The following is a 47,162-nucleotide window of genomic DNA, read 5'->3' as shown; positions in this document are numbered from 1 at the left end:
GAATTCGAAGCAATCATGACCACACCGGCCAGTCAGGCCGCGTGACCGAAACTGTCACCTGATCGTGCAGCAGACCCTGGGAACCGATTGCGATCGCAGTCCTGACGGAAACGGCGAAGAAGTACAACGGCTTCGTCACCTATACCGAGCTGTCCAATGCGGTCCAAATCCGTTCGGGGATCGGGCACAAGGGTCTGTTGACGAATTGGATCGGAGGTCTGCTGCAACGTGTCATCTACCACTGCCGCGACAATGGCATTCCGCATCTCAGTTCGCTCTGTGTTACGGCCGACGGCACGGTAGGAAGCGGTTACAGCAATGTTCCCCTTGCTCTGGGCGACGAGGAGTCGATGAGCCTCGACCAACTCGACGACCACGCAGCGAGAACGCGGCTTGAGTGCTACCGCTACTTCGGCGCGGAGCTGCCACCAGGCGGGGGCGAGCCGACGCTCACGCCCAAAGCGAAGTCAGCGCGGGAGTGGAAACGGGCGCAGACCAAGACGGAAGCAACACTGAGGTTCTGCCCTGTGCACTCGATCGCTCTGCCGGTCACGGGTGTATGCGACGAATGCAACTGAGGGTTGATTGTCCCTCGCGATACTCGGGGGCCGGCTACGGTGCGCCTTCAAACCGCACCCTCGCAACGGTTCTCAGAACTGCTCTCGCGCCGTCATCAACTGCCCGGCGGACTGCCATCTGTCCGGCAGAAAAGTTTGTGTTGCAACGTTTTTGATGTGTTGGGAACAAGGACGCCACCATGCTCGCGGTCAGCTCGTCAATTTCGAGCCGAACAAAGTCGGGTCGGGTGCGGGCTCTTCATCACCACCCTCATCCCACCGCCGGCAGTAGGGACACCACGGGCGTAGGCGATGGTGCTGCCATGCCGTGTAGATGAGCGCGAACGTCCAGATGTCACCCGAGATGAAGTATGCGCGCGGGACGGAGCCATCAGAAGCGATATCGAAAACTGCTGGGCTGCCAATCAATACGACCATGACAAGCGTACCCAGCACGGTTACCGAGAAGTGGAAGAACCGCAGCGATCGTCGACGGCGCTGGGCGACGCCGGGTGCATCAACCGGAACATCGTCCATGCACTGTACACAGAGACGACCCTTATGGCGATGAAAAAGTGCTGTGCCCCAGCATGCCAGTAGGACTAGGGCCACGACTGTGTTGACGCTGGTAAGCAGACCGAACCACGAAGCCACGCGTATGGGAATTGCTACCGCGAGTACATAGATCAATGCGTGTGCCAGTGTCGATTGCACCCGCGACGCTCGTGACTCGTCTCCGAAATCTGCTGCCTTCATAGTCCATCCAGTCATCTGGCGCCTATCGGCGCGGCTAATGAGAACGAGACAACGTATCGGCGAGCACCGACATGTCGAGGGTGCCTCGTCGGCCGAAGCGGCGCCGCCCGAACTTGTCGGTGGCTTCTGTCAATCTGTAGGGCTCGCAGGAAGCGGGCATTTCCTCAGAAGGACGGAGAGCCCGATGATGACTCACTTCAACCGCGGCTGCGCGTCGCTCCTGGCCGGCTTCATGGTGCTGACGGGGCTCATGGGCGCCGCACCGGCTCACGCCGACCAGTACGACTTCGTCGTGTACTTGGACAACAACGGCGTGTACTACTCGTCGGTGTCCGGGGTCATCGACGCAGGCAAGATGACCTGCCGGATCTTGCGTTCCGGTGGCGGCGTGCCTGGGGCTATGGGTTTCCTGGCACGAGCGGGCTATGAGCGCTACGAGGCCGCGACCATCATCGTCGCCGCTGTCGACGATATGTGCCCCGACACGGAACCTGTGATCGACGCCTTCCTAAATCAGACTGCGGGCGGCAAGGGCGTGCCGGCATGAGGGTCGATCGCCTCGACTCGCGGTGCGAGTCATGAGGCCGCTGCCGCGGCCGCGGTCCCGGCGCGTCGACCTCGCCTTCGCGCAGCCGCGGCCAGTTGGATCGATCGTGATCGATGTGGCGGAATCGCACCTCGGTTACTGCTACGCCGCAGTCAGCGCGCATGAGTCGTGGTCGGGTGTCGTCGCAGCGCCGAACGCTGAGGTCGCGGTGCTCAATGCGATCGATGAAATCTGTGCCGGGCGTCCCTACGACCGGCGCATCCGCTTCGTTGCCTGCGTGGGCAGCGGTAGTCCGTTGTGGCGTTATGCCGGCCAGATCGCCGCTGCTGCAACGGATTGGTGGATCGAGCGTCCCGCCTGCGCAGACAAATCACTTGTCGAACGCGCGGCCGCTGAATTGGAACATGCCCGGCTGTCGCTGCCTCCGCTTCCCGTGGACCGTGGTCCCATCACTGTCGCCACCGATGGCTCGATACGGTGCCGGCATGCCGGCTTCGGTTGGCTGGCTTCCTCTGGCGAGCACGGACTTGACGGGTTCGTCGCGTCATCGAAGCGAGTTGGCGCCAACCCCGTGCTGGTGGCCGAACTGTGCGCGATCGGCAGTGCGGTGGGCGGACTACCGCGTCATCGTCTGACGGTGCAGTCTGACAGCCGAGCCGCCGTCGCAATGGTGAATCGTTGGAGGCGTGGAGATTTCGTCCTGCCTGCGGGGTACCCGGCGGCGGAGTCCGAGTCCGATCTGAACCTGGTCGCTGTGCAATCTCGGATTCACGCCGAACGGAGCCGGATCAGGCTGCGTTGGGTACCCGGCCATCGCGGAGAGCCCCTGAACGAGGGTGCCGATGCACTGGCACGTCTGGCGTCACGCTATCGACGAGGCGATCGAGATTTGACCGAGGGCGAGTATCGCCGCCGTGCGGCGGGGATCGCCAATGGCTTTGCGGCGGCATACCGGCGGGCTGACCAGCTAGGGAAACCCTGATGGTCGGCCGTCTGCGCGGACGAGGTGCGATGATCAGCCTGTGACCGGCTACGACATCATCGGCGATATCCACGGCTGCGCCGATCCGCTGGAGTCACTGCTCGATGCCATGGGCTATCGCTACACCGACGGCGCGTTCCGGCACCGGAGCCGGCAAGCGGTGTTCGTGGGTGACCTCGTCGACCGCGGACCGCAGCAGCTGCGCGTACTGGAAACCGTCAAAGCCGTGGTCGATGCCGGCAGTGCTCAGATCACCATGGGTAACCACGAGTTCAACGCGATCTGTTACGGCATCCCGCGTGCTGAAGGTGACTATCTGCGTCGGCACTCGGACAAGAACGCCCATCAGCACCGCGCCTTCTTGGAGCAGTTGACTGCCGAGCAGCAGCGGTACTACCTGGACTGGTTCCGCAGCATTCCGCTGTGGCTGGACCTCGGGAGAGTGCGAATCGTGCATGCTTGCTGGCATGAGCCCTCGATGAAAGTCGTTGAGCAGGAGCTGGGTTCGAACGTCTTTGGTAACGATGCGCAGTTCGCGACAGCATCGACCAAGGGGCATCCGCTGTACGAGGCCGTCGAGACGCTGATCAAGGGACCGGAGTTGAGCCTGACCGACCATGGCCAGCTGCCGTATCTCGACAAGGACGGTCATGTGCGCGAACAGGCGCGCCTGCGCTGGTGGAGCGCCGGGTTGACGCTGAACGAGCTGGCCGAGATGACAAGCACGTTCACCACGCCCGACGGAACGCCCTATCCCGAGCTGCCGGCAGTGTCAATTACCAATGACGACCATGTCTACCGAGGCGATGTGCCCGTTGTGTACGGCCACTACTGGCGGACAGGAACGCCGGTGCGCGGTCTCGATTGGACCGACCGCACGGCGTGCGTCGACTTCAGCGCGGTCAAAGGCGGGGCCTTGACCGCGTACCGATGGTCAGGGGAATCGACTGTGCGGGTGGAGAATTACCTGCAAGTTGCAAACGGGATTAGACGCCGGTCGCGCCCAAGTTCTTGAGGAACTCGTCGACCAATCCTGCCACTGGTCCTGGTTCGAAAGTCTGCATCGACTCTCGCAGCTTGATCAAGGAGTCACGGAGGTCTTTTTCACCTGCGGCCAGATCGCTGTAGGTGTCATCGAGGAAGAACGACGCCGACGTCGTCGACAGGTACCCGACGAGGTCGAGGAACAGGTCGAGTTCTCTTGAAGCGAGGGCGATTTCCTCCGGGTCGTCCTTGTTGAATCCGTCCACGATCATCGGTACCACGTCGAGGTCTGTGTCCCACAGCTGTTTGTGGAGCGGATCCTCAGTGAGGGATAGCACGGTGCCCCTGACAATGTCCGTTGCACCTGCCCGGGCGGCACGCACCTCGTCGACCAGTTCGTGAAAGTCTTCGTCGCTCAGGGAGTAACCGATGAACACCATCTTTCGGAGCATCAGGAGGCCTTGGACCAAGCCCATCAATGCTCCGTACCGACGGGGCATCTCGAGATAGTCGGAACGCGTGAGGACCATCCGGTCCGGATCATCCACGCTGCCATGTAGCTTGAGGAGCCAGCGGTCATCGGTGGCACGGGGGTTTTCGGGCAGTACGGCGATATCCGCGTTGGCGATCTTGCACGCTTGCTCGAACAACACGTCGAAGTTGGTTGTGACTGCTTCCTTGCTGGGCAGTGAAGCCAGCAGGCCATGGGCAAGCGAATATGGTTGTGTGGCAGACAATTTTGCAGCGATATCGGCCTTGAATCGGCTGTAACCGTCGATGGGTCCGCCATTGAGCGCTCGCATCCGACGGTCGATGAGGGTGGCCTGGTCTCGGAGGTCCTGCTTTGCAAGCAGCGGGATCTGCTTCGAATCGAAACCTGCCTCATTGGCGGCTTCGCTCAGCAGCCGATCCCACGTCGGCAGGCCGACGCCTGCGCTCACGCCCGCGCCGATGAACAGCACGAGTTGGTTCTTCCGTGCCTCATCGGCGAGGGCGTGCGCTTCGCGAAGCAGTTTGGGATTGGCACGCTCATGGAACTGCCACGCTTCGGCCTCGTCGATGATCACTTGCTCCCGCGCGCGTTGGGCTGCGGCGTAGGCCTTCTCGCCCCAGGTGCACAAAACGATGTCGACGTCGTGGGTCGTGGCCAGCTCGCGCAATGTCCGGACCAGGCCAAGGGTGAGGTTCCCCTTCACGCCAACACCGCCGCCGGCGCCGGACCCAACGACGTTCACCGCCAGGCGCTTCTTGGGCCACGAGTAAATGCGTTTGTCATCGTTGACTCCTGCGAGCTGTGCCTTCGCTTGGCTGATGAACGCTCGAACCGTCGGTGCGAATGCTTCAAAGTCCGCGCTGCTGGTGGGTTGGCCGATTTCGCCGAGCCAGATGTGAGGTGTCTTGTCTGACGCTGACAGGAAGACACCGCCTAGCTTCCACGAATCGGGTTTGGTGTAGCCGCGAGTCTCTAGGAAGCCAAGCCAGTGATCCTCGATCTTGCACTCAGAGTCCGTGGGGATCAACAACGCATCACACGCGACCTTCGTCAGGTCCCCGTTGATGATGAAGAGGTGTCCACCCATGTTCGTGACAGTAGCGATCACCCGAGTCAGTCGTCCCGACCTTCCACCAATGTGGCACCGTGCTCGGTCACCAAATGAGTCTGTTCAGATCCTTCGACGACCCGGCACCAACTCCGCACATCCAGCGTGTCGCCGTGGAGCGTGACGAGGAACCCTCCGTAGAACCCAGGCACGGGGAACCAGATCTGCTGATTCGGCACTTCGTGCAGGATGGCCACACTCGGGTACCGCAGTAATTCCCGGGGATCGTGGCCGTCGTACAGCCTTCCTCGGATCCTCCCGTCGATGACGTCGCCGAGGTGCTGATCGAGGGCGCTGATTGCTCGTGACGTCAATAGAGTTGACGGGGTAGCAAGGCATTCTGCCAATGCGCGGTGGGTCCGCTGCAGGACAGAACCTTTGGCGCCATTTCCTTCACCGCTCATGAGCACGTCGTACGGTGTGCGACCGCGCGAATCGACCGCGGTGCGGAGCGCTCCGCGCCGGACAAGGTCGCCGGCGACAGTCACTGGAGCGCCGTGCCAGGCGGCCTGGTGCAGGGCGGTGAACCAGCGGTGCCGCCCGGCCGCCACCAATTGATGCCCAACAGGTCCGTCTTACGATCGAGCAGCCGAAAAACGACTGCCCAGTCACCGGCCTTCGCGGCATCCGCCAACTGATGAGACGCGGTGACAACGTCGTCGTGGATCAGCTCGGGTCTCAATACCCCGTTCCACGTCAAAGGGGTGTGGTTCACTGTCTTTTCCTCTCACCTGCTGGGAATCAAGCGCTGCAACGCTTTACGGAATACGTGGTTGGGGTTTGCGCCGGGCAAGACGCCGAGCACGTCTGCCAGCGCCTCATCTGAGCTGACGCACCGGAGGCGCGCGCCGTACAGCGCGCCAACGGTCGGTGTTCGGCTGTAAGCGCCGACGCAGTGCAGCAGCACGGTGCGGCCCTGCGCCCGAAACGACTCGAGGGCCTCCACGGCCTGGGTCAGAACGAAATCCAGATGTGGATTCTCGTCCGCAGTCGGGATGTCGATAAGCCGCACCTCAGCGTGCGGCATATCCCGGCGGATGTCGGTCGGCAGGAGTCGGCACATCGACACGACCGCGTCGACCCCATCCGGCAGGGACCGCAGCGCCCCGACGTCGCCCAGCAACACCTGCGCGTCGTACGGGTGCGGCGCCAACACGCCGAACCGTTGGCTCGCGTAGCCGTCGAACCGGTCCGCTGCGCCCTTCCGAGCGATGGCCGCGGCCAGTGCAACCAGTTCGTGCGCCCGAATGCCCGGCCAGCCGTGGAGCAGCGTGCGCCACGGGACCGGCACCGCTGATGCACCGTAGGCGGCACCCAGCAGGCCTCCGGCAATCGCTGCCACCGTGTCGGTGTCGAATCCTGCCCGCACCGCTGCGTCCAGCGCGAGTCGGAGGTGATCCGCGCGGTACGTTCCGGCCGCCGGATCATCCTGGGGCACAGCTGTGGTCGCGATTGCACACCACGCAGCCTGCAGCGCGGAGACGACCCAGCCGTTGTGAGGGAAGTCGGCCGGGCGACCGGCCTCGGCGGCATCGAGTCGCTGCTGCCACAGGCGCTGGCGTGCAGCCGGGACGTGTCCCATACCCACCCGGACATCCAGCACTCCGGTGAGTACCGCGTGCCGAATCGCACTGCACCACAGCACCACTGCATCGCCGGCTTCGGGATCGAAGTGGGTCAGTTCGCTGAGGGCTCGTGCGGCCTCGGCCATCGCGTCTTCATCGTCGAGGTAGGCCAGTGCGACCGGCGCCGTGCGCATGAGCGACCCGTTGCCGGCGGTGCGGCCGGTTTGTTCATGCAGCGCACGAGCTGCGGTGCGGCAGCGTTCGGCGGTGATTCCGTTACCCCCGTTCGCGGTAGACAGCACGTTGCGCGTCTGGATACCAACATCTTTCGATGTCAGTGACCACCCGTACCACCGCTCCACCAGCGCGTCCTGCGCGCGGACGTCACGCAGATCGGCTCCGGTCGCGGCAACCTCGGCGATGGCGACCGCCATTGCGGTGTCGTCGGTCCACTCGCCGGGTCCCCACGGGCCACCGCCTTCCATAACGACAGGAAGCTCAGGCCCGCGGGGTGGTTGGAATTCGTAGGGTGCGCCCAGGGCATCTCCGACGGCGGTGCCCAGCAGGACCCCTTCGATGCGGTCGTTCAGTGATGCCATGGCGTCCTCCTCGGATCGGTGCGATCATGTAGCCATATTTAACGCGATATCGCGCTAATTATTCCTCAGGCTACGCTAGGGCACCGACATGAGCCGCCGTAAGTACGTAGACCCCAGCGGGAAGAGCCTCGACGACTACCCGCGGCCGTCGGTTGCCGTCGATACGGCCGTACTGACCCTGGATCCTGATCTGGGACTTGTGGTGCTGGAAGTGCTGCGGCCAGACGGTAGGCACTGGGTGCTGCCGGGCACCTTCTTGCATGAACGAGAGACGCTCGCCGATGCGGTGGAACGGTCACTCGCCGATAAGGCCAACGTCCACGGATTGCGGCCGCGTCAGCTTCACGTGTTCGATGACCCTCACCGCGACGATCGGGGCTGGGTGCTGTCGGCCGCGCATATCGCGGTCGTACGACTCGAACAACTCGTTGGCCTTACGCCGGGGGTCACACGGTTGGTGCCGGTCGTCCCCACCGGTCGCCTGTACGGCCACGACGACATCGTCGAGCGCGCGGTAGCGGAGTTGCGCAGCCGCTATCGGGACAACGCAGACCCGGACCGTCTGCTCGGTGACACGTTCACGCTGCGCGAGTTGCGGCACGTACACGAAGTGGTCTCGGGAAAGCGGTTGCAGGCAGACAACTTTCGTCGTGCCATGGGCGGTCTGGTCGTCGGTACTGACGAGCTGGCGTCACGGGGTAGGGGAAGGCCTGCCGAGCTGTTCCGTCGCCGCGACATCGCTGTCAATTGACCGCCGCGGGCCGTCGCGAAGGGAGATGCCACGCGGGTGTGTAGCGCTTCGGATACCCATCACCTCTTACCTTCCGCTGGCCGCCTACCAATCGCCATCTGCGACAGCTGCGCCGAGGGTCCCTTTCAGGGAAACGACCTCCGCGGGATCGACGGGAACGAAAGGCTTTTCGTCATATCCGAGTACGTCGCCGACACTCTTGACCGTCGCCAGTTCTTGGGGCGCCGCCAGGTCTCGGGCATCGGCGTCGTAGTACTGGAACCATGGCAACCCCGCCTCTACGTAGGCATCTCGATCGACCGGGGTTGGGGGCGGTACCTCGCCGGTGATGGCAGTCCACTGCGCGGCCGAGCACAAGTGGACGAATACCCGCCGGGTACCGGTCTCGTTGTAGTCGGCAAGCGGTCGATCGTCGGCGTACACCTCCTGCTGCATTCGCCCACCAGCACCGAGCCCCATGCTCGCCGCGGGCGCCCCCAGCACCATTTCCTCGTCCATAACGCCGTCGCAATACATCAGGTGTGCGGCGTGCCACGCCGCAAGCGCCTGCTCGGTCAGACTGACGGCCCGAAGTTGCACCCCACCATGGCTCTCCCGCCCTGTGACCTGGCCTTCGACTGTGGCGCCCGACCCGAGCGGCACCGCAACGAACTGGCGGATGAAACCGTCGCCCGCGTTGATGCCATCCAGCCACGGCTGGTCAGGAAGCACAACGTAATTCTGTGGGTCTTTGACGAGATGCTCGATCCACGGCAAGCCGCTGACTGCACACACTTTGCCCACGCCAACCTGCAATGCAGTGGGTTCAGAGGCATTGAACGACAACCACATTGCCTCTCGCTGGTAAATCGGCAGCATCACGCCGCCACGGGAAAGCCACTCGGCTGGTGCGGTGTCGGGGTAATCCGCGACCCGCCGCAACGGAAATCGGCCCAGCCCCGGCGGCAGCGGGTGCACACCCGCCTCGGGAATTCGCAGCGTCCGCTGGAAGTCCACCGTCACAGGACCAAGGACCAACTGGTTCCTGACGATCTCTACCGGCGCTTTGCCTGTCATCGCTACCTCCATCTCGGCGTTCCGTCAATATCTGTAGCACCCGGCTCGGACACATCAGAGTTTGCGCGGTGTCGGGAGCCTCTGACCGACTGCCACGCAGGGCTACGGAGCGGACATTGGTGAGGGCCCGGGCAGGGATTCATGCCTTGAGTCGGTCGCTGCTACTTGTCGGTGGTCGGTGTCATTCTGTTCGGCTGCTTGAAATGCGCCGAGAGGAACCGACATGCCGAATCACAACTATCTGAACCCTGCGCCGGGTTGGTACCCAGATCCCAGCGGCCAACTTGGCCAGCGTTCCCACGACGGCCGACGCTGGACGGAACACTTCGTCCCCTCTGCGCCCGCCGTCCCGGCGCCTGCGGTCGCCGTCGCAGTATCAGCCGGCGGTGGGCGCAACCATGCGCTGCACGCCATCCTGACTCTCCTGTCCTGCGGGCTGTGGCTACCGATCTGGGTCCTGATGGCGATCTTCGGCGGGGCATCGTCCTCGTCGGTCGCGATTGCCAACGGCGGCAACGGCCTTGCTGCCGTGGCGCGTACCCCAGAGAGGCGCCCCGTAGTCGGCGTGGCTGCGGTCTTCGGCGGCTTGTTTCTGCTGGGCACCGCCCACGAGCACCCGTGGCTGTACGGCGTGCTGATCGCTCTGGTGGTGATGTCGCTGTTCGCTGTCTGGACGCTCAAATCGGCCCAGGCGCGGGACGCTGAACTGCGCAGGGAACAGTTCGAGCGGGACATGATCGCCAACCGTGCCGACCGCGAGGACCGGTTCTATGTTCAGGGCGATCCCCGCGGTACCTATGGCGGCTACATGCCGCCGGCGTTCCCGGGAGACACCGGTGTTTACGGTTATGGCCGAGATTCTGGGTCTGGCGGACGATGAATACGCAGCCCTCCAGCTAATCACTGAAGGCATGGATTGTCATACATCACTGCGATAATTGACTCATGTCGCAAACAATTCATCACCGCCTGCACGTTCTCGAAGCAGCCGATTGGAAAGACGGCGTCATCACATTGCTCGAGCCCCAGTCACCCTATCGGCCGTGGCGTTACGCGTTCGGCGAGTCCCGTCCCGGCGACTGCGTCCTGCTGGTGTTAGGAACAGATCCGATGTCGGTGCTGACGGTCCTCGGTCGTATCGATCACGAAGGTGGATTCGGTGGTGCACTGGTGGGCGGCACACCGCGATACCTGGCCAGCCTCGTGGACTTGACCACGTTGGCGATGATGCTCGATCTCAGTGATCCGTTCGAGGCTTGGCGCTTCGATGACGACGACGCCGAGCAACTGATCCTCGCGTTACACGAGAGTCGGGTGCGCGGAGACATCCACTATCGGTGGGGACACTCATCGGTGGTCGCGGCACGAAATCTGCTGTCCTTCAATGGCAAATGCCACGGCTGTGGTCAAGAGATCGACCTGACCGATGTTGACGCGCGGGACAAGATCCACGTCCACACCGTCGACCCGCTGCAGCGTCTCGCGGCACCTTCGCCGATCCGGACGTCGAATGGCCCAACTGGACATACGTACCGCGGCTGGCTACGGAACTCAGCCGACGACTGGCCGGCGGTGCTCTGCCGTCGGTGCTGGGACCGGATGCGCAACGGCAACTACCGGTCTTTCATCGACTTTCAATTTGCCCAGAATCCCGGCTGTCCCCGGTGTGGTGGCCAGCGGACTCAGGTGATTCGATACGGCATGGTGATGAGCCCGGATGAATGGGCACCGTGGCTCGATATGGGCGGGTGCTGCGTTAAAGACGAGAAATGGCATTGCGAGCCGTGTGGTCATGCGTGGTACTGAGGGGCGGTTCACCGTTCGTTGGGTCGCGACGCACATTGCGCTGTGGGCAGAAACGCCGATGGCCTGATAAATCCCTCGTGATCGCGGTAGCCCCGCGTCCGCGCAACCCGACTTGTCGGTCACCTGTGTCATCCTGTTCGGCTGCCTGAAATGCAGGTAGCACCAGTGAGCGAGACAGGTGTGGACCATGTTGATAAGAACGGCCGTGGTGGCTGAATCAGCCCACTCGGCATTCGGCCGCCAGTGCGCGTGCCTACGGAGCGGCGTTCACCTACGAGCAGACGTGGATGCCCGATGAGCAGCAAGCGTTCATCTGATGGGTCGAACGCGCTGGGCGGCTTCATCTTCTTCGTGATTCTGCTCGTTGTGATGATCCCGAAGCCCGTCTGGATCGCCCTCGGGGTCATTACCGCCGTCAGTCTCGTGGTCTGGGTTGTCTACGCGGTCGTCACGGCTGCGGAGAAGCGACGCATCGAGGTCGAGGAACTGGCCCGCGTCGAACAGGCAGCCCGAGCCGCGGCCGCCAAACGTCAACGGGAAGAACAGGTCCGCAAGGAACAGCAAGAGCGCGTCAATACGCTGGGCAAGCAGAACGCCGCGCTCGTGGAATCCGCGCTGAGCGCGGTGAAGCGGATTGCCGCGTCCGAGGCCGCTCGCGCCGGATGGTTGGGTGAGGTTGACTTCAGCGTCGACATCAAAGGGATTACCGACAACTTCACGAAGGCGTACGCCCTGCGCAATGTGGCGAACACGCTGTCGGCCTTGGACAAGCCGACGAGAGAGGACCGAAACATCCTCGCGGAGGCCAAGAGCACCATTGCAAGTCTGGAAACCGCTGCGACCGAGCGGGTGGAGCTGATTGGCAAATGTGCCATGGAAGCGCAGCGTATCGATAAGTCGTTGCGCACCGAACGTGAGGATGCCCGGGTTGCCGAGCAGCGCGCCGAGCTGCACGCGAAATTGAGCGCAATGCTGTATGGGATCGAGGCCGCTCAAGATGTCGGCCCAACGGACTCGGCGGTGGATGCGGTGATGGCGCGGGTGCAGGCCTACCGGGAGATCAAGAACCAGATTCTCGTAGCGCGCGGCGATGGGGTCACGTAGCTGCATTCCCGTCGGTGAAAGGTCGGATCGACTCAAGCTGCGCATGCGAGACCGCGGCCTGCAACAGTGCCGGCATGTCGTTGTGACGCGTACAGGCGATGAGGTCGTCCATTTAGGCTGGCACGGTTTCTGCGGGCGGTGGGATGTAGAGCGCGCTTCTCGGTCGTGCGGTGGCCACGCAGTTGCTGGCTCCGTGCGTCTCCTAACTCGGACTAACACTGCCACTAATCTGAGCTAGGCACAGTAAATCGGATTATCCGCAGTAGTAGTCCGAGTTGGCGACGCCGCTGTGCGGGACACGAAGCGCGAGACTGTGCACCGCCAACGAGTCGGAGATTGCGAGAATGTAGACATATCAACGCTATTCGCTACGACCGAGTGAAGCCAAGTTCTCGACCGGCCCAGACAGCGCCGCTTTGACCTGAACCGAGAGGTCGTCGACCAGCACCTCCGCCGCGCCGGCTTCCAGACCGTCGACGATGCGTCGGGCAACCTCGGCCGGGGCGAGCTTGGGTGCGTTGATGCCGTCTGTCATGTCGGTGTCGATGTACCCGACATGCACTCCGACTACCTGGGTGTGCTGGGGCTGCAGTTCTTGGCGTAGCGAGTTGGTGATCGACCAGATCGCGGCTTTCGAGGCGCCGTAGGCGCCGGCGCCGCCGAGCCACGACAACACCGAGTGCACGTTGACGAGGGCGCCTCCGCCGTTGGCGGCGAGGATGGGTGCGAACGCACGCGTCACCCGCAGCGGCCCGAAGACATTGGTGTCGAAGGTGTCCGTGATGTCGTCCCAGCTGCCGGTCAGCAGATCGTCGAGGTGGGAGACGCCGGCGTTGTTGATCACGATGTCGACGTCTTTGGCGATATCCGCGAGTGCTGCAACGGAATCCGCCGAACTGACCTCAAGGCCGTACGTGACCACCTCAGGACGGTCGTCCGTGAAGGCTGTTCGCGCTGTCGAGTAGACCTTGCGGGCGCCTCGGGCCAGCACCTCATCGACCAAGGCTGCGCCCAGGCCCCTCCGGCCACCCGTTACCAGAACCACCTTGCCTGCTGCGTCGGTCATGTCTCGTTCCTCTCCATCTGAATAACGATCTCGTTACTGAGATGGAACGACCGACGTCGACGAATGTGACCGCTAATGGTGTGTGGCGTTCATGACACGGACCTTGGGGAATGGCTGCGCGGCTCGCGGTGTTCGACGGTGCCGTTACTCGCGCTACGGGACCACGGCGCCTAGGCGCGGCTCGCGTCGCTACGCCCGCGGCGTCGAGAATCGGCCGGGGGAGTGGATGGTCGCTGGCGGCCGCTGGAGCGCGGCGGACACCTGTGCGCTCACGACCCGCTTGAGCTCCGGTAAGTCCGCGGGTAGTCCCGGAGCAGTTCCCGTCTCGGCAAGGAGGACGACATCCTTGGCGATCCCGGGAACCGCGACAGAACCGACGGGGAGGAGGAGCGTGGCGGGGAGCAACGCGACTTCCATTTGATCGGGATACCGTGACAGTGGCCCGATGAACCGTCCGGTGATGGTCACGATGGCAACGACGCGTTCCGCCGTGAAATTCTCGGTGGCCACGCGTGGATCAGCTGACGTGGGCATCACCCGGGACAAGGTGATCGCCGATGTCGCAGGTGCACCCGACAGACCTCGATAGGTAATGCCCGGTGTCGCAGGCAATTTGGCAAGGGTTTCGGCGATGTCAGCCGGCATGCTGGCCTCCTTCAAATGGTCTCGTGGTCGCACTCCTGCGCACGCCCGGCATCTTCAGCGTGGAGGGTGGCGCAGCGTTCTCAGAGCGCAGTTCCTCTGGCGTTCCGTCGAACAGCCGAGGTTCCGACTTGTCGAACGGAAATCGAGCTTCCATTCGTCGCATCAGACGGGCGTCCCGCGGTTGGTACCGGGCTTCAGGATCAACAGATCGTCGTGCTGACGCTGCCGGCAGGCCTCGACAAACTCGATTGCGGCAATCCTGTCAGCCAGAAAAACGTCGGACTGCTCAGCTGAAATCTCGTAGTACTCTTCATAATCCACTACGCCGTTGCTGACCGGGATCGAGACGTAGAGCCGCCCCGAGTTGAGCTCGGCGCCGATCGAGTAGCGGTCTTCTCTCGAGACGAACGTGTCGCTGAATTTCATGGCATGCGCTCGCGGAGTGCCCAACCCGAAGCGTCAATCGAGCTGGTTCGGACGTACTCGACGAGGAGCTGCCCGACTTCGTCCGGCATCAGCACTTCGTTCTGGTTCACTTCGACCGCGGTGCCGTCCTTTCGAGCAAGCGAAACCAGCGGCCCCTTGTCGCCTAGATGCCCGAGGGTGAACAGCGTCCCATTCTCCATCAGTTCCACGGTCAGGCCGGCCTGAGTGCCGGTTGTCTGGACGAAATTGTCAGCCGGTTCGACATAGTCGGACGTCTCGTAGTTCTCGGGCAGCTCGAACACGAGCATGAAGAGCTTTCGCTCACCGATGAGGCTGACGAGATGTTTGAGCTGCATCTCCGCTCGTGCGGGCTCGTCTGAGAGCATGACCGTGGCGAATTCTCTGACTGCGTACGTCATGGCGCCCGTGTCTCCGGTGGACACCGCTCACCTTCGCCGTATTGTTCCGCGACCGCCATGTCGGAGAACTCGGACTGCTCGCGCAGACTCCAGCCTTCGGGGACAGTGTGGGTGTCGTAGTAGTGCTGGAACAAGGCGATGGCATCGGTGGCTGTGAGTACCTCGGAGGGACGCACCAAATATGTGTTGTCACCGTTCTGAATTGGTTCGGTCTCGGCCCATTCACCTGCATCGCCGAGTCTGCCGATCGTGTACAGACGGTGCACACCATTGGCGTCGCGCTGCTTGATCTCGACCGTGAGACGGTCGGGCGCGACGCCGGTCGCTTGTATCCACTCGTGCGAATAGGGGAATGCGTCGTAAGGGACTTCCGGACCCACTGGGTAGATCGAGTAGTAGGTGTCCTCGCCGTCGCCGAGGCGATTGATGCCCGCCGCGATTTGACCGGGAATCTCTTCGGTAAAGATGCTCATGCGCATCTTTGCCCGGTTGGACTCAAGGATGTGCGTCGCCTGTTCGAGTCTCATTTGGCGCCTACTTAGCCGCGCTCGGAACCCACTGGTTCTCCACCCCGTGAACGTTCCGCAGGCGACTCGCGTCCACCACCGCCTCGAACACGCCGGCTTCGACCAGTCCAGCGCCGACGCGCTCGGCATCAGCGGGGTCATCGCTGAGCAGCAGCACCTCGGCGGTTTCACCCGTGCGGCGCAGTATGCGTACGGGGACACCGTCGACCTGAGCCGTGAAAACCCGTTCGAACACTTCGCATTCCGACAACGGGACGGTCTTGGACCATGCATGGGGGCGAACTGGCTCGAAACCCGTTGGGCCATTCTGGGCGATCGCGGTCAACAACACGGTCTCTGCGATGACGTCGGCGAAGAACTCCCGGCCCTGCCATCGCGCCAACGTGCCCACTATCGGGCTTGGCGGCCGCCAGCGTTTGGCGCGTACCCAGCCGCGGCCCGCCCCCGCGTAGTGCGACAAGCACCTCTGCTCGCCGTCGGAACGGATCCGCCAATACTCGGCACCGTGGGAGTAGCGGGTTCGGCTCATGCTCCATACCGGTGTTAGTGAGTCGCCGAGTAAGAAGCCATGGGGAAAGGTGGGCCACGGACGCTTCGCCTGGCTCGGCCTGGTCAATGTCGCCGCGCGCGGTTGCTCAAATCGGACTACATCGACGAACTCGGGCGCGGAGTCAACGCCATACGCGGCCAACAGTTCTGCGGGCGTCATCAGTCCGAGGGCTCTTGAGGCCTCGGCGACCATTCCGCCGACTTGGTCGAGTCCGGATTCGACTATGGCGTGAGATATCGGCGCCGCGAGGAGTTTCTGCAGCACCAGACGTCGATGTACTTGTGTGCGAGTCGCTTGTCTGTCGTTCAATGCGTCGGCCGCCATTCGACGTCTAGGAGGTGCGCTATAACTGGTCACGGATCTTGAGCAGTGGTCTTCCGTCTTCCCGTCGAAACGACTCTTCGATCTCATAGACGGGGGCATGGAGAAGCACGGACAAAAGGGTGAGTCGATCGGGCGCCATGAGACGACCGCCGCTGCTTACCGCAATAATCCGATAGGTCGCATCGATCAGCGTATATCGATCGACCCCTTCGAACTCTTGCGAAACTATGCGATAGCCATTGCTCGCTTCTTGGACTGCTACAGGTGTTGCCAAGCTCGGCAACGCGCTGATGCTTCTATAGGTGTTTCCAAACCAACCGAATAGAAATCGCTCTACGACCGCAAGAGAAGCGCCTGAGAATTCAAATTCCTCGGGTGCCATTCTGTCCGAACAGGTGACCTGCGTCCATCCGTCTGCCATCTCGCGGACAAAATATCGGAGTTCGCCGCCCAGATTCCAGAAAATATCGGCTCCGCTACCTGCCGTGTTCCTCGTCAACGAAAATTTGGCAAGGTTCGCCCAGTCTTCCAGTTCTTGAGAAATGGGCATTGGTATCAACTGTCCGTGTCGACTACAGATGGGAAAGGACAGAGTCCGGCATCCCGGCGAGCAACTGGGCGTCCAGCTCGCCGTAGGTCAGTGGCAATAGATGGTTTACAGGTTGAACGCCGCCGGCCTGCAATATGAAGTACCTGCTGGGATCTGACTTCAGTGAGTACTTCGAAACGTACTTCTCGAGTGATGTCTGTTGGACGCGTGGGTCTAATCCGGCGTCCTCCCACGCCCACATGATTGGGTCCAGTCGACACGACATTCGGAGGGATTCTCCGACGTTCCAAATGACGTACTTCCCAGCATCGTCGGCATCGGTGAAGAATCCCGATAGGCTTTCAAGCGGTTCGTTTCGGCGTTCGGTCGTTGCAGTGAGGACGTTGTATCCGCCGTCGGTCGGCTCGACTATGTATGACGTCCAGTCCGGGTACGGGTATCCCCGCCGTAGGTGCAGACGACCCGCTTCCCATACAGGTGCATCGCGCGCGGGTTGGTCGGCATATGCGTAGATCTGCCGCCACTTGTCATACCGATTGATCAGCTCCTCCAGTTGCGAGTCGGAGCTAGATTCAGTTCCTGTCATGTTCATCCCGTGGCTTCACTCTCCAGTTGTTTCACGAATCAGACGCCAGAGTTTCAGCTCTTCGACTGACACGGGTCGACCAGTGTCCAAGTTGATTACCGCCCATTGCTCGGCCCCGCCAGGTTGTCCGAAGGCTGGTTTGGCGGGACCGTATTCAACTCTCCAATTGAGGCCATCAGGTATCGGCCGCCCGGTTCCGACAAAGGTGTGATAGTCGTTGGCGACTCCAGGCGGCATCGAACGCGTGGAGAGAGGTGCTCCTTCGTCCCCCATGAAACCACCCCCGTTCGAGCCCAGCCTATCGAGTTGATGTCCGGCGGGAATGCGGTCCGAGACAGACGGTGGCCCATCGAACCCGTTGTTGGGTGCTTGCCTGTCCCAATCCCATTGCAGCCGGCCTTTGTCGTCGACTGTGGTGAACTCCCGCTTGAATTCTTCTTCAGTCCGGCCCGCCAGCGGGTCATATCCGTCGGTGACGCTGTGCGGCACGCCGCCTTCGTGAAGCCGGGCGATATCGTCCGCCGGGTTCCTGACGTGCTCAAAGGCGCTCTCGGGTGGGAACCCATAGTCGTGGCCGGCAACGGGAGGGGGAGGAGTCGAAGGTGGCTCAGGCGGCGATGGGTGATTCTCGACTGGGCCGTCGCCGGCGTGGGGGGATTCTGAAGGCGCACCGGTGTGGTGTTCGCTCGGGCTGCTGTGATCGACCGGGCCGTGTTCAACGGGCGCCGGAGCGTGTGGCTCGCTGGGCCCCGTCGGCTGCGCCGTATGTGGTGCGGGCGCCTCGTGAGTCGGCGCTGGCGCAGGCTCCGGCTTCGGAGCCGGAGCTGCCTCGGGCTTCGGTGCAGCAACCGGAGGCTCCACCGGCGCCTTCCCTGCGGCGGTCGGGCCGGGCGCCGCCTCAGGTACGCCAACCTTGTCGAGATTCTTGGTGATGTTTCCAGCCCTGGTGGCCACCTCTTCTGCTCCCGCAGCAGCCGCGCCACCACGCGACACGACTGCACCGGTATCGCGGGCAACAGTCCCGCCGGCCCGAGCCTCTGCCGCACCGACGCGCGCCGCTCCGCCCGCGGCGTCGGCCGCCGGTGCCGCCTCGCCCACGCCGGGGATGATCATCGATCCGACTTGTGCTGCGTCGTAAGCGAGTCCGCGTAACGGGTGACCGTTCTTGAAATCCTCGACGTCGAGCATCGACTTGCCGAGATTCATCACGTCGTTGCGGATGTGAGGCTCCGCTAGCGCGAACGGAGCGGTCAAGGGATCGCCGACCAGCGCCATTTCGCCCAGCGCCTTGCCGGTGTTCAACCACGCCTTGCCGGCACCCTCTGGGTCGTAGAGGAAGCGGGTCGGATCAAGCTGGTCGAGACCTTCTGCAGTCTGGGCGACGAATTTGAAGCCACCTTCAGTGATATCAGCCAGGGCAGTGAAATCCATGGCCAGCACGCCGCCGACCTCCTGCCCGAACACCTCGACGAACTCCTTGTTCGCCCAGGCCTCCAGCTTGTTGGTCAGGCCGTCGAGATCGTTGATGCCTTGGCTGACAGCCTGATCCATGGCGTTGGCTTCACGCTTCATGTTGTTCAGGACGGTGTCGATGTCGTGGGCGATCTGCTTGATTTTCTCGATGGGATTGTGGCCCTCGAACATGCCGCCGATGGTGCTGAGAATGCCGCTGGGACTCAACTGGTGGAGCAGATCGCGGATGGCGTTCTGCGCGTTTTCGACAGTGGTTGCGAACGAATCGATCTGGGCGGCAAGCGCTTGGGCCTGTTGGTCGATGTTGGTCAGGCCGCCGCTGATCTCGTTGGCGGCCTTCTGCATCTGCGGCGCTTCGGGAATCTGAAATCCGCCCAAAGTCGTTCCCGCAGTGGTTATTGCGCCCGAACCGCCACTGATCGACGAGCCGAAGGTGCGCCATGCGGCGGCCGTCGCGCGCATCTGTGCGGGATCCCCGTCAGGCCACACCCCACCGACAAAGGCCTCGACAATGCCCCACCCGATCGGCGCGGCGATGGCGCCGCCGAACACCGACGGCACTGCTGGTGCCGAGAATTTTCCGGGATCGCCCGGTTTGGGCACAGGCGACTCGCCGCCCCCGACCGTTGAGTGGGCGTTCGCGGTGCCGTAGTTGTAGGCGGACATCTGGATGCCTTGCCCTGCACGCCGGGACGCATTGACCGCCGACGCCGCCGTGTGCAGCAGCGCGTTCGCCGCGTTCGTGTAGCTGCGCGAAAACATGAATGCCGCGGCATCGTGACCGAATCCGGACTCATGCCCCGACAGCGCAGCCGTCAGCGTCGAGATGGCACTGGTGACGGCGTTGGATTCAGCGCCGACCGACGCTCCTGCCGAGTTGAGCGCGGTCGGATCGACCGTGATCGGGCCGGTCACAGGTCAGGACCACATCTGGTGGTTCTTGCTCGCGGCGGACGAGTAGTTCTCGTGAGCGCCCTCAGCGATCTGTCGGAGCCGTGCCAGCGCTTCCCGCATCTCCCGGGCGCCTTCGTTCCACTGCGCCTGCGCCGACCGTTCCGCCTCGCCGGCGTCGCCGTACCAGCTGGAGCCCAACCGGGCGACCGAACCGGCTGCGTGCGCCAAGTGGGCTTCGAGGTCGGAATCGAACGCGGTCATCCGGTCGATGACCGCCGCCAGTGCCGCCGGATTGACGCTGAACTCGCTCATCAGAGGCCCGATCCCGCGATGTGCGCGCCGCCCTCGGCGTCGGTGCTCGTGTACTTGGCCGCCGCCTCATTGAGCAGCGCCGACATGCGACTCAGGCCGGCGGCCACCTGGGCAGCGCCTTCGTGCCATTCCTTCCACACGCCCGCGTATGCCGAGGCCGCGGAACCGGTCCAGCCGGTGCCCATGAGGCCGGACACCTCGTTGTCCAGGGACGTTATCCCGGTGCGGAGCCCGTCCGCGACGGTGGACAATTCGTGCGACACCGCGACCAACTCCGACGGTTCGACCTGTAACTCGGCCATGCGATACCCCCAACGCGATTGGCTGACGAATGGAGCTTACCGAGCGTGCCAGGGGGTCGCCGACGCGAATTTCCTTGTCGCTCAAAGGTTTTAGACAGGTTGCTGCCAGATTTCGGGCAGGAATGGCGTCGACAGTGTGAGCCAGGCCACGACCAGACTCACCCTCCGACCGGATCTCTCCGCGCCCCAAACCCGCTGGCCCAGGCTGCAGCCGGGAATCGCCGTGGCCAGGGGCTTCGACGTCCTCTCGTAGGGTCGAACACGTGCATGTCTACCAACTGGCTTTCGAATGGACCGAAACGAACCGACACTGGCTGCTCGAGGTGCCGATCCGGATCGCGGCCTACGGCGTCATCGCCCTGATCGCGCGGTTGGCCCTGCACCGGGTGATCGACCGCGCCACGACCGGGCGCGCCGGCAAGACCATGGCCGTCGATGAGGAATCGCAGGCCAACCGTCCGCCCTTGTTGCGCTACCTGCGCGACCGGGCGGCCTCGTCGAACGCCCGCAAAGCTGCGGAGCGGCGCCGTCAGCGCGCACAGACCATCGGCTCGGTGCTGAAGTCGACGGTGTCGATCCTGCTGCTCCTGTGGCTGGTGCTCGCGATCCTCAGCGTGCTGGGCGTCAACATCGCGCCGTTCATCGCCTCGGCGGGCGTGGTCGGTCTCGCGATCGGCTTCGGCGCGCAGAACCTGGTCCGCGACTTCGTCAGCGGCATCTTCATGCTGCTCGAGGATCAATACGGTGTCGGCGACAATGTCGACCTCGGTGACGTGACGGGCGAGGTGCAGAGCGTCGGCCTGCGCATCACCACACTGCGCGGCGGCGACGGCACCCTCTGGTACGTCCGCAACGGTGAGATCAAGCGCGTCGGCAACATGAGCCAGGACTACGCCGTTGCGAACGTTGAGGTTCCGGTCGCCTTGACCGCCGACCTCGACCGCGCCGAGCTGGTGGCCCTCGAAGCGGCGGAGGACGCGATCATCGATCCGGCGATCGCTGCCGATGTGTTGGGCGATCCGGAAATGCTTGGCGTGCAGGAGCTCTCGCCTGATCTACTCACCTTGCGGATGTCGGTGAAAACTCGTCCGAACATGCAGGGCGCGGTGCAGCGCCGGATCCGCCGCGCGATCCTACGCGCCTACGACGAACACGACATCGCCTTGCCGTACCCGCAGGGGCGGATTCACGCGGTGGTGGGCGGTCGGGCCGCGGAGTAGGGCCCTGGGCTCCCCGAACAACATTGGTCGGGGAGCGGTCAGCGTCCGGCCGTCTCCTGCGGATTCACGCTGTCGACGGCCAGAACCGTGATCGCCATGCTCCGCCCGGATTCTGTCACGTATCTCCGGGTTTCGCCGACGTGCGAGGCGACGAGTGCTTTGCCCAGCGGGCATTCCACGGAGCAGGTGTCACCCAGCGGCTTGGCGTCGGCGGGCAGGACGAGCTGGAAGACGTCCGTGTCGTCGGGGTCACCGTTGAACGACACGGTGACCCAGGCGCCCGGCACGGCCTGACCTTCGAGGATCAGCTCGTCGCGGGCGTCGATTGTGTTGGTGGATGACATTTCTCGCGGGTGCCGGTCTGCGATGACCGCACCGTGCTGTTCAGCGGCATTCGATGACACCGGGTGTGGGGGCGGAACCCTTGACGCGGTGTTCGGGTGAATTACAGCGTCCACGGTTGTCACTATCCGCCGCGTCGCCGGTCGTGGCGGACGCACGCGAGCTTGTTTGCCATGATGTCACGTGATGTACGTCCGTGGGTTAAACGGAGGGCGAAAGCGGCCGCGGCGTACTTGTCGTAGCCCGGGCGTAGCGTCCGCGACATGACCGACAAACGACGTTTACGGAGCCTCAAACAGGCTCGACGCGATGTGCGGCGAGCGAAGAAACGCAAGGCCGGGAATGCTCTCGACCGACGGCTGAAAAATGTAACCGGACAGCTGAAAGATGTAATCGGGCAGCTGAACGATGCAACCGGACAGCTGACAGAAATAGTGCGGCCCAGGGTCGATCAGCATCCGGTCTATCTCGTCAGCATGGCCAGCCGCGCGATCAACGTAGGGAACCTCAACCTCACTTCGCTCGATGCCAGCAGGCCGGACGGCGAAAAGCTGTATCGCCTGTTGACCGGCCTTATGTCGACACGCAACCGGCCGGTCACTGCCTTACTCGCTGTAATCGCGGAGCTTCTGGTCGACGACCCAGCTCTGCAATTCGAATGTCGAGCGGAACTCGCACAGCGCCACGAGCACCTGCCGGGATGGATCCACTCACTGTCGCAGGTCAACGTGCACCGGGCTGTCCGCCGAAGTGATGCCTTCGGTGATGTCGATGAGATTGCCATTGGTGCTCGACTAGTCGGTGGTCATGGGCTGACTGTGGTCGTGCGGGTCGACCACAATCGGTTCTCGGGCGTCACCGACATCGCCATTGTGCCGGAGCTGATCGACGAAGTGCTTGCACGGATTGCGGAACCGGGTTCCGAGTCTGTTGTCGAAATGGACCTCGCCGACGCGAGGGCGTGGATCGAAGGTGCTTTCAAGAAGCCAGTATTCGCGGGAGATGCCAATACGTGGATGCCAAACCGACCGCTGGTCAGGTGGCTGATCAGTCGGCTCCCGGAAGGCGGTGAGGGCCGCACACCGTCCATGGATTGGGCTTCCGCCGTGCAGCTGTGCGAGTCGTTCTTCGTCAGCAGTTCGTCTGCTCCGTTCAACGGCCCCGGCTACCGGGAGCAGCTGCTGGAGCTTTTCGAGACCGGCTCGGAAGACCCGCTGCGGTGGAGCGAAACACGTGTCCGAGACGTGTTGCGCAACCCGTCCTACTACGACGACGGCACGCCATTGGAGGTGGCGCTGGACGTTCCTGACCTGCTACGTGCGTTCATCCCATATGCGCACGCGCAGAGTGGGATTGGCGACGAGCTGACGTCACGGACGCTTGCTGTGATCGATGAGCTGAGGCCGAGCTACCGGCACGAACTTATGAGCGAGGCGCGAGAGTTCTGGGGGTACGACGATGTGGGCTGATGGCTCCTCAAGTCAGCTCGGACGGGTTGCTAGCAGATTGCAAGCGAGAAGCATGCAATCTGGGTACAGTGGTCGTATGCGGACTCTGCACCTCCGTAACGTCCCTGATGACGTCATGGATCGACTCGAACGGATGGCGCGTGCAGCGAGCACCTCGGTGACAGCCGTCGCGATCCGTGAACTCGATGCCGCGACTCGTCGAGTCGACAATGCCGCATTGCTGGCCACGCTGCCCGATCTGGATATCCCGACCGAGACCATCGTCAAGCAGTTGGAGTCCGAACGCCGGTGATTGTCGTCGATGCGTCGGCGGCAGTCTCTGGGCTTCTGCACGATGGTCAAGCACGTCGACTACTCGCTGCCGAATCGATTCACGCGCCGCACTTGGTGGATGCGGAGGTGGCCAGTGTCTTGCGCCGGCAAGTGGCGTCCGGTCGGCTTACCTCTGCGGAGGGCCGGCAGGCTTTGAATGTCTGGAGCGGGCTCGGGCTGATCCGCTACGCCGCTCCACCTCTCCTGGAACGCATTTGGGAACTTCGTGAGGCTGTGACGGCCTACGACGCGATGTACGTCGCCCTCGCTGAGAACCTGGACTGCGCTCTGGTGACCGCGGATGCTCGGCTGTCAGGAGCGAATGGCCCACGATGCGCCATCACTGTCGTCCCGCGCTAGGAGAAGCATCCTCTCAGCGTTGACAGTGTTGCAGCACATGCGATTTGGAGCCGTCAAGGATCCTTGACGGCTCCAAGTCGAACATGTCGGGAGAGGCGTCCCGCCCTCGCGGCACGCGCAGGCACCACGAAATCAGCGGCAGCCAAGCGACTCAGCGTTCAACTGCCACCGGCTCGCTCCCCGCAATGACGCGCGTCCGCTTGTACATCCACGCCAGCACGGCCGCAAAGGCCACGACGCCGATCACTTCAGGAAGGGACCCGCCGAAACCAGAGAACAGCGCAAAGGGCTCGTCGGAACCAGTCCCGGCCACGAACCCGGCAAAGACGACGCCGTAAAGGCTCTCACCAACGATCATGCCCGTCGCCAGCAGCACGCCGATCCGCTTCTTGCGCTCGACGTCGCCGCCGGTCCGGTCGGCCCAGCGGTTATAGAAGTAGCCGAGAACAGCACCCAGCGGAATGATCAGCGTCAGGCTCATCGGCAGGTACATGCCCATTCCGACGGCCAGCGGCGGCAGCGCGAAACGTGATGTGCGGGTGAGGGTCTCGTCGACGAGAATGGCGACGACACCGATCACGGCACCCAGCCCGATGAGCCCCCAGTTCAGCGACCCGCCGAACACGCCCTTGGCCAACGACGAGATCAGTGCGGCCTGCGGCGCGGCAAGGGCATGATCGCCGGCCCCGGGCGCGCCGAGGAAACCGAACGCCCGCTGCATCAGGTTGAGGACCGGCGGAATGATCGCCGACCCGAACGCCACGCCAATCACCAACGCCACCTGCTGTTTCCACGGTGTCGCTCCGACCAGCTGGCCGGTCTTGAGGTCCTGCAGGTTGTCGTTGGAGATGGTCGCGACACCGAACGTGATGGCGGCGGCGAACAACGTGAACGCCACGAGCGCGGTCGACTGGCCGGCGTCGGCCCGCCCGAAGACCACCTTGATCAGCACCGCGGCGATGAGGACCGTCAGGATGCCGACGCCGGATATCGGGCTGTTCGACGAACCGATCAGCCCGGCCATGTACCCGCACACCGAGGCGATGACCAGCCCGATGACGAAGATGAACACCAGGCTCGCCGCGATGATCGCGGCCGAATGCCCCTGCAGCACAGTTCCGCGACTGAAATCCCACAGCAGCACGGCGATCGGCAGCAGCATCACCACGACGGTGCCGACGACCATGGGGAAGGGGATGTCGCGCTCGGTGAGCTCGACGACCTGGCCCTGCCGCCGGTCACGTGCCGACCCCAGCGCAGCGGTGACGCCCTTGACGATGGGGCGCAGGATCTTCAGCAGCGTCCAGATCGCCGCGACGGCAATGGCTCCCGCGCCGACGAACCGCACCTCGTGCACGAAGATGCCGTCGATGATGTCGCCGATCGGTTCGCTACCGGTGAGCGCGCCGTCGGTGCGGATGGGCAGCAGCACCCCGTACGAGATGACGAGACCGACGAGCATCGCGATGCCGACGGTCATGCCGATCAGGTGCCCGACGCCGATCATCGCCATCGACAGGCCGGCGGTGAACATCGTGCCGCCCGCGCCGATACGGGTATATGCGGTAACGGAATTGGCGAGCACCTTCATATTGGCGAGCAGCCCGAAAACGGCCGACACGACCGAACCGAACGTGATGACCTTCAGCCCGGTGCGGTTGGCCTCCACGCCTTCGGTGCCGTCACCGACCTTGAGTACCTCGGCGGCGGCGACGCCTTCGGGGTAGGGCAGGTCGGTTCCGGTGACCAGGGCCCGGCGCAGCGGGATCGAGTACATGACGCCGAGCGTGCCGCCGACGGCGCACACGGCGACGGTGGTCCAGTAGGGAAAACCGGTCCACCAGCCGACCATGATCAGCCCGGGCAGCACGAAGATGATCGCCGACAGCGTGCCGGCCGCCGACGCGACGGTCTGCACGATGTTGTTCTCGACGATCGAGTGGTTGGCGAAGCTGCGCAGCACCGCCATCGAGATCACCGCGGCAGGGATGGCAGTGGCGAACGTCAGGCCGACCTTGAGTCCGAGGTAGACGTTGGCGGCGGTGAACACGAGCGTGATGACACCGCCGAGCAGGATGCCGCGGACCGTCAGTTCGCGCAGCGTCGGGGTGGCGGGGGTCGCTGGAGTGGCGGTGGCCAACTCTCGTCCTCTCTCTTGGGTGCTCTACACCGTAAGCGCTGAGCGTCGCGGTGTGCCCACCTTCGAGAGGGGCGCGTCAGCTTTCGGCCGCCGCCACCAACGACCGGAGCTTGATGGACGGGTTGTCCCGCTGGAACCCTTCGAGGCGCCACGGTGTCGAGAACAGCACGAGCATGACGCCGTCGGTGCGGGTCAGCACCTCGCAGGAGACCTGCTTGCTCATGAACTCGGCGTCCTCGGGCTCGACGACCCGCGCCACCTGGTACGGCAGCGACTCGAGCGAGATGGCCGCGCCGATCTCGGTCGCCATGCGGTGCGCGGCGACCTCGAACTGCATGGGGCCGACGGCCGCGAAGACGGGCGCCTGCTCACCGCGCTTGTCCGAGCGCAGCACCTGCACGACACCTTCTTGATCGAGCTGCTCGATGCCCTTGCGGAACTGCTTGTGCTTGCTCGGATCCTTGCCGCGGACCACGGAGAAGTACTCGGGGGAGAAGCTCGGAATCGGCGGAAACTCCACGGGCACATCGCGATACAGCGTGTCGCCGGGGCGCAGCGCCGCCGCGTTGGCCAGGCCGATCACGTCGCCGGGCCAGGCGTCGTCCAGTGTGGAGCGCTGCTGGCCGAACACCGACTGCGCGTACTTGGTCACGAAGGGCTTGCCGGTCCCGGCGTGGGTCAGCACATCGCCGCGCTCGAACGTGCCCGAGCACACCCGCGCGTAGGCGATGCGGTCGCGGTGCGAGGTGTCCATACCGGCCTGCACCTTGAACACGAACGCGCTGAACGGCGAATCCACCGGGCGCGGCTCACCCGCGACATCGCGGATCGCGCCAGGGGAGGGCGCCAGGTCGACCAGCACGTCCAGCAGCTGGTTGACGCCGAAGTTCAGCGCGGCCGAGGTGAACAGCACGGGGGAGGACTCGCCGGACAGGAAGGTCTCGCGGTCGTAGTCCGAGCCGTCCATCGACAGCAGTTCGGACTCTTCGACGGCGGTGTCCCAGTCACCCTCGGCGGCGTCGTGCGCCTTGTCGGCGGGGATGTGCTCCTCGGGCGCGGCGGTGGCGCCACCGGCGGTGCGGGTGAAGCGGATGTAGTGGCCCTTGCGGCGATCCATCACACCCTTGAAATCGCCGGCGATGCCCACCGGCCAGGTCAGCGGCGTCGTCCGCAGCCCGATGCGCTCGTGGATCTCGTCCATCAGCTCCAGCGCGTGCCGGCCCGGGCGGTCCCACTTGTTGATCACCGTGATGATCGGGATGCCGCGGTGCTTACACACCTGGAACAGCTTCAGGGTTTGCGGCTCAAGGCCTTTCGCGGCGTCGATGAGCATCACGGCGCAGTCGACGGCCGTCAGCACCCGGTAGGTGTCCTCGGAGAAGTCGGCGTGGCCGGGGGTGTCGAGCAGGTTGATGACGCAGTCGCGGTACGGGAACTGCAGCGCCGTCGAGGTGATCGAGATGCCGCGGGCCTTCTCCATCTCCATCCAGTCCGACACCGTGGACTTGCGGCCCGCCTTGCCGTGGATCGCGCCCGCCTCGCTGATCACCCGGGCGTGCAGGGCCAGCGCCTCGGTCAGCGTCGATTTACCGGCGTCAGGGTGACTGATGACGGCGAATGTGCGGCGACGGGCGGCTTCGGCGGCCACCCGGCCGGCGGAGCGGGTATCGGTGGCGGGGGCGGTGTCGGTCATGGCACCAGACATGCTATTGGCCGACCAGGCAAAACCTGTAATCGCGACGGCGTGACCTGCAGGTTTTGCCTACGGGCGGAACCGGCACAGCAATCGGCGGACGGCGCTGCCCGGCTCCGGCGGCCGCCGGCTCACATACGGCCACGGATCGTTGCGCTCCGGTACCGACGCCGTGCGGACCAGCTTGAGCTGCGTCCGCAGGTGCCGCCGCAGCTCGTGCAGGCTGGGATCGCCCCAGCGGTTGGACGCCTCGATCGGGTCGGCAGTCAGGTCGTAGAGCTCCCACTGGTCGTCGAGCGGGTCGGTGCGGTACGTGTCGCCGCCGCGGCTGTTGGCGGCCAGGTGGCGCACACCCGGTTCGGTCCAGGTCGCCGGATCGTCGAAGGTGCGGACCAGCTTCCACAGGTGCCCGGCGCCGCCGGCCGCCTCGGCGTTGGTGACGCGCGAGACCAGCCCTTCGAAGTTGGCCGCGACGTTTGCGGGCACCTTGATGCGCAGCAGCGCTGGCGGATTGGTGTTGGCGCCGATGGCCTGTGCCGCGCCCGATGCCCCGGTGTCGCCCTCGAGGATGTTGTCGCGCGTCATCAGGTAGATGGTCCGATCCTGTTCGGCCGCAGCACCATTCACCACTGGCATGAGGTCGCGGCCGGGGAGGGGATGCACCTCGGTGAACGACGCGGCGAGGGTTTCGGCGGTCGCGGCGATGTCGATGCCGGCCGCGCCGAGCAGCGTCGGCACCAGGTCGACGTGTGATGTCGGTGCGTTGACTTCGCGGGCGGTGGTCGCGTCGGCGCCGATGCGGGCGATGACGAACGGAACACGCGTCGCCTCGTCGTACAGGTTGAACCACTTCTGGTGCAGCCCGCCGTGCGCGCCCAGCAGGTCGCCGTGATCGGAAGTCCGCACCAGTACGGCGTTTTCGGAACCGTTCTCGGTGACGGCGCGGCGCACCCGGTCCAGCGGGCCGTCGACTTCGGCGTGCAGGCGGTAGTAGAGGTCGCGGTACTGCTGCGCGTTGCGGCGGTAGGTGCGTTCGATGACCGCGGCCGGGCCGTAGCCGGAGTAGTAGGCCTCACGGAAGGCGGCCTGCGCGGCCGGCTTGTCGGTCAGATCTTCCGTTGCGGTCGGCGCCGCGGGAACGTGCGGCGGCTCGAGAACGGGATAGTCGAGCAGCGGGCTGCGGCGGACCCAGGCCGGGAACAGCACGATGTCATGGGGATTGACGAAGCTGGCCACCAGCAGGAACGGCCGCAGCGCCTCCGGGTCGCCGGCGCGCCGCCGCGCGTAACGGTCGTCGAGCCAGGCGACGACGCGCTCGGCCACCAACGGGTCCCGCCGAAAACCGCTGTTGGACATGGCCGCTCCGTGCGGCTCCGGTCCCACCCAGCCGGAGAAGCCGTAGGGCCCCAGCGGGTCGGCGTCGAGGTAGGCCTGCACCGCCACGGGATCGACGACACCGTCGGCATCGTTGGTGGCGAGCGGCTTGCCGGTCTTGGGGTCCTCGAGGTCGGCGTGCGAGATGTGCCACTTGCCGTCGTAATGCGTGTCGTACCCGGCAGCGCGCAGCCAGTTGCCCAGCGTCGGTACCTCGCCCTGGCGCAGCCACCGCAGCCGCGAATCGTCGTACCGCTTACCGAGACCGTCGGTCTGCGTTACGCCGTGCAGGTCGGGGTACTGGCCCGTGAAGAGCGTCGGCCGGCTGGGCGCACACGCCAGGGAACCGGTGTAGTGCCGCGTGAAACGCACGCCGTTCTCGTCGAACCACCGCCGGCCCGTGAGGGTCCGGTGACGCCAGTCCAGGACATCGTCGGTTTCGTACGGCGGGATGGCGCGTTCTTCGTCGGTCATGAGGATGACGATGTCGGGGCGCTGCTCCGTCATCTCGGTGCTCCCATCGGCGGAATGGGCCCTACTCGAGGGCTACCCCGTCATCCAACACGAGCGGCGACCACGGCGCCGCAAATTGGCGCGATCGACAAATAACGTTCTGTTAACTCTGATGACTCGTGTCCCAGTGGGCTGCCGTGGCCCCAAATCGGAAGTGCCGCAACAGTGCCCGGCGCGCCGCTCGCTAGTCGAATTGACCGGCGAGAAACTCCGCGCGCGCGGCGCTGCGGGCCAGCTTTCCCGACGTCGTACGCGGGATACGGCCGGCCGCAACGAGTCGCACCTCGGCGACGCGCACCTGGTGATGGCGCGCCACGGCGGCCCGCACCGCCTCGGCCACCGGCTCCAATTCGGCCCGCCCGGCACCCACCGCGCGCTCGGCGATCACGACCAGTTGTTCACCCGAATCACCAGGAACAGCAAAGGCTGTCACGTAGCCGGAGCGCACGGCCGAGGAGGCGCGGCTGACCGTGGCCTCGATGTCCTGCGGGTAGTGGTTGCGCCCGTCGACGATGACGAGATCCTTGATGCGGCCGGTGACGAACAGTTCGCCGCCGACGTAAACGCCCAGATCGCCTGTGGCCAACCACAATGCGTTGTCCTCGGCGCCGTCGGCGTGGCTGACGGTCTGACGGGTCTGCAGCTTGTTGCCGAACACCCGCTCAGACTCCTCGGGCCGGCCGAAGTAACCCCGGCCGATGTTGTTGCCGTGCAACCAGATTTCGCCGACGACGCCGTCGGCGGCCTCGTCGCCGTCGGGCGTCACGATCGCCACCCACTGGTCGGGGATGGCCTGCCCGCACGAGACGTGGGGCACCGCACCGTCGGCGTGCCGGCCCACGACGACGGCCCGGCCCGCCGCGAGCTCGGCACGGTCCAGATATGTGGCGCACGGCTTTTCGTCCGCGCCGATGCTGGCGACCGACAGCGTGGCCTCGGCCATGCCGTACGAGGGCTTGACCACCGTCTCGGGCAGCCCGTACGGCGTGAACGCTTCCATGAACTGCTCGATGGACGGCAGCGTCACCGGCTCCGAGCCGTTGAGCAGCGTGACCACATTGCTGAGGTCGAGCGCCTCGCCGGCCGGCGGGAGGCCGCGCTGCGCGCACAGTTCGAAGGCGAAATTGGGTGCGGCCGCGAAAGTCCGGCCGTGGGCGGCCTCGTCGGCGAGGCGCCGGATCCACCGGTAGGGCCGGCGGACGAACGCCATGGGGTCCATCAGGCTGATCTGGCCGCCGCACAGCGCGGGGAACATGATCATGATCAGGCCCATGTCGTGATACAGCGGCAGCCAGCTGACGCTGCGGATGTCGGTGTCCAGGCCGCCGGCCAGGATCATCTGAATGACGTTGGTGCACACGTTCCGATGCGTGATCTCCACGCCGGCGGGGGTGCGCGTCGAGCCCGAGGTGTACTGCAGGTACGCAACATCGTCGGTGCGGGAGTCCGGGGCGAGGTACATCTCGGCGAGGGTGTCCGGCACCGCGTCGACAGCGATCACCCGCGGGCGCTGCGCGGCGGGCAGCGTCTTGATGAACGTGCGGACCGCTTCGGCGGCCGCGGTGGTGGTCAGCACCACCGATGGCTTGGCGTCGGCCAGCACCGCGGCGAGGCGCTCGGCGTGCCCGGAGAGCGCCGGCGCGAACAGCGGGACGGCGATGTTTCCGGCGTGCACGGCCGCGAAGAACGCCGCGACGTAGTCGACGCCCTGCGGCGCGAGGATCGCCACCCGGTCGCGGGGCGCGGTGACCTGCTGGAGCCGGGCCGCGACGGCGTTGACCTGAGCCCACAGGCCGTTCCAGCTGAGTTCGACGATCTCGCCGTCGGGATTGTGCGCGTAGTCGATGAACCGGTACGACGGGCTGTCGCCCATCGCCGCGCGGTTGCGTTCCAGGAACGACGTCAGCGTGATGCCGTCAGGTATGACGATCCTGCCGTCCGGCTGAACGTATTGGTTCAGCGATTCCGCCGCCCCAATAATGCTGTGACTCAAGGCTTCCCGACCCATATGTCGACACTAATAGCGAATCTAAATAACCGACGAGTCAGACAATTATGAAAGTCGCCACTGGGGGAATGACGATGTGACGTGGCCCACCGGCTCCGGGGACACGTGATCGCTGTCCGGTGGCCCATGGCCACGCAATTTATTCCCGTTGATATACCCCCCTCGGGTACTATGTTTTTCGTACCGATACCCGAACCGGAGGCCGACGTGACGCATCGCAGCACGCGCCGCCACGTCGGCTGGTGGGTTGTCGGTCTCTTGGTTTTGATCGCCGGCATCATCGGCATGCATTCGCTGGTCGTCACGTCCGCGCACGCTCCGTCGCATCATCCGCAGGCGGCCGTCCATCAGCACGCGAGCGCCCCGGTGGTGCAAACGTCCTTGTCGGATGCCTGCGACTGCAACGGACACAACGGGTTTCACGCCTGTGTCTTCGTCATGACCGAGCTGCTGACCATCCTGGGTCTGGCTTTGCTGTACTGGCTCGGCGTCGCGCCCGAGCAGAACGTGCAGGCGCGCATTCGACAGGCGTTGCGGCGCAGGCAAAGAGCCCCGCCGTGGACGGTGCTGACTCTCGCGGAACTGTCGCTCCTTCGAATCTGATGGGCCGCGCCCCGCGTCAACCCTTCCAATCTTCAAGGAGTTCAACCATGTTCAGAATCGCATCTATCGCCATCGCCGGAACCGCTGCTGCCATCGCACTCGCGGCCTGTAGCCCGCCGAACGAGCAGGCCTCGACGGTGTCCGCCACCACCTCGTCCATGCCGATGTCGGGCCACGACATGCCCGGGCACTCGATGCCGGGGATGTCGGGTTCCAGTACCAGCGCTGCGCCGGCCGCCAACTTCAACGACGCCGACGTCATGTTCCTGCAGATGATGTACCCGCACCACGCCCAAGCCGTCGAGATGGCCAAGCTGGTGCCGACCCGCTCGCAGAACCAGCAGGTCAAGGATCTCGCCGCGGCCATCGAGAAGGCCCAGGCCCCCGAGATGCAGCAGATGACGACGCTGCTGGCCGGCTTTGGCAAGCCCGCGCCGTCGGCCACGATGAGCCACTCGATGCCGGGCCTGATGACCCCGCAGCAGATGACCGAACTGACGGGCCTGTCCGGCGCGGCGTTCGACAAGATGTGGCTGCAGATGATGGTCGAGCATCACCAGGGCGCCATCACCATGGCCAACGACGAGCTGAAGAACGGCACCAACGCCGACGCCAAGGCCATGGCTCAGTCGATCGTCACGGCACAGCAGGCCGAGATCGCCACGATGAACGGCATGCTCGCCAAGATGTGACGGCGGTGCCGGGGCCACTAGCCGGTTTCGGCCTCGGCACCTTTCGCTGGGAAGCGTCAACTTTCCCTGGCCCAGTCAGGGAAAGTTGACGCCTCCAGATCGCATGTGTCACAAGGCCGCCCGACACGCCGATCGCGACACGCCGCAAGGGCCTAGATCATGTCCTTCTCCGTCAGCCACCGCATGACGGGCCAGCCGATGAACACCGGCAGCCAGCACGTCAGCACCCGGTAGAGCAGTACCGACGGCACCGCGACGGCGGCGGGGAGGCCGAACGCGGCCAGACCACCGATCAACGCGGCCTCCACGGCGCCGACGCCGCCGGGGGTCGGGGCGGCTGACGCGAGCGTCCCACCGATCATCGTGACGACGCACACCGTCACGAACGACGTCGACCCGCCGAAGGCCTCGACGCTCGCCCACAGTGCCAGCGCGGCACCCAAAGTCGTTGCGGCACAGCCCAAGACGATCAGCCCGAGGCGGCGCGGCTCGCGGGCGAGGTTGACCAGGTCGGCCCACACCTCGGTCAGCCGCGGCCGCACCGAGGTGCCGAGCCAATGCCGGGCCCGGGGCACCAACATGAACGTGCCGACCACACCCAGGGCCGCACCGGCGATCAGATACAGGACCGTCGAGGACGGGACGAAGTGCGACAGATCGGCCGATGCGCCGGCGGCGGCGCTGAAGAAGATCAGCAGCGCCACGTGCGTGAGCACCTGAACCGACTGCTGCAGCGCGACGGCGGCCGTCGCACGCAAGGCGCCGAGCCCGGCCTTCTGCAGGAACCTCGTGCTGAGCGCCAGGCCGCCGACGCCGGCGGGCGTCGTCGTCGCGGCGAAGGTGTTGGCCACCTGCATGATGGTCAGGTTCTTGAAACTCACCGACTCCGAGGCGCTGGCCCACAGCGCCGCCGCCGCACCGACATACGTCAGCGCCGACACCCCGAGGCCGAGCAGTGCCCACCACCAGTTGGCGGACCGCAGTTCGGAGAAGAACGTCGGCACCGTGCTGATGAACGGGTAGGCGACGTACACCAGCGCGATGAGCAGGACCAGCTGGATGACCTGGTTGCGGGTGAAGCGGGTGATGGTCTCGGTCTGGATGCGGTCGGCGCCGGTCTGGTGCTTCACCTCGTCGCGGGCCGCGGTGATCACGGCGCGGGAATCGGGTATCGACTCCCGCAGCCGCAGCGGCATCGCCGACTTCGTCAGCCGGCGCGACGCGGTCAGCACGGTGTCCTCGCCGAACTGCTCGATGGCGGCGGCGACGGCCTCCTCGGCGCCGTACATGGCGGTCGTCGTCACCAGCAGCTGTGCCACGTCCGATTGCAGCTGCACGTCGGACGCGCCGTACTCGGAGTTGCCCAAACCGCCGAACAGGACCGTGCGGCCGTCGACCGTGAGTTCCGCCGCGCGCAGGTCGCCGTGCGAGATCTGATGGTGGTGCAGCGCGCCCAGCGCGTGCCACACGTCGGCGACGGGCGTCTCGTTGGTCAGCGGCACGCCGCTTGCCGGGGTGTGCGCGAACATCGTCCAGCCGCGGTCGAGGGCCGCGAGCGCGATGGTCCGGGTGTTGGCCAGGTCGAGGTCGCCGACCGCGATGGTCATGAGCGCGCGGTGCTCGACGGCGCGGCGCATCGAGGTCTGCAGGGGAGCGGTCTCGTCGTTGCGCAGGGTGATCTTGCGCCAGAGCTGGCTCATCGCGCCGCCCACGCGCTGGTTCGGTCCGTACAGTTCGACGACGGCGCGCGTGCCGTCGGCCGAGTCGGCGCTGAGCACCAGGGGCCCGGTGCCGGCCGGCCGGATGACCGTCAGCGCCGACACCTCGAACTGGCGGCGGGCCAGCGCCTGGACCCCGCCCGCCAGCGGAACCTCCAGCGCCGGGGTGCCGCTGACCAGCACCACCAGCGCGCCGACGAACCACCCCACGGCCAGGCCGAGCAGCGACCGCGCCGGCACGATGGCGCTGACCACGAGGTGGATCGGCACGAACGCCAGCAGCAGCGTCCACCACCAGCGGCGCAGCCGGGCGGGCTGCCACGGGCCCGACACCGTCAGCACCGCGGCCAGCAGCGCAATCCAGCGTGGGTCGTCGAGGAACTGGGAGAAGACGGTGTTGAGGCGGTCGGAAAGGTCGAAATGCCACTTCGGTGCCGCGATGCCTTTGGAGTTGATGGACAGAACCAGCACCGCCAGCAGCCCGGCTGCGGCGTACGGACCGAGCAGCTTCCACTGCCGCGTGACCAGCAGGCTCAGCAGGATCACGAAGGGCAGCGCCAGGATCGCGATGGCGTACGCGATGTAGACCAGATTCGACTGCGTCGGTGTGAGCACGCCGACGATCCGGGACACCGACCGTTCCAGCCGGACCCAGTCGTTGCGGGTGATCAGCGAGCTGGTGACGACGGTGATCAGGAACGCCGTCGCGGCCACCAGTCGCAGGATGTCGTTGGTCCGGCGGGTGATCGGTTGCAGCAGGCTGCCCGAGACCGCGACCTCGCGTCCGTCAACCCGCATCAGCCAAGAATCCCAAGTGCGGGGCCCGTTGGCGAAATTGGCACGCCGTTACCCGGCCAGCGCGGCACGCAGGAAGTCCCCGCTGACGGCGACCGCGGGCGCCGACGAATCTCCGCCGACCACCAGCGTCGCGAACGCGAGGTCGCCGACGATGCCCGCGAACCAGCCGTGCGAGTGGGTGTTGTCGCCGAATTCCGCGGTCCCGGTCTTCCCGCCGAGGCCGTCGATGTCCTTGAGTGCGGACGCGGTGCCGTCGGTGACGGTCAGCCGCATCATGGCGCGCAGGGCGTCGGCCGTCGGCTGGTCGATCGGGGTCGACGGGGCGCTGGCGGTGGTCTGCTGGCCGGGCAGCAGCGTGGGCGTGATGGTCGACCCGTGCGCGAGGCTTGCCTCGGCGACCGCCAATCCAAACGGGCTGACGGTGACGGTGCCCTGGCCGATGCCGTTCTCGACGCGCTGCGCCGGGGTGTCGGCGTTGGGCACCTTGCCCGTCACGGTCGTGATGCCGGGGATGACGAAGTCGACGCCGATGCCGAGGTTCTTGGCGGTGTTGGGCAGCGCGTCGGCGGGCAGCTTGTCGGCGAGCGCGCCCATGGTGGTGTTGCAGGAATGCGCGAAGGCCTGCTCGAGCGGGACGGTGCCGAGGTCGAACTTGTCCTCGTTGGGGATGGTGCGGTTCTCGATCGTCACCGTGCCGGGGCAGGGCTCGGGGGAGTCGGCCTTGGCGAGCCCCTTCTCGAGGGCGGCCGCGGTGGTGACGGTCTTGAACGTCGACCCTGGCGGGTAGAGGCCGGTGAAGGCGATGGGTCCCTGCGCGTTGGCCGCGTCGTTCTGGGCTGCCGCGAGGATGGCGCCGGTGCTGGGGGCGATGGCGACGAGCACGGTCGGGTGGGGATCGGTGGCCACCGCGTGCTGCGCGAGGAGCTGCAGGCGCGGGTCCAGGGTGGTGCGGACGGGTTTGGTGTCCGCCGGGGCGTTGTTCGCGAGCTCGTCGGTAGGCTGCCCTTGCTCGTCGACCAGATCCACGGACCAGCCGGCGGTCGCGTCGATGGCCTTCTGCCAGACCTCGGGCAGTCCGCTGATGGCCGGCGAGTGCAGGTTCGGGTCGACGGTCAGCAGTGCGCCCTGCTTGGTGACGGTGACGCCGGGAATCTGGGTGAGCTCGTCGGCGACCTGGGCGAGGTCCGTCTCCCGGAGCTTGACGACGGTGACACGGTCGTCCTGATTTCCGTTGAACTCATTGGTGATCGAGTCGCCGGTGATCGTCTCGTCGAACCGGGCAACCACCGGGGCCAGTGCCGCGGCGGAGTCGAGGTGGTCGCGGCTGAGGGTGATGACGCCGACGGTCTGCCAGTTCAGCAGGGGTTGGCCGTTGCGGTCGACGACAGGCGTCAGCAGCGCTTTGTCTTCGCTGAACTGGAACGTCCCGCCCTGCCGGAGCTTGGCATGCAAAAGCGCCGGGGCCCAGCGGATTTTCCAGTCGTCGCCGACCTTGGTGGCGATTGCTGTTGTGTCGTAACTGAATTCGCGTCCGGGTCCGAACGACCAGGTGTAGGCGAGCTTGGCGGTCGACTTGTTGTCGCCGTCGCCGGGCGTGGCCTTGACGTCGAGCGTGGCGTTTTTGCCCATGCCGTCGAACATGGACTTGATGGCCGGCTCCGACGCGCCGGCATCGGTGGTGTCTTTGGCGGCGGCGCCGGAGTCCTTGCGGTGCAACGCATCAGCAAACGCGTTGAAGGCATCCTCGGGTTCCGGGCCGCCGAAGATCGAGCATCCCGTGGAGCCGAGGAGCAGCGTGCAGGTCAGCAGCAGCGCAGTACGTTTCGTCATGACCCTTCGAGCCAACCATGAGTGGCTATGAATTCCGGCGTTGAAACGCTGGGGCGGGCCGGTATCGCGTAGTGTCCGAGCCGTTCGGTATTCCGCTACGTAGCGGAGCGTATTGAAAGGTGTGACATGAGCGGTGTGGTGGTGACCGGTGGTGCATCCGGTATCGGCCTGGCGTCGGCCAAGGCGTTGATCGCCGACGGTCGCGCGGTGTCGCTGTTCGACATCTCGCCGGAAGTGGTCGCTGTCGCGGAGTCACTCGGGGCGCACGGCGTCGTCGTCGACGTGAGTGACACCGACTCGATGGCCGCCGCCGTCGAGCAGGCCGCCGCGGCGATGGACGGCATCGACGGGCTGGTGCATGCCGCGGGCCGGGTGCTGCCAGAGCCGGTCGGGATGTTCACTGTTGAATCGTGGGATGCCGTCGTCGACGTGAACCTGCGTGCGCAAGCGCTGCTGTCCCAACTGCTGCTGCCACATTTCGAGAAGGCCATTGCCGGTGGCGCCGCGCCGACGATTGTGGGGATTTCGAGTATCGAAGGGCTGGTTGGCAATCCGTTCATCCCGGCGTACTGCGCGTCGAAGGCCGGGCTGCTCGGGCTGACCCGGTCGATGGCAGGTCAGTTGGGGCCGTTGGGAATTCGCGTCAACGCGGTGTGCCCGGGCTTCATCGAAACCCCGATGCTCGCCGACGCGTTGGCTGTTCCTGAGGTGAAGAACGCGTTCCTGTCGGCGGCGCCGCTGGGCCGGCTGGGGCAGCCCGAGGAGATCGGCGCGGCCGTCGCGTTCCTCTTGTCGCCGAAGGCGTCGTTCATCACCGGGACGCAGATCGTCGTCGACGGGGGAGTGACGTCGCGGCACGCTTAGGGGCTTGCGATGAAAAGTGAACCGGTGCAGTCGAATTGGCGTCGTGTTACCGATCTTCCCAAACATGATCGGGGCGAAGGACTTTCAGGTCGGCTGGAAGTCCAACAATGAACGTCGACGCGCTCAGCGCCGCGAAAAACCTTTTGCGATGGCTCATAGGGTTGGTGTGTGGCTCATCTCGATCTGTCAAGGATCAGCTACGGCCTACCTGGCCGTCCGCTTCTCAACAATGTCTCGTTGTGGGTCGGCGAAGGGGAACGTGTCGCACTGATCGGCGCCAACGGTGCGGGCAAGTCGGCACTACTGAAAATCGCGCTTGGGGAGGTCGAGCCCGAGGAGGGCTCGATCGCCCGATCCAGGGGCGTCGGGGTGATGCGGCAGTTCATCGAAGGTGACTAGGGCGTGTCTGACAAAAATTTCAGGCGTGGTACCTGAGACTCGTAGGGTGTCGCGGTTCCAGTTGCTTTCCGATGCCCAGTGGTCGTTGATCGAAGATTTGCTTCCGGTCCGGACGGGTAAGCGGGGCAGGCCTTTTCAGGATGCTCGGTCGATGGTTGAGGGCATCATCTACCGATACCGATGTGGCATTGCCTGGCGTGACGTGCCGGAGGTGTTCGGTCCGTGGCAGAGCATCTGGACGTGGCATCGTCGGATGAGCGCTGACGGTACGTGGGATGTGGTGTTGGCCCGGTTGCTGGCAGCCGCTGATGAGGCCGGGATGATCGATTGGGCGGTGGCAGTTGATTCCACGATCGCCCGAGCACACCAGCACGCCACGAACCTCACCCGTGACACAGGGGGCTGGGTCGAATTACACGAATCTGGCGATCGAGCCGCCTGACCACGGCATTGGCCGCTCCCGCGGCGGGTTGACCAGCAAGATCCACCATCTCGTCGACGGCCGAGGACGGCCCTTGGTGGTGCTCGTGGGCGCAGGCCAATCCCACGACGGCCCGGTGTTCGAGCATTTGCTCGCCCACCTGAAAGTTGACCGCCCCGGCGGCGGACGGCCCCGCACCCGCCCCGATCGCGTCCGCGCAGATAAGGCCTATTCGAGTCGCGCCACCCGCGCGCTGTTGCGGCGACGCGGCATCGGTGCAGTGATCCCGGAACCGTCCGATCAGATCGCCAACCGCAAACGCCGGGGCTCGGCCGGCGGTCGGCCACCGGCCTTCGATGCCGAGGATTACAAGGGCCGCAACGTGGTTGAACGCAACTTCAACGACGTCAAGCAATGGCGCGCACTGGCCACCCGCTACGACAAGCTGGCCATCGTCTACCGTGCCGCGGCAGTCCTACGAGCGGTCACACTCTGGCTGCCCCATTTATCGGACACGCCCTAGCCCGGATTTTGCGTGGTAATTGGTGTGGGTTCGGTGTGATGCCGAGTTGTGTTGTTGGGTAGTGGTTTTCGTGTGGTGGCGTAGAGGTGCTGTCCCGTGTCGCCGGGTGGGGCGGGCTTTCCTGGGGCCTGTGGGTCCTTCATCGTTGATGGGTCCGATGGGGTGGGGTGTTATCCGAAGGCGGTGCGGACGCGGTGCCAGGCGGCGGCGATCGCCGCCGCCCAGCGCCAGGTGGCATCGATGCGTAGCCGCAGTTGGCGGGCGCCGCGGGTGATACGGGCGGCCACGTGCAGGACCCGGTAGCGGAACGTGGTGATCTCGACGCGGGCCAGAGCGCGATCGCTGGCGAACCCGATGAGGCGGGTCCAGGTGACCAGGTCAGCGGCGGCCAGGACGATTTCGAGCCAGGCAGCATTGGCCCAGAAGGAGTGGCAGGGCAGGTTACGCAGCCCGGTGGCTTTGAGTTCGCGGATACGGTCCTCGACGCGGGCGTGCTGGCGGTGCCGTAGTTCCAGACCGGCGACCTGACCGGGTACGACACCCGGTGGTGTGTCGGTGATGAACGCGGTGACCCGCATGCCGTCGGCGTCGGTGAACCGCAACTGCGCGCCGGGGTGGGGGCGTTCTTTACGCAGGATCAGCCGGGTCCCTTCGGGCCAGGAGGCCAGGTTGACCAGGTCGGTGGCTTCAGCGACCCACGCGCCGTCGCGGATCCCGCCGTCGGTGTCGATCGCTGGATACCAGCAATCGCCGAGGTTGAGGGTGTCCACGGCGTCCTGGACGCGGGTATCGACGGGGTACCCGAAGGAGAACCCGGCCCCGGCGGCCCGGCACGCTGCGGCGAATTTGTGGGTGGATCCGGCGGTATCGCAGCGCACCAACACCTTCGGGGCCTCGGGGTTGTCGGGATCGTCGGGGTTGGGCCGCCACGCCGCTGGCAGCGATGCCAAAGCCTGGTGCAGGACGATGATGTGGTCGGAGGCGGTGTTGGAGCCGGCGTTACCGTTGCGCAGCAACCCGGCCAGGGCTTCGCCGCCGGCGATGTCGGGGCGGTCCAGAAACGCCAGCAGCGGGTGCAGCCCGAACGTTTTCTTCCAGGTCGGCGCAGCCCCGGCCTTGTTGTCGGAGTGATCGATCACCAGCGTGGCATCGATGTCGATATGCAGCCAGCCGCCGGTGGTGGGGGCGGCTCCGACAGCCCAGGCCGCTGCCCGCGCCGCGGCTCGGGCTGCGCGCACCCCGGGTAGATGCGCGGCATCGATCCGCTCATCGATCAGCCGCCACATGGTGGTCGTTGAGGCCTTGGCCCCCAGGACGTGCTCCCGGTCACCGCACAGCTGACCGACCGCGTCGATGCAGTCCGCGCCGTCGGCGACCGCGGCCGCCAGATCAGCGAACACCTCCCCAGGCGCATACACCCACGGGCCGCGGTAGGTGTCGGCCAACGCGGCCGTGACCTGCGCCGATAAGCCGGTCCGGTCGGCAAGCTCACGCAGCATGCCCATCCCGGCATGCGACACAACGCCATGGCCGTCGGCGGAAACTTTCACCGGCGATGCCGCCGCGATATTCTTCACCTGCGAAGTGCCTTCCCGTCAGGGTTTTTGAACCGTAGAGAAGTCCAATTATTCCTTGCAGGACAGGCACTTTCGCTTATCTACACACCCCCACAGTCAACATTCCACGAAAAATCCGGGCTAAGCGACATCGTTGTAGGGCTCATTGTCGTCGCGATCATGCTGAGCTGGAAACGAAGCCCGGCTCGGCTACAAATACTTCCCGGGCCGCTAGTCGCAATCGTCGCCGCGACGGCGATATCGTTCGTGCCGCCGCTGAACGCCGACAGAATCGAACTCAACGGTTCGATCCTCGACGCGATCGGCTTGCCGACTCTGCCGCACGGCACCTGGGTGCCGTTTGTACTGGCTGTGTTGACCATCGCGTTGATCGCCAGCGTGGAAAGCTTACTTTCGGCAGTTGCGGTCGACAAGATGCACAACGGCCCGAAAGCCGATCTGAACCGCGAGCTCATCGGTCAGGGCGCGGCCAATATGGTGTCGGGGATGCTCGGCGGGCTGCCGGTAACCGGCGTGATCGTCCGCAGCGCAACCAACGTGGCGGCCGGTGCACGCACGCAGGCTTCGTCGATTTTGCACGGCGTGTGGGTGCTGCTGTTTTCCGTGTTGCTGGCCGGTCTGGTGCAACAAATTCCGAAGGCCGCCCTGGCCGGGTTGCTGATCGTGATCGGTATCCAGTTGGTCAAGTTGGCACACATCCGGCTGGCCTGGCGTACCGGCGACCTGGCTGTTTATGCGATCACAGTCACCGGAGTTCTGTTCCTGAACCTGCTGGAAGGCGTCGCCATCGGCGTCGCCGTCACCCTCGTCGTGGTGTTGTGGCGGGTGGTGCGCGCCTCAGTACATGCCGAACCGATCGACGAGGAGCATCACGAATGGCGTCTCACACTCGAAGGAGCCCTCAGTTTCCTTTCCTTGCCGCGGCTATCGCGCGTGCTGGCCTCAATTCCGCGTGGCAGCCGGGTCACCGTGGAGATCACAGTCGACTTCCTTGATCACGCCGCATACGAGGCCATCGAGGAGTGGGCTCGTATGCGGCACCGCCTAGCTGGCGGCTCGGTTTGCATCGACGAAATCGGCGAGAGCGCGATGGCAGCGGCCACCGTAGGGCCGCCGATTCGCCGGTCGCACAGCGCGATAGCCCGCGGCCTATCGCCCTGGCGCTCTCACGGCCACCACCCAGGGGACACCGGTTCGATGCTCACCCCGGTGTTGGACGGCGTCGCGCGTTACCATCGCCGACACGCCCCGCTGCTTCGCGAACATTTCAACGAGCTGCGCGGCGGGCAGCGACCGCGCGCTCTGTTCCTGACCTGCGCAGACGCTCGCTTGGTGCCCAATGTCATCACCGCCAGCGGGCCCGGTGACCTTTTCACCGTGCGCAACCTCGGCAACCTCGTTCAGCCGAACGCCGCTGACATGTCGATGGAAGCCGCATTGGCGTACGGAATCATCGAGTTGAACGTCAACACCATGATCATCTGCGGCCACTCCAGATGCGGAGCGATGACGGCATTGCTCTCCGAGGCTGGCCATCGTGACGGCATTCCCCCCGCTGTCGCGGCATGGATCGAACAGGCGCTGCCAAGCCTCGACGCGTTCCGCGCCGGTCACCCCGTCGGCCGGGCGGCGGCCAGGCAGGGGTATGACGCCTGCGATCAGTTGGCAATGGTCAACGTCGCTTGGCAAATTCAGAACTTGAAAGTCCATCCCGTGGTGGGTCCCGCTCTGGAAGAGCAGCGATTGGATACATTGGGGCTCTTCTTCGATATCGCCTCGGGCCGGGTACTGCGTATTACAGAGAGCGACGTCGAAAACCTCGGCGCGCCGAACGACTGACTCTTCCAACAGGGTAAGTCCCTCGGGCCTCGACAGCGGGGTCTCCAATCGGTCTCACGAATCTGCGCCGGCCCGGATGATTGATCGCCGGGATGCGGTTGCGGGCCGGCGGGCCAACTCGGGCGAGGGTGCGGGGCGCATGGTCGCCGGAGCGATCGCGTGATTCGTCGAGGGACCGACCAAAGTCACTCGAGCAAAGGAATCGACGCGATGACCACTGGCCACAATATTGACAGGCCGGCTGTGCTGGCTGATCGACTCACCGCCTGCCGCCCCGATGTGCTGCGCGAGCTGCTGGCAACTTTCATCCACGCCCTGATGGGTCGAAGCCGACGCTCTATGCTTCTCGAAGAGGCAGCCTCGGCGAGGTGCTCTTCACCCCAAACATGAACGGACGCAGTCGTTCTTGTTCAAGCTCCTCTGACGACGACGGGGCTAACCTCAGGCGTGCGTTCCTGCGGCGGCACATGCCGTTTGGGCGTTGTAGGCGTCGTTGTTGAGCTCGGTGGCCACATTGTCAAGGGTGTCACCGCCGCGGCGGAGTCCCATGATCAACAGGAGCTTCGTCGCGTCCACTGACCATGCCCGCATCGGCGCGGCGATCTCGGGCTGCAGACCCGGTGTCGCCGCCGCGGTCATGGCCGCGGCCGCCGCTTCCCGCAGCGCGGTCCGAGCGGTCACGTTACTGTTCCTGACAGTCGGATCTCTGTAGTCGGGAAGGTCCGTACCTTCGGTGGCGTCGGCGAAACCCGAGTAATTGGTCGCGGCGAAATTCAGCGTTGTGGCGAACTGCTTGCAGGCCACCGCCGCCGCGGGATTGACGTTGTCCGAGGTCGGCGCGGGGACCGTTACCATACCCGGAGCCGGCGTGTCCGTCTGTTCTGCGTCGTTGGGGTCGGCGGATGCGGTTGGGACGACCGCTAGCCCGATGCCAAACGCGATGAGAGACGCGGCCAACCCGCGCTCGCAAACATGTGATGACCTCAACAATTCCTCCTGCCGTGTCGGCCTGATCGCGGGCGATGCCGCGCCACCGGACCAGCTGATCTTGCCCTCACCGCCATTGAGCGGCTCTCCGTGCGAGACCACAGCAGAGTCAGGCGAATACGAGGCCGCGGTGATCGACAGAGAGCTCTCATGATCAGGTTCAAGGCATGGTTGTATATATCGAATGGTCGAGTCTACAGCTCACCAAATGATGAACCGCCGCTCAACGCTGGGTGCCCGTGCGGCGTCCATTCGATGCTGTGGACAGCCAGAGGCGCTCTCGATGGGTATGTGGCATGAACTGTTTTCGGTCCGTTTACCGTTTGGACACTCGGCCACTCAATCATACGACGCGACAGTTCCCTTGAATTCGGACCACGAGAGGCGTCACCGCGACCATGCCGAATCGTTTTGCCACCTTGACCGCCGTCTGCATGCTGATCCCGGTTGGGGTTGCGCCACTCGCGTCGGCCGAACCGCCCCCGGATCCCGCGGTGGAGCCGGCGGGAAACGCCGCACCTCCACCCCCGCCGAACAACGGCGCCGTCCCGCCCGCGGCACCGGGGGTCTTGGATACCCCGGACGGTTGGCATTTGACGGTGTCCGCGGTGGCCGAGACCCAGCTGCCGGTGGCGCCGCTGACTACCTCGCTGGCGTCGCGCGAATACCTCGTGGGCGGCACGTTCGCCGGGGCGATCACGGGCTCGGGTAAAACAAAGCTGAACGGCGGAAAACTGGAGGCAGGCTATCAGATCGGCTGCGGCATTACGCAAAATGCTATCGAAACTCTTGTCGGGGCCGGTATTACCCCTTCGATCCGCATACCGTTTGCTGGCAACGATCCGTCCTTCGCTCCGAACCTCACATACCGGGGAAGAATAGACCTCCGTCCCGGCACCGTGTCCACGGTTGCGGTCGACGAGAAAGAGTTCGAGGGGAAAGAAACGCGGGTCACGATCACCGGTTTCCGCATTGGCGTCGACCAATGTGCCGGTCAGTCGTTCATCCGGTCGTACGCGACGTTGACCAGCTCGACCGAGAACACCGAGGACGTCATCACCTATCTCGGTGTCACCAAGGCCGTGTGATGCGGTTTCGCAAGCGCGGCTGTGCCGGCGTCGATTTGGTGCCGCCGCGAAAGCCGCTCATGCAGCGAGACCTCGTGGGTTCAGGGATCGAGGCGCCGGTTCGCCTCCCGCCGACACCGGCGTATCCGTCACCGTGGTCACGCCCTGAACTGTCCGCCGACGTGATCAATCGCGCAGTGACCGAAGCGGTCCCGCGGGTCACGGTGCGTCGCCGGCTGGCCGCGGCGCGATCAAGCCGCGCCAATGGTTCACGTGTGCCGTTATCCGGCGAATCCATTTCAGAAATGGCTTACCAGCTTGAGAGACGCGCACTCGATAGTTTCGGGTGGCAAGTGTTGTTCATCCGTTCACCGTTTAGATACCTGGTCCATCGATCATTCGGCGGAACAGTTGCTTTGGATTACGACGACGAGAGGCGCCCCCGCACAATGTTTTATCGTTTAGCCACTCTGGCCGCTGTTTGCATGCTGGTCTCGACCGGGACAGCTCCGCTCGCCGCGGCGGAGCCGGATCCCAACCCGCCGCCGGTACCCGTCGCAAACGCCGGTCCCCCGCCGGACACCGGCGCCGTCCCGTCGGAGCAGCCGGGAATCGTCACGACCCCGGACGGCTGGCAGTTGACGGTGGCTGCGCTGAACGAGACCCAGCTGCCGGTGGCGCCGCTGACTACCGCGCTGTCGTCGCGCGAATACCTCGTGGGCGCCACGTTTACCGGGTCGATCACGGGCTCGGGTGACACCACGTTGGACGGCGGAAAGCTGGAGGTCGGCTATCAGATCGGCTGCGGCATCGAACTGGACAGGGTCAGGCTGGCTGGCCAGATCGGCATTGGCACGTCGGGGTCGACGCTCGCGGGTCTCGTACCTACCGGCGCCTCGCTCCCGATCAGCGGTACGTTTGAAGTCCAGCCCAAGCCGGGCGAGGTGACCACCGTTTCGGTGACCAAGAAGAAGTTCAAGGCCCAGGATGCCCGGGTCACCGTCAAGGATGTTCACATCAAGATCGACGGCTGCGTCGGTCAGTCGTTCCTGCGGTCATTCGCGGTATTGACGAGTTCGACCGCGGACACCAACGACATCGTCGCTTACTACGGCGTCACCAAGACCGTCTGACATCAGAGGTGGAGCGTGGGTATCCGAGCCGAAGGAGACGCCAGCCATGAGTAGCCGAGATCGCGGGGCGGTCGCCAAGGACGTGATCGCGAGCATTGTGGTGGCCGGTGCGCTCGCCGTCGGTGCGGCGGTCGCCCACGCGGCGCCCGCCGCTGCGGACCCTCCCGCGCCGCCCGCTGATCCGGCGATTCCGGTCCCGCCGCCGCAAGGGCCGACGATACCGATCATCGGCGCGCCTTTAGGGCCTAGTGGGCTTTCGGGATTGGCGCAAATTGGGGCTCCTGCCGCCGGCCCTCTTGGCCTACCCGAGATGCCCGACCCGACCGTCGGCAACGACTTGATGCTGGGCCAGAACCCAATTCCCTCGCCACCGGGCGGCCCCCCAGGCACGCCGCCGAACCTCAACGCGTTCAACAACGCCTACCTGCTCCCGCAGAACGTCGATCCCGCAGCGCCCGGCCAGGGAACGATGTTCGGGGTGGCGCCGGGCGACGAGAATGCGGACATCTCCGGCTTGGACTACCTCAGGCGCCTGCGTGCGATGTATAGCGACGACCGTCTGAAAGGCGGGCTTCTCGGCCAGATGCCACTGGATCAGCTCGGTGAGCCGCTGCCTGGTACCGCGCCCCCGCCCGGTACTGCGATTCCGGCCGGGCTGGGACAGGTCTTGCCGGATCAACCGCCGATCGTTTCACCCGGGCCGCCGCCGGTAAGTCCACCGGGGCCGCCGCCGGCCGGTTAACCTCCGCCGGTCCGTGGTACGCGGACCGCGTCGACGGTCGCTTCGATCAGCCGGTCTAGCCCGGATTTTGCGTGGTAATTGGGCTCTTCACAGATGAGGGTGTAGAGGTGGTTGGCGCGTCGTTGCCGGGATAGAGGTCGAGGTCTCTCGAAAATG

At 65.0% G+C, this 47,162-nt stretch carries 47 protein-coding genes and 1 pseudogene; 22 read left to right on the top strand and 26 right to left on the bottom strand.

All coding sequences use genetic code 11. The features are described from left to right. Positions 1-197 precede the first annotated feature (197 nt). On the top strand, positions 198-578 hold the full coding sequence (locus ACJH6H_RS24620; RefSeq protein WP_406776008.1) for a hypothetical protein: 381 nt from the start codon (positions 198-200) through the stop codon (positions 576-578). A gap of 189 nt (positions 579-767) precedes the next feature. On the opposite strand, the gene ACJH6H_RS24615 is transcribed toward ACJH6H_RS24620, so the two are convergent. After that, a complete protein-coding gene (locus ACJH6H_RS24615) occupies positions 768-1,094 on the bottom strand; it encodes a hypothetical protein (protein ID WP_131808664.1) in 327 nt (108 codons plus the stop codon). A 403-nt stretch (positions 1,095-1,497) separates the two neighbouring features. On the opposite strand from ACJH6H_RS24615, the gene ACJH6H_RS24610 reads away from it, so the two are divergent. The 3 genes from ACJH6H_RS24610 (at position 1,498) to ACJH6H_RS24600 (ending at position 3,857) form a co-directional block, all read left to right on the top strand. Then, on the top strand, positions 1,498-1,860 hold the full coding sequence (locus ACJH6H_RS24610; RefSeq protein ID WP_406776007.1) for a DUF732 domain-containing protein: 363 nt from the start codon (positions 1,498-1,500) through the stop codon (positions 1,858-1,860). A 208-nt stretch (positions 1,861-2,068) separates the two neighbouring features. Further along, positions 2,069-2,842, top strand: a complete 774-nt coding sequence (locus ACJH6H_RS24605) for an RNase H family protein (RefSeq protein ID WP_406776006.1) — start codon at positions 2,069-2,071, stop codon at positions 2,840-2,842. A gap of 40 nt (positions 2,843-2,882) precedes the next feature. Beyond that, positions 2,883-3,857 (top strand): metallophosphoesterase, encoded by a 975-nt coding sequence (locus tag ACJH6H_RS24600; protein WP_406776005.1) that lies wholly within the window; start codon positions 2,883-2,885, stop codon positions 3,855-3,857. Here the strand turns inward: ACJH6H_RS24600 and ACJH6H_RS24595 are convergent. The 3 genes from ACJH6H_RS24595 to ACJH6H_RS24585 form a co-directional block, all read right to left on the bottom strand. Continuing rightward, positions 3,829-5,406, bottom strand: coding sequence for an SIR2 family protein (locus ACJH6H_RS24595; RefSeq protein ID WP_406776004.1), 1,578 nt, complete (start codon positions 5,404-5,406; stop codon positions 3,829-3,831). The two genes, ACJH6H_RS24600 and ACJH6H_RS24595, sit on opposite strands and share 29 nt — an antisense overlap. Before the next feature lie 26 nt (positions 5,407-5,432). Continuing rightward, positions 5,433-5,831, bottom strand: a complete 399-nt coding sequence (locus tag ACJH6H_RS24590) for a hypothetical protein (RefSeq protein WP_406776003.1) — start codon at positions 5,829-5,831, stop codon at positions 5,433-5,435. Between the two features lie 323 nt (positions 5,832-6,154). Continuing rightward, positions 6,155-7,591, bottom strand: coding sequence for an ADP-ribosylglycohydrolase family protein (locus ACJH6H_RS24585; RefSeq protein ID WP_406776002.1), 1,437 nt, complete (start codon positions 7,589-7,591; stop codon positions 6,155-6,157). An 88-nt stretch (positions 7,592-7,679) separates the two neighbouring features. On the opposite strand from ACJH6H_RS24585, the gene ACJH6H_RS24580 reads away from it, so the two are divergent. Next, positions 7,680-8,342, top strand: a complete 663-nt coding sequence (locus ACJH6H_RS24580) for an NrtR DNA-binding winged helix domain-containing protein (protein ID WP_406776001.1) — start codon at positions 7,680-7,682, stop codon at positions 8,340-8,342. 84 nt (positions 8,343-8,426) lie between these two features. Here the strand turns inward: ACJH6H_RS24580 and ACJH6H_RS24575 are convergent, their stop codons facing one another. Beyond that, positions 8,427-9,398: a hypothetical protein gene (locus tag ACJH6H_RS24575; protein WP_406776000.1), complete on the bottom strand. Its 972-nt coding sequence runs from the start codon at positions 9,396-9,398 to the stop codon at positions 8,427-8,429. Between the two features lie 223 nt (positions 9,399-9,621). On the opposite strand from ACJH6H_RS24575, the gene ACJH6H_RS24570 reads away from it, so the two are divergent. The 3 genes from ACJH6H_RS24570 to ACJH6H_RS24560 all read left to right on the top strand — a co-directional run bounded on the left by ACJH6H_RS24570 (position 9,622) and on the right by ACJH6H_RS24560 (position 12,308). Further along, complete coding sequence (locus ACJH6H_RS24570; RefSeq protein WP_406775999.1) at positions 9,622-10,278, top strand: DUF2510 domain-containing protein; 657 nt, start codon at positions 9,622-9,624, stop codon at positions 10,276-10,278. Between the two features lie 230 nt (positions 10,279-10,508). After that, positions 10,509-11,204 carry a hypothetical protein gene (locus tag ACJH6H_RS24565; RefSeq protein WP_406775998.1) on the top strand — a complete coding sequence of 232 codons (696 nt, stop codon included), beginning with the start codon at positions 10,509-10,511 and terminating at the stop codon, positions 11,202-11,204. Between the two features lie 294 nt (positions 11,205-11,498). Then, positions 11,499-12,308 (top strand): hypothetical protein, encoded by an 810-nt coding sequence (locus tag ACJH6H_RS24560; protein ID WP_406775997.1) that lies wholly within the window; start codon positions 11,499-11,501, stop codon positions 12,306-12,308. Here the strand turns inward: ACJH6H_RS24560 and ACJH6H_RS24555 are convergent. The 12 genes from ACJH6H_RS24555 to ACJH6H_RS24500 all read right to left on the bottom strand — a co-directional run bounded on the left by ACJH6H_RS24555 (position 12,301) and on the right by ACJH6H_RS24500 (position 20,382). Further along, on the bottom strand, positions 12,301-12,420 hold the full coding sequence (locus ACJH6H_RS24555) for a Fic family protein (RefSeq protein WP_406775996.1): 120 nt from the start codon (positions 12,418-12,420) through the stop codon (positions 12,301-12,303). The two genes, ACJH6H_RS24560 and ACJH6H_RS24555, sit on opposite strands and share 8 nt — an antisense overlap. Before the next feature lie 249 nt (positions 12,421-12,669). Continuing rightward, positions 12,670-13,374: an SDR family oxidoreductase gene (locus tag ACJH6H_RS24550; RefSeq protein ID WP_406775995.1), complete on the bottom strand. Its 705-nt coding sequence runs from the start codon at positions 13,372-13,374 to the stop codon at positions 12,670-12,672. A 189-nt stretch (positions 13,375-13,563) separates the two neighbouring features. Next, entirely contained in the window at positions 13,564-14,019 is a 456-nt protein-coding gene (locus ACJH6H_RS24545; protein ID WP_406775994.1) for a hypothetical protein, read from the bottom strand. 162 nt (positions 14,020-14,181) lie between these two features. Next, complete coding sequence (locus tag ACJH6H_RS24540; RefSeq protein ID WP_406775993.1) at positions 14,182-14,445, bottom strand: hypothetical protein; 264 nt, start codon at positions 14,443-14,445, stop codon at positions 14,182-14,184. Then, the gene (locus ACJH6H_RS24535) at positions 14,442-14,888 is read right to left on the bottom strand and encodes a hypothetical protein (protein ID WP_406775992.1); all 447 of its coding nucleotides are present in this window, start codon (positions 14,886-14,888) and stop codon (positions 14,442-14,444) included. Before ACJH6H_RS24535 ends, ACJH6H_RS24540 begins: the two co-directional genes overlap by 4 nt. Next, complete coding sequence (locus ACJH6H_RS24530; protein WP_406775991.1) at positions 14,861-15,391, bottom strand: hypothetical protein; 531 nt, start codon at positions 15,389-15,391, stop codon at positions 14,861-14,863. The genes ACJH6H_RS24535 and ACJH6H_RS24530 overlap by 28 nt, the downstream gene beginning before the upstream one ends. A gap of 7 nt (positions 15,392-15,398) precedes the next feature. After that, positions 15,399-16,205, bottom strand: coding sequence for a hypothetical protein (locus tag ACJH6H_RS24525; protein WP_406775990.1), 807 nt, complete (start codon positions 16,203-16,205; stop codon positions 15,399-15,401). Positions 16,206-16,284: 79 nt separating this feature from the next. Next, complete coding sequence (locus tag ACJH6H_RS24520; protein WP_212812433.1) at positions 16,285-16,815, bottom strand: Imm61 family immunity protein; 531 nt, start codon at positions 16,813-16,815, stop codon at positions 16,285-16,287. A gap of 22 nt (positions 16,816-16,837) precedes the next feature. After that, on the bottom strand, positions 16,838-17,401 hold the full coding sequence (locus tag ACJH6H_RS24515) for a hypothetical protein (protein ID WP_138158340.1): 564 nt from the start codon (positions 17,399-17,401) through the stop codon (positions 16,838-16,840). A 15-nt stretch (positions 17,402-17,416) separates the two neighbouring features. Beyond that, positions 17,417-19,789, bottom strand: a complete 2,373-nt coding sequence (locus ACJH6H_RS24510) for a TNT domain-containing protein (protein WP_406775989.1) — start codon at positions 19,787-19,789, stop codon at positions 17,417-17,419. A gap of 3 nt (positions 19,790-19,792) precedes the next feature. Continuing rightward, a complete protein-coding gene (locus ACJH6H_RS24505) occupies positions 19,793-20,080 on the bottom strand; it encodes a WXG100 family type VII secretion target (RefSeq protein WP_212812431.1) in 288 nt (95 codons plus the stop codon). Next, positions 20,080-20,382: a WXG100 family type VII secretion target gene (locus tag ACJH6H_RS24500; protein WP_212812430.1), complete on the bottom strand. Its 303-nt coding sequence runs from the start codon at positions 20,380-20,382 to the stop codon at positions 20,080-20,082. The genes ACJH6H_RS24505 and ACJH6H_RS24500 overlap by 1 nt, the downstream gene beginning before the upstream one ends. Positions 20,383-20,645: 263 nt before the next feature. On the opposite strand from ACJH6H_RS24500, the gene ACJH6H_RS24495 reads away from it, so the two are divergent. After that, on the top strand, positions 20,646-21,602 hold the full coding sequence (locus tag ACJH6H_RS24495) for a mechanosensitive ion channel family protein (protein ID WP_406775988.1): 957 nt from the start codon (positions 20,646-20,648) through the stop codon (positions 21,600-21,602). A 38-nt stretch (positions 21,603-21,640) separates the two neighbouring features. Here the strand turns inward: ACJH6H_RS24495 and ACJH6H_RS24490 are convergent, their stop codons facing one another. Continuing rightward, positions 21,641-21,946: a GreA/GreB family elongation factor gene (locus ACJH6H_RS24490; RefSeq protein WP_406775987.1), complete on the bottom strand. Its 306-nt coding sequence runs from the start codon at positions 21,944-21,946 to the stop codon at positions 21,641-21,643. 261 nt (positions 21,947-22,207) lie between these two features. Between ACJH6H_RS24490 and ACJH6H_RS24485 the strand changes: the two genes are divergently transcribed. The 3 genes from ACJH6H_RS24485 to ACJH6H_RS24475 all read left to right on the top strand — a co-directional run bounded on the left by ACJH6H_RS24485 (position 22,208) and on the right by ACJH6H_RS24475 (position 24,085). Further along, positions 22,208-23,413, top strand: a complete 1,206-nt coding sequence (locus ACJH6H_RS24485; RefSeq protein WP_406775986.1) for a hypothetical protein — start codon at positions 22,208-22,210, stop codon at positions 23,411-23,413. Positions 23,414-23,489: 76 nt separating this feature from the next. Continuing rightward, entirely contained in the window at positions 23,490-23,705 is a 216-nt protein-coding gene (locus tag ACJH6H_RS24480; protein ID WP_053854134.1) for a hypothetical protein, read from the top strand. Beyond that, entirely contained in the window at positions 23,702-24,085 is a 384-nt protein-coding gene (locus tag ACJH6H_RS24475; protein WP_212812426.1) for a type II toxin-antitoxin system VapC family toxin, read from the top strand. Before ACJH6H_RS24480 ends, ACJH6H_RS24475 begins: the two co-directional genes overlap by 4 nt. A gap of 151 nt (positions 24,086-24,236) precedes the next feature. Here the strand turns inward: ACJH6H_RS24475 and ACJH6H_RS24470 are convergent, their stop codons facing one another. From ACJH6H_RS24470 to ACJH6H_RS24455, 4 genes are all read right to left on the bottom strand, one after another. Further along, complete coding sequence (locus tag ACJH6H_RS24470) at positions 24,237-26,225, bottom strand: OPT family oligopeptide transporter (RefSeq protein ID WP_406775985.1); 1,989 nt, start codon at positions 26,223-26,225, stop codon at positions 24,237-24,239. A 76-nt stretch (positions 26,226-26,301) separates the two neighbouring features. Beyond that, entirely contained in the window at positions 26,302-27,918 is a 1,617-nt protein-coding gene (locus ACJH6H_RS24465; RefSeq protein WP_212812424.1) for a peptide chain release factor 3, read from the bottom strand. Between the two features lie 69 nt (positions 27,919-27,987). Continuing rightward, on the bottom strand, positions 27,988-29,799 hold the full coding sequence (locus ACJH6H_RS24460) for a sulfatase-like hydrolase/transferase (protein ID WP_406775984.1): 1,812 nt from the start codon (positions 29,797-29,799) through the stop codon (positions 27,988-27,990). Positions 29,800-29,989: 190 nt separating this feature from the next. Next, positions 29,990-31,813: a fatty acyl-AMP ligase gene (locus ACJH6H_RS24455; RefSeq protein WP_406775983.1), complete on the bottom strand. Its 1,824-nt coding sequence runs from the start codon at positions 31,811-31,813 to the stop codon at positions 29,990-29,992. Between the two features lie 207 nt (positions 31,814-32,020). Here ACJH6H_RS24455 and ACJH6H_RS24450 point away from each other — a divergent pair, with 207 nt between their 5' ends. Beyond that, positions 32,021-32,416 carry a DUF6153 family protein gene (locus ACJH6H_RS24450; RefSeq protein WP_406775982.1) on the top strand — a complete coding sequence of 132 codons (396 nt, stop codon included), beginning with the start codon at positions 32,021-32,023 and terminating at the stop codon, positions 32,414-32,416. 47 nt (positions 32,417-32,463) lie between these two features. Further along, positions 32,464-33,108, top strand: coding sequence for a DUF305 domain-containing protein (locus ACJH6H_RS24445; RefSeq protein ID WP_406775981.1), 645 nt, complete (start codon positions 32,464-32,466; stop codon positions 33,106-33,108). A gap of 152 nt (positions 33,109-33,260) precedes the next feature. On the opposite strand, the gene ACJH6H_RS24440 is transcribed toward ACJH6H_RS24445, so the two are convergent. Together ACJH6H_RS24440 and ACJH6H_RS24435 are read right to left on the bottom strand one after the other, a co-directional pair. Further along, positions 33,261-35,624, bottom strand: coding sequence for a YbhN family protein (locus ACJH6H_RS24440; RefSeq protein WP_406775980.1), 2,364 nt, complete (start codon positions 35,622-35,624; stop codon positions 33,261-33,263). 48 nt (positions 35,625-35,672) lie between these two features. Further along, positions 35,673-37,454, bottom strand: coding sequence for a penicillin-binding transpeptidase domain-containing protein (locus tag ACJH6H_RS24435; protein ID WP_406775979.1), 1,782 nt, complete (start codon positions 37,452-37,454; stop codon positions 35,673-35,675). Positions 37,455-37,580: 126 nt separating this feature from the next. On the opposite strand from ACJH6H_RS24435, the gene ACJH6H_RS24430 reads away from it, so the two are divergent. The 3 genes from ACJH6H_RS24430 to ACJH6H_RS24420 all read left to right on the top strand — a co-directional run bounded on the left by ACJH6H_RS24430 (position 37,581) and on the right by ACJH6H_RS24420 (position 39,661). Then, on the top strand, positions 37,581-38,318 hold the full coding sequence (locus ACJH6H_RS24430) for an SDR family NAD(P)-dependent oxidoreductase (protein WP_406775978.1): 738 nt from the start codon (positions 37,581-37,583) through the stop codon (positions 38,316-38,318). Positions 38,319-38,486: 168 nt separating this feature from the next. Then, positions 38,487-38,717, top strand: a complete 231-nt coding sequence (locus ACJH6H_RS24425) for an ATP-binding cassette domain-containing protein (protein ID WP_406775977.1) — start codon at positions 38,487-38,489, stop codon at positions 38,715-38,717. A gap of 46 nt (positions 38,718-38,763) precedes the next feature. Beyond that, positions 38,764-39,661, top strand: a protein-coding gene (locus ACJH6H_RS24420; protein ID WP_371824527.1) for an IS5 family transposase whose coding sequence is annotated in 2 segments (ribosomal slippage) — positions 38,764-39,110 and positions 39,109-39,661 — 900 coding nt in all. Because the reading frame shifts where the segments join, the coding sequence is not laid out codon by codon here. 170 nt (positions 39,662-39,831) lie between these two features. On the opposite strand, the gene ACJH6H_RS24415 is transcribed toward ACJH6H_RS24420, so the two are convergent. Beyond that, positions 39,832-41,238 carry an IS1380 family transposase gene (locus tag ACJH6H_RS24415; protein WP_016341434.1) on the bottom strand — a complete coding sequence of 469 codons (1,407 nt, stop codon included), beginning with the start codon at positions 41,236-41,238 and terminating at the stop codon, positions 39,832-39,834. On the opposite strand from ACJH6H_RS24415, the gene ACJH6H_RS24410 reads away from it, so the two are divergent. After that, entirely contained in the window at positions 41,173-43,077 is a 1,905-nt protein-coding gene (locus ACJH6H_RS24410) for a solute carrier family 23 protein (RefSeq protein WP_406775976.1), read from the top strand. The genes ACJH6H_RS24415 and ACJH6H_RS24410 overlap by 66 nt on opposite strands. 210 nt (positions 43,078-43,287) lie before the next feature. Continuing rightward, positions 43,288-43,420: pseudogene (locus ACJH6H_RS24405) on the top strand (IS256 family transposase); the annotation flags it as partial. Positions 43,421-43,518: 98 nt separating this feature from the next. On the opposite strand, the gene ACJH6H_RS24400 reads toward ACJH6H_RS24405, so the two are convergent. Then, positions 43,519-44,034: a hypothetical protein gene (locus ACJH6H_RS24400; protein WP_406775975.1), complete on the bottom strand. Its 516-nt coding sequence runs from the start codon at positions 44,032-44,034 to the stop codon at positions 43,519-43,521. Between the two features lie 638 nt (positions 44,035-44,672). Here ACJH6H_RS24400 and ACJH6H_RS24395 point away from each other — a divergent pair. The 3 genes from ACJH6H_RS24395 (at position 44,673) to ACJH6H_RS24385 (ending at position 47,006) form a co-directional block, all read left to right on the top strand. Further along, positions 44,673-45,152 carry an MspA family porin gene (locus tag ACJH6H_RS24395; RefSeq protein ID WP_371824528.1) on the top strand — a complete coding sequence of 160 codons (480 nt, stop codon included), beginning with the start codon at positions 44,673-44,675 and terminating at the stop codon, positions 45,150-45,152. Between the two features lie 428 nt (positions 45,153-45,580). Then, positions 45,581-46,264, top strand: a complete 684-nt coding sequence (locus ACJH6H_RS24390; RefSeq protein ID WP_061004163.1) for an MspA family porin — start codon at positions 45,581-45,583, stop codon at positions 46,262-46,264. A 46-nt stretch (positions 46,265-46,310) separates the two neighbouring features. Beyond that, entirely contained in the window at positions 46,311-47,006 is a 696-nt protein-coding gene (locus ACJH6H_RS24385; RefSeq protein WP_084377652.1) for a hypothetical protein, read from the top strand. Positions 47,007-47,162 lie beyond the last annotated feature (156 nt).

The organism is Mycobacterium sp. SMC-21 (genome assembly GCF_045310825.1).
Classification (GTDB): domain Bacteria; phylum Actinomycetota; class Actinomycetes; order Mycobacteriales; family Mycobacteriaceae; genus Mycobacterium.
This window is presented reverse-complemented; position numbering and strand designations above follow the sequence as displayed.

Coding starts and splice junctions, on each gene's coding strand:
- ACJH6H_RS24615 (WP_131808664.1), bottom strand. CDS start 1,094: ATGGACGATGTTCCGGTTGATGCACCCGGCGTCGCCCAGCGCCGTCGA.
- ACJH6H_RS24610 (WP_406776007.1), top strand. CDS start 1,498: ATGATGACTCACTTCAACCGCGGCTGCGCGTCGCTCCTGGCCGGCTTC.
- ACJH6H_RS24595 (WP_406776004.1), bottom strand. CDS start 5,406: ATGGGTGGACACCTCTTCATCATCAACGGGGACCTGACGAAGGTCGCG.
- ACJH6H_RS24590 (WP_406776003.1), bottom strand. CDS start 5,831: ATGAGCGGTGAAGGAAATGGCGCCAAAGGTTCTGTCCTGCAGCGGACC.
- ACJH6H_RS24585 (WP_406776002.1), bottom strand. CDS start 7,591: ATGGCATCACTGAACGACCGCATCGAAGGGGTCCTGCTGGGCACCGCC.
- ACJH6H_RS24580 (WP_406776001.1), top strand. CDS start 7,680: ATGAGCCGCCGTAAGTACGTAGACCCCAGCGGGAAGAGCCTCGACGAC.
- ACJH6H_RS24575 (WP_406776000.1), bottom strand. CDS start 9,398: ATGACAGGCAAAGCGCCGGTAGAGATCGTCAGGAACCAGTTGGTCCTT.
- ACJH6H_RS24570 (WP_406775999.1), top strand. CDS start 9,622: ATGCCGAATCACAACTATCTGAACCCTGCGCCGGGTTGGTACCCAGAT.
- ACJH6H_RS24565 (WP_406775998.1), top strand. CDS start 10,509: ATGTCGGTGCTGACGGTCCTCGGTCGTATCGATCACGAAGGTGGATTC.
- ACJH6H_RS24560 (WP_406775997.1), top strand. CDS start 11,499: ATGAGCAGCAAGCGTTCATCTGATGGGTCGAACGCGCTGGGCGGCTTC.
- ACJH6H_RS24555 (WP_406775996.1), bottom strand. CDS start 12,420: ATGGACGACCTCATCGCCTGTACGCGTCACAACGACATGCCGGCACTG.
- ACJH6H_RS24550 (WP_406775995.1), bottom strand. CDS start 13,374: ATGACCGACGCAGCAGGCAAGGTGGTTCTGGTAACGGGTGGCCGGAGG.
- ACJH6H_RS24545 (WP_406775994.1), bottom strand. CDS start 14,019: ATGCCGGCTGACATCGCCGAAACCCTTGCCAAATTGCCTGCGACACCG.
- ACJH6H_RS24540 (WP_406775993.1), bottom strand. CDS start 14,445: ATGAAATTCAGCGACACGTTCGTCTCGAGAGAAGACCGCTACTCGATC.
- ACJH6H_RS24530 (WP_406775991.1), bottom strand. CDS start 15,391: ATGAGACTCGAACAGGCGACGCACATCCTTGAGTCCAACCGGGCAAAG.
- ACJH6H_RS24520 (WP_212812433.1), bottom strand. CDS start 16,815: ATGCCCATTTCTCAAGAACTGGAAGACTGGGCGAACCTTGCCAAATTT.
- ACJH6H_RS24515 (WP_138158340.1), bottom strand. CDS start 17,401: ATGACAGGAACTGAATCTAGCTCCGACTCGCAACTGGAGGAGCTGATC.
- ACJH6H_RS24505 (WP_212812431.1), bottom strand. CDS start 20,080: ATGAGCGAGTTCAGCGTCAATCCGGCGGCACTGGCGGCGGTCATCGAC.
- ACJH6H_RS24500 (WP_212812430.1), bottom strand. CDS start 20,382: ATGGCCGAGTTACAGGTCGAACCGTCGGAGTTGGTCGCGGTGTCGCAC.
- ACJH6H_RS24490 (WP_406775987.1), bottom strand. CDS start 21,946: ATGTCATCCACCAACACAATCGACGCCCGCGACGAGCTGATCCTCGAA.
- ACJH6H_RS24485 (WP_406775986.1), top strand. CDS start 22,208: ATGACCGACAAACGACGTTTACGGAGCCTCAAACAGGCTCGACGCGAT.
- ACJH6H_RS24480 (WP_053854134.1), top strand. CDS start 23,490: ATGCGGACTCTGCACCTCCGTAACGTCCCTGATGACGTCATGGATCGA.
- ACJH6H_RS24465 (WP_212812424.1), bottom strand. CDS start 27,918: ATGACCGACACCGCCCCCGCCACCGATACCCGCTCCGCCGGCCGGGTG.
- ACJH6H_RS24460 (WP_406775984.1), bottom strand. CDS start 29,799: ATGACGGAGCAGCGCCCCGACATCGTCATCCTCATGACCGACGAAGAA.
- ACJH6H_RS24455 (WP_406775983.1), bottom strand. CDS start 31,813: ATGGGTCGGGAAGCCTTGAGTCACAGCATTATTGGGGCGGCGGAATCG.
- ACJH6H_RS24445 (WP_406775981.1), top strand. CDS start 32,464: ATGTTCAGAATCGCATCTATCGCCATCGCCGGAACCGCTGCTGCCATC.
- ACJH6H_RS24440 (WP_406775980.1), bottom strand. CDS start 35,624: ATGCGGGTTGACGGACGCGAGGTCGCGGTCTCGGGCAGCCTGCTGCAA.
- ACJH6H_RS24435 (WP_406775979.1), bottom strand. CDS start 37,454: ATGACGAAACGTACTGCGCTGCTGCTGACCTGCACGCTGCTCCTCGGC.
- ACJH6H_RS24430 (WP_406775978.1), top strand. CDS start 37,581: ATGAGCGGTGTGGTGGTGACCGGTGGTGCATCCGGTATCGGCCTGGCG.
- ACJH6H_RS24410 (WP_406775976.1), top strand. CDS start 41,173: ATGCGACACAACGCCATGGCCGTCGGCGGAAACTTTCACCGGCGATGC.
- ACJH6H_RS24390 (WP_061004163.1), top strand. CDS start 45,581: ATGTTTTATCGTTTAGCCACTCTGGCCGCTGTTTGCATGCTGGTCTCG.
- ACJH6H_RS24385 (WP_084377652.1), top strand. CDS start 46,311: ATGAGTAGCCGAGATCGCGGGGCGGTCGCCAAGGACGTGATCGCGAGC.